Annotated in this window: 50 protein-coding genes (1 of these 50 only partly in view); 28 read left to right on the plus strand and 22 right to left on the minus strand. The window is 65.0% G+C overall.

Annotated features, from left to right (window positions below; genetic code table 11):
- Nucleotides 1-255: 255 nt before the first annotated feature.
- Nucleotides 256-804, minus strand: coding sequence for a pseudouridine synthase (locus LK539_RS08950; RefSeq protein WP_227800580.1), 549 nt, complete (start codon nt 802-804; stop codon nt 256-258).
- A gap of 178 nt (nt 805-982) precedes the next feature.
- Between LK539_RS08950 and icd the strand changes: the two genes are divergently transcribed.
- Nucleotides 983-2236, plus strand: a complete 1254-nt coding sequence (gene icd, locus LK539_RS08955; protein WP_227800581.1) for an NADP-dependent isocitrate dehydrogenase — start codon at nt 983-985, stop codon at nt 2234-2236.
- 236 nt (nt 2237-2472) lie between these two features.
- Here the strand turns inward: icd and LK539_RS08960 are convergent, their stop codons facing one another.
- Nucleotides 2473-2676 carry a cold-shock protein gene (locus tag LK539_RS08960; protein WP_020653506.1) on the minus strand — a complete coding sequence of 68 codons (204 nt, stop codon included), beginning with the start codon at nt 2674-2676 and terminating at the stop codon, nt 2473-2475.
- A gap of 319 nt (nt 2677-2995) precedes the next feature.
- On the opposite strand from LK539_RS08960, the gene clpS reads away from it, so the two are divergent.
- From clpS to LK539_RS08975, 3 genes are all read left to right on the plus strand, one after another.
- The gene (clpS, locus tag LK539_RS08965; RefSeq protein ID WP_027864722.1) at nt 2996-3298 is read left to right on the plus strand and encodes an ATP-dependent Clp protease adapter ClpS; all 303 of its coding nucleotides are present in this window, start codon (nt 2996-2998) and stop codon (nt 3296-3298) included.
- Entirely contained in the window at nt 3295-5595 is a 2301-nt protein-coding gene (gene clpA, locus LK539_RS08970; RefSeq protein ID WP_227800582.1) for an ATP-dependent Clp protease ATP-binding subunit ClpA, read from the plus strand. Before clpS ends, clpA begins: the two co-directional genes overlap by 4 nt.
- A 306-nt stretch (nt 5596-5901) precedes the next feature.
- The gene (locus LK539_RS08975) at nt 5902-9306 is read left to right on the plus strand and encodes a S41 family peptidase (protein ID WP_227800583.1); all 3405 of its coding nucleotides are present in this window, start codon (nt 5902-5904) and stop codon (nt 9304-9306) included.
- 177 nt (nt 9307-9483) lie between these two features.
- On the opposite strand, the gene LK539_RS08980 is transcribed toward LK539_RS08975, so the two are convergent.
- Nucleotides 9484-9933, minus strand: coding sequence for a carboxymuconolactone decarboxylase family protein (locus tag LK539_RS08980; RefSeq protein WP_227800584.1), 450 nt, complete (start codon nt 9931-9933; stop codon nt 9484-9486).
- A gap of 120 nt (nt 9934-10053) precedes the next feature.
- On the opposite strand from LK539_RS08980, the gene LK539_RS08985 reads away from it, so the two are divergent.
- The gene (locus tag LK539_RS08985) at nt 10054-10323 is read left to right on the plus strand and encodes a DUF3140 domain-containing protein (RefSeq protein ID WP_227800585.1); all 270 of its coding nucleotides are present in this window, start codon (nt 10054-10056) and stop codon (nt 10321-10323) included.
- Nucleotides 10324-10440: 117 nt separating this feature from the next.
- Here the strand turns inward: LK539_RS08985 and LK539_RS08990 are convergent, their stop codons facing one another.
- The 3 genes from LK539_RS08990 to LK539_RS09000 all read right to left on the minus strand — a co-directional run bounded on the left by LK539_RS08990 (nt 10441) and on the right by LK539_RS09000 (nt 12137).
- The gene (locus LK539_RS08990; RefSeq protein ID WP_227800586.1) at nt 10441-10950 is read right to left on the minus strand and encodes a sterol desaturase family protein; all 510 of its coding nucleotides are present in this window, start codon (nt 10948-10950) and stop codon (nt 10441-10443) included.
- Between the two features lie 4 nt (nt 10951-10954).
- Nucleotides 10955-11731, minus strand: coding sequence for a fatty acid desaturase (locus LK539_RS08995; RefSeq protein ID WP_227800587.1), 777 nt, complete (start codon nt 11729-11731; stop codon nt 10955-10957).
- Nucleotides 11732-11795: 64 nt separating this feature from the next.
- The gene (locus LK539_RS09000) at nt 11796-12137 is read right to left on the minus strand and encodes a hypothetical protein (RefSeq protein ID WP_227800588.1); all 342 of its coding nucleotides are present in this window, start codon (nt 12135-12137) and stop codon (nt 11796-11798) included.
- 202 nt (nt 12138-12339) lie between these two features.
- On the opposite strand from LK539_RS09000, the gene LK539_RS09005 reads away from it, so the two are divergent.
- Genes LK539_RS09005 through LK539_RS09020 form a run of 4 tightly spaced genes read left to right on the plus strand, consistent with a single transcriptional unit; the run spans nt 12340 to nt 16452 of the window.
- Complete coding sequence (locus tag LK539_RS09005) at nt 12340-13920, plus strand: methyl-accepting chemotaxis protein (protein WP_227800589.1); 1581 nt, start codon at nt 12340-12342, stop codon at nt 13918-13920.
- A gap of 51 nt (nt 13921-13971) precedes the next feature.
- Nucleotides 13972-14607, plus strand: coding sequence for an SAM-dependent methyltransferase (locus tag LK539_RS09010; RefSeq protein WP_227800590.1), 636 nt, complete (start codon nt 13972-13974; stop codon nt 14605-14607).
- Nucleotides 14608-14629: 22 nt separating this feature from the next.
- Complete coding sequence (locus tag LK539_RS09015) at nt 14630-15091, plus strand: DUF2127 domain-containing protein (protein WP_227800591.1); 462 nt, start codon at nt 14630-14632, stop codon at nt 15089-15091.
- Nucleotides 15092-15144: 53 nt separating this feature from the next.
- The gene (locus tag LK539_RS09020; RefSeq protein ID WP_227800592.1) at nt 15145-16452 is read left to right on the plus strand and encodes a family 1 glycosylhydrolase; all 1308 of its coding nucleotides are present in this window, start codon (nt 15145-15147) and stop codon (nt 16450-16452) included.
- A gap of 21 nt (nt 16453-16473) precedes the next feature.
- Here the strand turns inward: LK539_RS09020 and LK539_RS09025 are convergent, their stop codons facing one another.
- The 4 genes from LK539_RS09025 to prpR all read right to left on the minus strand — a co-directional run bounded on the left by LK539_RS09025 (nt 16474) and on the right by prpR (nt 21536).
- A complete protein-coding gene (locus LK539_RS09025) occupies nt 16474-17223 on the minus strand; it encodes a DUF4184 family protein (RefSeq protein WP_227800593.1) in 750 nt (249 codons plus the stop codon).
- Nucleotides 17224-17226: 3 nt separating this feature from the next.
- On the minus strand, nt 17227-18399 hold the full coding sequence (locus LK539_RS09030) for a PLP-dependent aspartate aminotransferase family protein (RefSeq protein WP_227800594.1): 1173 nt from the start codon (nt 18397-18399) through the stop codon (nt 17227-17229).
- Complete coding sequence (locus LK539_RS09035) at nt 18396-19775, minus strand: cystathionine beta-synthase (RefSeq protein ID WP_227800595.1); 1380 nt, start codon at nt 19773-19775, stop codon at nt 18396-18398. Before LK539_RS09035 ends, LK539_RS09030 begins: the two co-directional genes overlap by 4 nt.
- A 135-nt stretch (nt 19776-19910) precedes the next feature.
- A complete protein-coding gene (prpR, locus tag LK539_RS09040) occupies nt 19911-21536 on the minus strand; it encodes a propionate catabolism operon regulatory protein PrpR (RefSeq protein WP_227800596.1) in 1626 nt (541 codons plus the stop codon).
- Between the two features lie 159 nt (nt 21537-21695).
- On the opposite strand from prpR, the gene LK539_RS09045 reads away from it, so the two are divergent.
- From LK539_RS09045 to LK539_RS24470, 7 genes are all read left to right on the plus strand, one after another.
- Nucleotides 21696-22022, plus strand: coding sequence for a DUF485 domain-containing protein (locus LK539_RS09045; RefSeq protein WP_227800597.1), 327 nt, complete (start codon nt 21696-21698; stop codon nt 22020-22022).
- Nucleotides 22019-23674: a cation acetate symporter gene (locus LK539_RS09050; protein WP_227800598.1), complete on the plus strand. Its 1656-nt coding sequence runs from the start codon at nt 22019-22021 to the stop codon at nt 23672-23674. Before LK539_RS09045 ends, LK539_RS09050 begins: the two co-directional genes overlap by 4 nt.
- 202 nt (nt 23675-23876) lie before the next feature.
- Nucleotides 23877-24767 carry a methylisocitrate lyase gene (gene prpB / locus LK539_RS09055; RefSeq protein WP_227800599.1) on the plus strand — a complete coding sequence of 297 codons (891 nt, stop codon included), beginning with the start codon at nt 23877-23879 and terminating at the stop codon, nt 24765-24767.
- 29 nt (nt 24768-24796) lie between these two features.
- On the plus strand, nt 24797-25957 hold the full coding sequence (prpC, locus tag LK539_RS09060) for a 2-methylcitrate synthase (RefSeq protein WP_227800600.1): 1161 nt from the start codon (nt 24797-24799) through the stop codon (nt 25955-25957).
- Nucleotides 25958-26127: 170 nt separating this feature from the next.
- Nucleotides 26128-28737, plus strand: a complete 2610-nt coding sequence (gene acnD, locus LK539_RS09065; protein WP_227800601.1) for a Fe/S-dependent 2-methylisocitrate dehydratase AcnD — start codon at nt 26128-26130, stop codon at nt 28735-28737.
- A 126-nt stretch (nt 28738-28863) separates the two neighbouring features.
- Complete coding sequence (prpF, locus tag LK539_RS09070) at nt 28864-30066, plus strand: 2-methylaconitate cis-trans isomerase PrpF (protein ID WP_227800602.1); 1203 nt, start codon at nt 28864-28866, stop codon at nt 30064-30066.
- A gap of 121 nt (nt 30067-30187) precedes the next feature.
- The gene (locus LK539_RS24470; RefSeq protein ID WP_307729096.1) at nt 30188-32836 is read left to right on the plus strand and encodes an EAL domain-containing protein; all 2649 of its coding nucleotides are present in this window, start codon (nt 30188-30190) and stop codon (nt 32834-32836) included.
- A gap of 4 nt (nt 32837-32840) precedes the next feature.
- Here the strand turns inward: LK539_RS24470 and xth are convergent, their stop codons facing one another.
- Nucleotides 32841-33608: an exodeoxyribonuclease III gene (gene xth, locus LK539_RS09090; RefSeq protein ID WP_227800603.1), complete on the minus strand. Its 768-nt coding sequence runs from the start codon at nt 33606-33608 to the stop codon at nt 32841-32843.
- A gap of 126 nt (nt 33609-33734) precedes the next feature.
- Nucleotides 33735-34694 carry a glycosyltransferase family A protein gene (locus LK539_RS09095; RefSeq protein WP_227800604.1) on the minus strand — a complete coding sequence of 320 codons (960 nt, stop codon included), beginning with the start codon at nt 34692-34694 and terminating at the stop codon, nt 33735-33737.
- Nucleotides 34695-35237: 543 nt separating this feature from the next.
- Between LK539_RS09095 and LK539_RS09100 the strand changes: the two genes are divergently transcribed.
- The 3 genes from LK539_RS09100 to LK539_RS09110 are packed head-to-tail and all read left to right on the plus strand — an operon-like array spanning nt 35238 to nt 36274.
- Nucleotides 35238-35585 carry a hypothetical protein gene (locus LK539_RS09100; protein WP_227800605.1) on the plus strand — a complete coding sequence of 116 codons (348 nt, stop codon included), beginning with the start codon at nt 35238-35240 and terminating at the stop codon, nt 35583-35585.
- Complete coding sequence (locus tag LK539_RS09105; protein WP_227800606.1) at nt 35586-35786, plus strand: DUF1653 domain-containing protein; 201 nt, start codon at nt 35586-35588, stop codon at nt 35784-35786.
- 41 nt (nt 35787-35827) lie between these two features.
- Nucleotides 35828-36274, plus strand: coding sequence for a hypothetical protein (locus LK539_RS09110; protein WP_227800607.1), 447 nt, complete (start codon nt 35828-35830; stop codon nt 36272-36274).
- Nucleotides 36275-36373: 99 nt separating this feature from the next.
- Here LK539_RS09110 and LK539_RS09115 read toward each other — a convergent pair whose 3' ends face one another.
- A complete protein-coding gene (locus LK539_RS09115; RefSeq protein ID WP_227800608.1) occupies nt 36374-37876 on the minus strand; it encodes a leucyl aminopeptidase in 1503 nt (500 codons plus the stop codon).
- A 79-nt stretch (nt 37877-37955) separates the two neighbouring features.
- Between LK539_RS09115 and lptF the strand changes: the two genes are divergently transcribed.
- The 5 genes from lptF (at nt 37956) to LK539_RS09140 (ending at nt 45437) form a co-directional block, all read left to right on the plus strand.
- Nucleotides 37956-39125 carry an LPS export ABC transporter permease LptF gene (gene lptF, locus LK539_RS09120; protein ID WP_227800609.1) on the plus strand — a complete coding sequence of 390 codons (1170 nt, stop codon included), beginning with the start codon at nt 37956-37958 and terminating at the stop codon, nt 39123-39125.
- On the plus strand, nt 39122-40306 hold the full coding sequence (gene lptG, locus LK539_RS09125; protein ID WP_227800610.1) for an LPS export ABC transporter permease LptG: 1185 nt from the start codon (nt 39122-39124) through the stop codon (nt 40304-40306). Before lptF ends, lptG begins: the two co-directional genes overlap by 4 nt.
- Entirely contained in the window at nt 40306-40674 is a 369-nt protein-coding gene (locus tag LK539_RS09130) for a sirohydrochlorin chelatase (protein ID WP_227800611.1), read from the plus strand. Before lptG ends, LK539_RS09130 begins: the two co-directional genes overlap by 1 nt.
- A 174-nt stretch (nt 40675-40848) precedes the next feature.
- Nucleotides 40849-43149 (plus strand): DUF4214 domain-containing protein, encoded by a 2301-nt coding sequence (locus LK539_RS09135; RefSeq protein ID WP_227800612.1) that lies wholly within the window; start codon nt 40849-40851, stop codon nt 43147-43149.
- A gap of 188 nt (nt 43150-43337) precedes the next feature.
- The gene (locus LK539_RS09140; protein ID WP_227800613.1) at nt 43338-45437 is read left to right on the plus strand and encodes a DUF4214 domain-containing protein; all 2100 of its coding nucleotides are present in this window, start codon (nt 43338-43340) and stop codon (nt 45435-45437) included.
- 6 nt (nt 45438-45443) lie between these two features.
- Here the strand turns inward: LK539_RS09140 and cobA are convergent, their stop codons facing one another.
- Genes cobA through LK539_RS09170 form a run of 6 tightly spaced genes read right to left on the minus strand, consistent with a single transcriptional unit; the run spans nt 45444 to nt 51422 of the window.
- On the minus strand, nt 45444-46166 hold the full coding sequence (gene cobA / locus LK539_RS09145; protein ID WP_227800614.1) for a uroporphyrinogen-III C-methyltransferase: 723 nt from the start codon (nt 46164-46166) through the stop codon (nt 45444-45446).
- 13 nt (nt 46167-46179) lie between these two features.
- A complete protein-coding gene (locus LK539_RS09150) occupies nt 46180-47487 on the minus strand; it encodes a sulfate adenylyltransferase subunit 1 (RefSeq protein WP_227800615.1) in 1308 nt (435 codons plus the stop codon).
- Nucleotides 47487-48425 (minus strand): sulfate adenylyltransferase subunit CysD, encoded by a 939-nt coding sequence (gene cysD / locus LK539_RS09155; RefSeq protein ID WP_227800616.1) that lies wholly within the window; start codon nt 48423-48425, stop codon nt 47487-47489. The genes LK539_RS09150 and cysD overlap by 1 nt, the downstream gene beginning before the upstream one ends.
- Nucleotides 48426-48451: 26 nt before the next feature.
- A complete protein-coding gene (locus LK539_RS09160; protein ID WP_227800617.1) occupies nt 48452-49168 on the minus strand; it encodes a phosphoadenylyl-sulfate reductase in 717 nt (238 codons plus the stop codon).
- 9 nt (nt 49169-49177) lie between these two features.
- Nucleotides 49178-49741 (minus strand): DUF934 domain-containing protein, encoded by a 564-nt coding sequence (locus LK539_RS09165; RefSeq protein WP_227800618.1) that lies wholly within the window; start codon nt 49739-49741, stop codon nt 49178-49180.
- On the minus strand, nt 49734-51422 hold the full coding sequence (locus LK539_RS09170; protein WP_227801127.1) for a nitrite/sulfite reductase: 1689 nt from the start codon (nt 51420-51422) through the stop codon (nt 49734-49736). The genes LK539_RS09165 and LK539_RS09170 overlap by 8 nt, the downstream gene beginning before the upstream one ends.
- A 180-nt stretch (nt 51423-51602) precedes the next feature.
- Here LK539_RS09170 and LK539_RS09175 point away from each other — a divergent pair, with 180 nt between their 5' ends.
- Nucleotides 51603-52541 carry a CysB family HTH-type transcriptional regulator gene (locus tag LK539_RS09175; RefSeq protein ID WP_227800619.1) on the plus strand — a complete coding sequence of 313 codons (939 nt, stop codon included), beginning with the start codon at nt 51603-51605 and terminating at the stop codon, nt 52539-52541.
- A 16-nt stretch (nt 52542-52557) separates the two neighbouring features.
- The gene (locus tag LK539_RS09180) at nt 52558-53217 is read left to right on the plus strand and encodes a class I SAM-dependent methyltransferase (protein WP_227800620.1); all 660 of its coding nucleotides are present in this window, start codon (nt 52558-52560) and stop codon (nt 53215-53217) included.
- A gap of 71 nt (nt 53218-53288) precedes the next feature.
- On the opposite strand, the gene LK539_RS09185 is transcribed toward LK539_RS09180, so the two are convergent.
- Nucleotides 53289-53858, minus strand: a complete 570-nt coding sequence (locus LK539_RS09185; RefSeq protein WP_227800621.1) for a hypothetical protein — start codon at nt 53856-53858, stop codon at nt 53289-53291.
- Between the two features lie 186 nt (nt 53859-54044).
- Between LK539_RS09185 and LK539_RS09190 the strand changes: the two genes are divergently transcribed.
- Together LK539_RS09190 and LK539_RS09195 are read left to right on the plus strand one after the other, a co-directional pair.
- Nucleotides 54045-54401 (plus strand): hypothetical protein, encoded by a 357-nt coding sequence (locus LK539_RS09190; RefSeq protein ID WP_227800622.1) that lies wholly within the window; start codon nt 54045-54047, stop codon nt 54399-54401.
- A gap of 19 nt (nt 54402-54420) precedes the next feature.
- The gene (locus tag LK539_RS09195; protein ID WP_227800623.1) at nt 54421-54831 is read left to right on the plus strand and encodes a hypothetical protein; all 411 of its coding nucleotides are present in this window, start codon (nt 54421-54423) and stop codon (nt 54829-54831) included.
- On the opposite strand, the gene nhaA is transcribed toward LK539_RS09195, so the two are convergent.
- Nucleotides 54828-56042, minus strand: coding sequence for a Na+/H+ antiporter NhaA (nhaA, locus tag LK539_RS09200; protein ID WP_227801128.1), 1215 nt, complete (start codon nt 56040-56042; stop codon nt 54828-54830). The genes LK539_RS09195 and nhaA overlap by 4 nt on opposite strands.
- 190 nt (nt 56043-56232) lie before the next feature.
- Nucleotides 56233-56871, minus strand: partial view of a sodium:alanine symporter family protein gene (locus tag LK539_RS09205; protein ID WP_227800624.1) — the 3' portion only. It continues 837 nt past the right edge of the window; 639 of the gene's 1476 nt are visible here — the last part of the coding sequence; its start codon lies beyond the right edge, outside the window; it ends in the stop codon at nt 56233-56235.

Raw genomic sequence — 56871 nt, forward strand, 5'->3', positions numbered from 1 at the left:
GATCCCACGATACCCAATAGAGCTGTCGGCTAGATAGTCTTGGACAACCGCGAGCTTGAATTGCTCACTGTACTTGGTCATGAAAAACCCCCAAAAGTTGTGTCCAACTTTTGGGGGTCAGTTCAATATGCCGGCGTTTTTTTTGGTTTCGTAGGGTGGGCGGCTTAGCCGCCCACGCGTTCAAGCGGCGGAGGAATAGTTAATGCGCGTCAGTTCACCGCAGTGTTGAACGCGTGGGCGGGAGACCCGCCCACCCTACGGATATCTCACCTCGATAAACTCGCCAGGCATCAAGGGATGCGTCGCCAGCGAAAACGGCCCGATGCTCGAGCGCACCAGCCGCAAGGTCGGCAATCCCACCGCCGCGGTCATCCTGCGGACCTGCCGGTTCTTGCCTTCTTCCAGCGTGATCGCGATCCAGCTGGTCGGCTTGTCCTGGCGCACGCGGATCGGCGGGTTGCGCGGCCACAGCCAGGTCGGCTCGGCGATGCGCACCGCCTTGCACGGCTTGGTCACGAAGTCGCCCAGGTCGAGCGGCGCCTGCAGTCGGGCCAGTGTCGCGGCGTCGGCCATGCCGTCGACCTGCACCAGATAAGTCTTGGCTTCCTTGTGGTCGGGGTGCGCGATCTTGTGCTGCAGCTTGCCGTCGTCGGTCAGCAGCATCAGGCCTTCGCTGTCGGCATCCAGGCGGCCGGCAGGGTAGATATTGGGGATGTCCAGGTAGTTGGCCAGGGTCTCGCGACCGTCCTCGCCGGAAAACTGGCACAGGACCTGGAAGGGTTTGTTGAACAGGATCAGAGGCATGGAATACGAATGGAGCGATAAAAGGTGCTGCGTGGCGCCTTGGAAAATACTGGTGCATAATGCAAGACGCTAGGATCGTCTTCTACAAGACTTGCAGGCGTATTCCACATTGTAGTTCATACAGCAGGCAGGCTTGAGACCGCGCTGGCGGCCTGTCGGCGACGAATGGGAGAGCACGATGTTCCAACATATCAAGGTCCCGGCCGACGGCCAGAAAATCACTGTCAACGCCGACTATTCGCTGAGCGTCCCGGACACTCCGGTCATTCCCTATATCGAGGGGGACGGCACCGGCGTCGACATCACCCCGGTGATGCTGAAGGTCGTCGATGCGGCCGTGGAAAAGGCGTATGGCGGCAGCCGCAAGATCAGCTGGATGGAAATCTATGCCGGCGAAAAATCGACCAGCGTCTATGGCCCCGACGTCTGGCTGCCGGCCGAGACGCTGGACGTGCTGAAGGATTACGTGGTGTCGATCAAGGGCCCGCTGACGACCCCGGTGGGCGGCGGCATCCGCTCGCTCAACGTTGCGCTGCGCCAGGAACTCGACCTCTACGTCTGCCTGCGCCCGGTGCGCTATTTCGCCGGCGTGCCGTCGCCGCTGAAGCAGCCGGAAAAGACCGACATGGTGATCTTCCGCGAGAACTCGGAAGACATCTACGCCGGCATCGAATGGGCCGAAGGTTCCGAAGGCGTCAAGAAGGTGATCAAGTTCCTGACCGAGGAAATGGGCGTCAAGAAGATCCGCTTCCCCGAGAGCTCGGGCCTGGGCGTCAAGCCGGTGTCGCGCGAAGGCACCGAGCGCCTGGTGCGCAAGGCGATTCAGTACGCGATCGAGAACGACAAGCCTTCGGTGACCCTGGTCCACAAGGGCAATATCATGAAGTACACCGAAGGCGGCTTCCGCGACTGGGGCTACGCGCTGGCGCAGAAGGAATTCGGCGCCGAGCTGATCGACGGCGGCCCATGGTGCAAGTTCAAGAACCCGAAGACGGGCCGTGAGATCACCATCAAGGATTCGATCGCCGACGCCTTCCTGCAGCAGATCCTGCTGCGTCCGGCCGAGTACAGCGTGATCGCCACCCTGAACCTGAACGGCGACTATATCTCCGACGCGCTGGCGGCCCAGGTCGGCGGCATCGGTATCGCGCCGGGCGCCAACATGTCGGATTCGGTGGCGATGTTCGAGGCCACCCACGGCACCGCGCCGAAATATGCCGGCAAGGATTACGTGAATCCGGGTTCGCTCATCCTTTCGGCGGAGATGATGCTGCGCCATATGGGGTGGGTCGAAGCGGCCGACCTGATCATCCGTGCGATGGAAAAGGCGATTACCTCGAAAAAGGTCACCTACGACTTCGCGCGGCTGATGGAAGGCGCGACCCAGGTGTCCTGCTCGGGCTTCGGTGAGGTGATGATCGAGAATATGTGAGGCGAATCGCGCGCTGGCGCCTTTCGGCAGGACCGATCAGCCCCGGGCTTGAATAAGCCGGGGCTTTTCTTATATAGAGGGGAGGGGAGCGACGGAGGCATCGCCGCACTGTTGCAGGACACGCGCGACTTTGTGGCGGAACTGGCTTATGCTCGTACCACAGGCGGAGATTTGCGCCGCGGGGCGAAAAAAAACCCCGCTGGGGGCGGGGTTCTTCGCCTCCGGGAGGGGAATGATTACATGCCCTGGATGTTGGAAGCTTGCTTGCCTTTCGGGCCTTGCGTGACTTCGAATTGGACTTTTTGACCTTCTTTGAGGGTCTTAAAACCGTTCATGTTGATCGCGGAGAAGTGTGCGAACAGATCCTCGCCGCCGTCATCGGGAGTGATGAAGCCAAAACCTTTGGAATCATTGAACCACTTAACAGTACCAGTTGCCATAAAAGAACTTTCAAATTTTAACTAATCACACGAGCCATAAAAGCAAGAAGCTTCTTGCCCCCTCCTCAGCCTGCTCACTTCTTATCAACAAGTACATAAGTACAATGTCAATGACTGCATTGTTGGTGGAATAATCACTGAAGTCAAGCGGTTTTGGACCCTTGTTGCCAAATTTTCCACAGCAGAGGTAACGCGGCTCTTGATTTCGTCAATTGGATCGCCATCTGCGCATAAATCGGAAAACGCGTAACATGGAAGCACATGAGAACGAGCTGATGTTTACGCTTGGCACAGACTTTGAAAGCATTAGAATACGCCCATGGCTACGAAGCATGACACCGAACAGCTGCTGGAGCGGCAGACCGTAAAACCGCCACCCTTGTACCAGGTGGCGTTGCTGAACGACGACTACACGCCAATGGAATTCGTGGTCGCGATCATCCAGGAGTATTTCAACAAGGATCGCGAAACGGCGACCCAGATCATGCTTTCCGTGCACCGTCACGGCAAGGGCGTCTGTGGGGTGTTTTCCAAAGATATAGCGTGTACCAAAGTGGAGTTTGTCTTAACGCATGCGCGTAAGGCAGGGCACCCCCTGCAATGCGTGATGGAGGAAGTATGATTGCGCAGGAACTTGAAGTATCCCTACACATGGCCTTTGTCGAAGCCCGCCAGGCCCGCCACGAGTTCATTACCGTGGAGCACCTGCTGCTGGCCCTGCTCGACAACCCATCAGCCGCCGAAGTCCTGCGTGCGTGCGCGGTCAATATCGAAGACCTGCGCAAGACCTTGACTAATTTTATCGGTGATAACACCCCGACCGTGCCTGGCACGGGCGAGGTCGACACCCAGCCGACGCTTGGATTCCAGCGTGTGATCCAGCGTGCGATCATGCACGTGCAGTCGGCCTCGAACGGCAAGAAGGAAGTGACCGGCGCGAACGTGCTGGTGGCGATCTTCGGCGAGAAGGACTCGCATGCTGTTTACTACCTGCACCAGCAGGGCGTGACCCGTCTCGACGTGGTCAATTTCATCTCGCACGGCGTGCGCAAGGACCAGCAGCTCGACACCAGCAAGGCGTCGGAAGGCGTGGAAGAAGCGCAGGTCGAAGGCCAGGCCAAGGAAAGCCCGCTCGACCAGTTCACCCAGAACCTGAACAAGTCGGCTGCCGACGGCAAGATCGATCCGCTGATCGGCCGCGAGGAAGAAGTCGACCGCGTGATCCAGATCCTGTGCCGCCGCCGCAAGAACAATCCGCTGCTGGTGGGCGAGGCCGGTGTCGGCAAGACCGCCATCGCGGAAGGCCTGGCATGGCGCATCGTCCAGGAAGACGTGCCCGAGATCCTGCAGAACGCCGTCGTGTATTCGCTCGACATGGGCGCGCTGCTGGCCGGTACCAAGTACCGCGGCGATTTCGAGCAGCGCCTCAAGGCCGTCCTCAAGCAGTTGAAGGACACGCCGAACGGCATCCTGTTCATCGACGAGATCCACACCATCATCGGCGCCGGTTCGGCTTCGGGCGGCACGCTCGACGCATCGAACCTGCTCAAGCCGGCCCTGGCCAACGGCCAGCTCAAGTGCATCGGCGCGACCACGTTCACGGAATTCCGCGGCGTGTTCGAGAAAGACCATGCCCTGAGCCGCCGCTTCCAGAAGGTGGACGTGAACGAACCGTCGGTCGAGCAGACCGTGGCGATCCTGCGCGGCCTGAAGTCGCGCTTCGAAGAGCACCATGGCGTGAAGTATTCGGCATCGGCGCTGTCGACCGCGGCCGAGCTGGCGGCCCGCTTCATCAATGACCGCCACCTGCCGGACAAGGCCATCGACGTGATCGACGAAGCCGGTGCCGCCCAGCGCATCCTGCCGAAGTCGAAGCAGAAGAAGACCATCGGCAAGACCGAGATCGAGGACATCATCGCGAAGATCGCGCGGATCCCTCCGCAGACCGTCAACCAGGACGACCGCAGCAAGCTGCAGACCATCGACCGCGACCTGCGCAACGTGGTGTTCGGCCAGGATCCTGCGATCGAGGCGCTGTCGGCCGCGATCAAGATGGCCCGTGCCGGCCTGGGCAAGCAGGATAAGCCGATCGGCTCCTTCCTGTTCTCGGGTCCGACCGGTGTCGGCAAGACCGAGGTCGCCAAGCAGCTCGCCTTCATCCTGGGCATCGAGCTGGTGCGCTTCGACATGTCCGAGTACATGGAGCGTCACGCCGTGTCGCGCCTGATCGGTGCGCCGCCGGGCTACGTCGGCTTCGACCAGGGCGGCCTGCTGACCGAGGCCATCACGAAGAAGCCGCACGCGGTGCTGCTGCTGGACGAGATCGAGAAGGCCCATCCGGACATCTTCAACATCCTGCTGCAGGTGATGGACCACGGCACGCTGACCGACAACAACGGCCGCAAGGCGGACTTCCGCAACGTGATCATCATCATGACCACGAACGCGGGCGCCGAGAGCCTGACCAAGCGCTCGGTGGGCTTCGTGGATTCGAAGGCGCAGGGCGACGAGATGGCGGACATCAAGCGCATGTTCACGCCGGAGTTCCGCAACCGCCTGGACGCGATCATCAGCTTCCGCGCGCTGGACGAGGACATCATCCTGCGCGTCGTGGACAAGTTCCTGATGCAGCTGGAAGAGCAGCTGCACGAGAAGAAGGTGGAAGCCGTCTTCACCGAGAAGCTGCGCAAGTTCCTCGGCAAGAAGGGCTTCGATCCGCTGATGGGCGCCCGCCCGATGTCGCGCCTGATCCAGGACATGATCCGCAAGGCCCTGGCCGACGAGCTGCTGTTCGGTCGCCTGGTCAACGGTGGCCGCGTGACGGTGGAGCTGAACGAGAAGGACGACGTCGTGCTCGAGTTCCCGGAAGGGGACGCCCTGCCGCCGCCGGCTCCGGCGGAGACGGTGGAGATCGAATAATCTTCGGTCGAGTGAGAGAAACCGCGCTTCGGCGCGGTTTTTTTTTGCGCTTACGGTTTGCATCGAAACTTGGGTTCCGGCCTTCGCCGGAACGACGTGCTAAAGCTGAGGGCAAAAGGAAGCGCCTCAAGCCCGCAGCCTATAAACCGTCATGCGCGCCACTGGCGCCCATGACTTCCGGCGAAGGCCGGAATCCAATTTTGCACGCCTACCACCAGCCCATCATTTTTTTGCACGTATGCACACCGCGCACGCCTTCACGTATGGCAAACTCTTTTTCTTCAGTAACTCCTCGCCACCGTGAACATGACCGTGTCCCGCACCATCCTCGCCCTTTCGCTGGCCCTGATCGGCAGCCAGGCCGCCGCCGCCGACCCATACTTCCGCTTCCCCGCCATCCGCGGCGACAGCATCGTCTTCACCGCCGAGGGCGACCTGTGGCGCACCACGCTGCTAGGGGGCAAGGCGACCCGCCTGACCACCCATCCTTCCGCTGAAACCCAGGCCGCGATCTCGCACGACGGCAGGCACGTCGCCTTCGCCGCCTCCTACGAGGGCGCGCAGGAAGCCTATGTGATGCCGATCGAGGGCGGGCTGCCCAAGCGCATCACCTTCGAGAGCGGCGGCGTGACGGTGCTGGGCTGGACGGCGCAGGGCGAAGTCCTGGTGAGCACCCAGAATTCGGTCGGTCCCTCGCAGCACCGCATCGTGGCGGCGCTGGACCCGGTCAAGATGACGCGCCGCGTGCTGCCGCTGGCCGACGCCAACGACGCCGTGCTGAGCGACGACGGCCGCAGCGTGTTCTTCACGCGCATGGGCCTGTCGATGACCAACGATAACGTCAAGACCTACCGCGGCGGCGCCCATGCCCAGCTGTGGCGCTACGAACTCGGTTCGAAGAACGAGGCGGTGCGCCTGTTCAAGGACGATACGTCGAACAGCCGCCGCGCCATGTGGTGGCAGGGCCGCATCTACTTCATCAGCGACGCCGGCGGCGCCGACAACATCTGGTCCGCGCTGCCGGACGGGAGCGACCGCAAGGCCCACACCCAGCACCGCGAATGGGACGTGCGCACCGCCGCGCTGGGCGACGGCCGCATCGCCTACCAGCTGGGCGCCGACCTGCGCGTGTTCGACATCGCCAGCGGCAGCGACACGCGGGTACAGGCCAGCCTGGTCTCGGACTTCGACCAGCAGCGCACCCGCCGCGTACGCTCGCCGCTCGACGCACTCACCAACATCGAACTGGCCAGCAAGGCCGAACGCATCGTGATCACGGCGCGCGGCAAGGTGACCATTGCCGGCACCGGCAGCTACCGCCGCGTCGAGATCGCGGTACCGGAAGGCGCGCGTGCGCGCAGCGCCGTGTTCAGCCATGACGACAAGTGGGTTTACGCCTTTGTCGATACCACCGGCGAGAACGAGATCTGGCGCTACGCCGCCGACGGATCAGGCAAGGGCGAGCGCCTCACCATCGACGGCGCCAGCCACCGCTCCGGCATCTACCCGTCGCCTGACGGCCGCTGGCTGGCCCACACCGACAAGAAGGGCCGCACCTGGCTGCTCGACCTGCAGGCCCGCACCAACGTGATCATCGACGACGCCAAGCAGGTCGGCGCCGACCGTCCTGACCAGGTGGTGTGGTCGCCCGATAGCCGCAACCTGGCTTTTGTCCGCGTCGGCAGCAGCGAACAGCGCAACCAGATCGGCATGTACAACCTGGCCAGCAAGGCCATGGCCTTCGTCACCACCGACCGCTACACGGCCGATTCGCCGGTGTTCTCGCCGGACGGGAAGTGGCTGTACTTCCTGTCGTCGCGCCACTTCAACGTCGGTAACAACGGCCCCTGGGGCGACCGCAACATGGGCCCCGTGTTCGACCGCCGCGTCGGCATCTACGCACTCGCGCTGCAGCCGGGCGTACGCTTCCCGTTCAAGCCCGAGGACGAGCTGACCAAGCCGGAAGTGGCCACCCCCGAAGCCGCCGCCCGCACCGCGGTCCAGACCCCGGGCAAGGAAGAAGCCGACAAGAGCGCTGCTGTTGCCGCCGCAGCCGCCGCCACCGCGGCAGCCTCTGCCTCCGACCCGAAAGCCAAGACGCCGACGCCGGCAATCGATTACGCCGGCCTGCGCGAGCGCCTGTATGAAGTGCCGATCGCACCGGGCAATTACCGCGCCCTGGCGATCGACGAGAAGCGCCTGTACATCCTCGAATCCGACAATGGCCGCAGCGGCGCCCTGAAGACCCTGGAGATCTCGCGCAGCAGCCCGCAGCCGGAAGTGTTTGTGGCCAACGTGCGCGAGTTTGGCCTCAGCACCGACCGCAAGCACATCTTCTACCGCACTTTCAACGCCACTGGTCCGGGCGAGATGCTGATCGTGGCCGCCGGCGCCAAGGCCCCGGCCGACGTCAGCAAGGCGCGCGTGAAGATCGATGACTGGGCGGTCAGCACCAATCCGCCGCTGGAATGGAAGCAGATGTTCAATGACGCCTGGCGCATGCACCGCGACTTCCTGTACGACGCCAACATGCGCGGCGTGGACTGGGTCGCCGTGCGCAATCGCTACGCGCCGCTGGTCGAGCGCGTGACCGACCGCGCCGAACTGGACGACGTGCTGGGCATGATGGTTGGCGAAGTCGGCGCACTGCATTCGCAGATCCGTCCGGGCGACGTGCGCCGCGCCACGGGCGAGGGCGTGCCTTCGAGCCTCGGCGCCGTGCTGTCGCGGGTGGGCGAGGGCTTCCGGGTCGACCGCGTCTACCGCAGCGAACCGGAGCTGCCGTCCGAGCGCGGTCCGCTGTCGGCGCCCGACGTCGGCGTGAAGGAAGGCGACGTCATCACCGCCGTCAACGGCAAGTCGCTGAGCGACAGCCGCGACATCGCCGACCTGCTGCTGGACCAGGCCGACAAGCAGGTGCTGCTGCACGTGAAGAGCCCGGGCGCCAAGGCGGCGCGCCCGGTGATCGTCACGCCTGTGAACATGGCGCGCCATGCGAGCCTGCGCTACTCCGACTGGGAGCAGAGCAGGGCGCAGCAGGCCGACCAGGCCTCGAAGGGTAAGATCGGCTACCTGCACCTGCGCGCGATGACCGCGCGCGACATCAACGCCTTTGCGCGCGACTTCTACGCCAACATCAACAAGGAAGGCCTGATCATCGACGTGCGCCGCAATAATGGCGGCAACATCGACAGCTGGATCATCGAGAAGCTGCTGCGCCGCTCGTGGGCCTTCTGGAGCTCGAACGGCAACCTGCCGCAGTCGAACATGCAGAACACGTTCCGCGGCCACCTGGTGGTGCTGATGGACGAGTTGACCTACTCGGACGGCGAAACCTTCGCCGCCGGCGTCAAGGCCCTGAAACTCGGCCCGCTGGTCGGCAAGCGTACCGCCGGCGCCGGCGTCTGGCTCAGCGACGGCAACGGCCTGGCCGACAACGGCATGGCGCGCGTGGCCGAGTTCGGCCAGTTCGCGGCCGACGGCGACTGGCTGATCGAAGGCGTGGGCGTGACCCCGGACGTCGAGGTCGACAACCTGCCGCACGAAACCTTCCAGGGACGTGACCGCCAGCTGGAAGTCGCGATCGAACTGCTGGAAAAGAAGATGCAGGAGCAGCCGGTCAAGCAGTGGAAGCCGGCGGCGATTCCGGCGCTGAAGCGCCAGTGGGAAGCGGGCGAGGCATCCGTCAAGACGCCGTTGACCAACAAGTAGTTCGGGAGTGGGCGGAAACGCATTCGGTTTTCGCCCACGCTTGGATGTTCAGGCAGTCAAGGGAAGTGCATTGAAGTGCTTGCTGACCGCTGCGTGCGCTTCAGCCTGTGCCAAGGTCGCTCTGCCGCGTGGACTCGCGCTGAGGTGGAGAATGTTCATCATGCGTTCTTTCATCATTCACGCCTTTGCGAGTGGCTTCATGCGGAAGCTGATCCCCATCCGATTGATGGCATTCATCGCTGCGATCACCAGCGTCAGCTCGACCAGATTCTTCTCCCCAAATACGGACAGCGCTGCAGCATAGGCGCGGTCGGAGGCATGCGTTTCACTTACACGCGTGACTTCCTCCGTCCATGCCAGCGCTGCCCGTTCCTGGTCCGAGAAGAGATAGTCCGCCTCTTCCCATACCGGCACCAATACCAGTTTGTCGACAGACATCCCAGTCTTGATGAGGTCACGGGAATGAATATCGATGCAATGCGCGCAGCCGTTCAGTTGCGAGGTCCTCAGGAATATCAGGTGGATCAGCTCCTTGGGCAGGTCGGTGCCGGTGGTAACGTAATGGTGGAGTGCGCTGACAGCCTTCGCACCTTCAGCAGACACCTGGAACCAGTTTGGGCGTTTCATGAAAATCTCTCCTTATGTCACGTGGCGACCGCAATACGCGTCCCCTCGCTTGCAAGACGGCTGAGTTGGCTGATTTGTGACAGTCCTCGTACCACGTAACGAATGTTCATCGGAGCAACCATGCAGAAGTGGCTCGACACCGACGACTCCAAACGTGTCGGTCAAAAGCACGGCAATGCCGAATCGACCGGGCACCAGTCCGGACGCCGCATCGTCGAACTGTTGCACCGGCGCGCTCAGGACCTGAGCGCCGAAGACATCGCGCACATGCGCAAAGTGGTTGGGTATATCCACCGGCACCTGGCACAGGGACCTACCCGAAGCGACCCGGCAACAAGCGATTGGCGCTACTCGCTCATGAACTGGGGCCACGATCCGGAGAAGAAATAAGATTACTGGCCTTGGCCGCCTGCAGAAGACACAGGCGCTTCAGGAAAGGGAGCGTGTGTCCAGATGTCAGACCTGGCCCTCTTGACCCGCACTTGCAGCTATGGGAAGCATTTCTGATCAGAGCCCTGACGAGCACTGGCGCTGGTCTCGGGCGCTGGGAGCATCCTGCGTACGGTCCTGCAGCTTCTTTTTGAGCTGGGCGGCAGGCTCCGCATAGATGAATCCGAATGACACGCAGCCATCACGCCCCTTGACGGCATGGTGCAGGCGGTGGGCTTGATAGATGCGCTTCAGGTAACCTGTGCGCGGCACATACTTGAACGGCCAACGCTGGTGCACCAGACCGTCGTGCATGAAGAAGTACAAGACGCCATACGTCGTCAGGCCGACGGCGATCCACCGCAATGGCCAGAACCAGTTGGCTGCGGCGAATAGCACGATCGCAAACACGGTGAACACAACAGCATACAGATCGTTTTTCTCGAACCAGCCGTCATGCGGTTCATGGTGGGACTTGTGCCAGTTCCAGCCCCAGCCATGCATGATGTGCTCATGCGACCAGGCCGCAAACCATTCCATGAAGGCGACGGTCCCCAGCACGAGCATGAGCGGGATGAGGTAATGCAATACGCTATCCATTCTCGACCTTGGAATATTCCGGGTTGATTGTCGACCGGCGCTGTGCCGGCAGTTTCCACCACGGCACCCATGGGGCGGCGTGGTGCTCATGATGGTAGCCGAAATGGAAGCAGCTCAGCAGGGATAGGACATGCGACAGGTCGTTGCTGCGGGCGCAGTGCCGGTCAGCGAAGGGTATGTCATCGACGCGGTGCGGACGATAGGTGCCGAAATAGAAGAGCTGCACAGAAGAGAGCAGCGCCGGCAGCGCCCAGAACACCAGCATGGTCGGGAAGCGCTCACGCAGGATGAGCAAGTAGGCGACCACCACGACAGTCAGCAAGCCAAATTCACGCCAGCCAAAGTAATGGCGGAAGAACTTGAAGTACCAGGGCCAGAAGCTTCTCGGATGATCGATGTCGAAATCGGGATCGTCGGCCGTGCCGGCATGGCGATGGTGGGCATGATGGTTTTCATACAGCTTGTCATACGAAAAACCGGCATAGATAAAGACACAGAAGCAGCCGATGGCGCGGTTCAGCCATGGAGATTGCGGCGCCAGCGAGCCGTGCATCGTATCGTGGGCAACAATAAACAAACCGACGCTCAGCCAGCACTGCAGGACAATGACGACGGGGGCCGCCAGCCAAAGCCATGTCGCCGTCCAATCGATCAGGAAGATCGCGCTGACGTGAACGGCCAGCCATGTGGCGACAACCAGGCCGGCAAGCGCCAGCCCGACCGCTGTCGTAGCACTGCTGACCCGGGTATCGATCATCGATGTCGTCATGGGGAACCGCCACCGGCACGCTGCCATGCAGGCAGCCGTTCAGTCAAACCGCCCTGCGGTGGCGTCAAAAGCTGCTCTTGGCCGCGTCGTGGGCGGGGTCAGCGTCTATCGCACCGTTTTCTTCCAAAATGGCTGCAGCCTGTTCGAGCCGGGAAGCGTCGGCAACGGTCACCGTCATCACGCACAAATCCCCGCGGGCGGCGGGCTTGAAGACATCCTCGTAGTCGGTGCCGCCTTTGACAGCGGGGGAGTCGCCCACATAGAAATTGCTTTCAGCTGGGCCAGCCTCGTCGGTGGTCACATTCACATCGATGCCGTCGCCGTCGAAGCCCTGGGCCAGCAAGCTGTTGCGCGCTGCTTCTGCGGCCTCGAAATTGGGTAGCATCCGAACGATCTGATTGTTCATGGTTTCTCCACGTTGGCGGTAACAAAGACCTTAGCAGAATCATACTGTGGGCGGCGCAGGACATCTGGCACGCATGCAAATCGGGTCGGCAGTGCCGGGTCCATGTCGGGTCGTCGGCAGACTCCGGCCATTCCTGCAGCTTCATCACACTGTCACATAGTCTTTCTACACTGCAAGTATTCCACCCACGCGGATACTTGCAATGTCACTCGCAAAGCTCCAGACCGGGACCAAGCTCCTCGGCGCCTTCGGTATCGTCTCCTTCCTGATCCTGCTGCTGTCCGCCGTGGCGCTATGGCGCATGCAGTCTACCGACAGGCTGACCCACGACCTCGTCTACGACAAGCTGGCCAAGCAGCAGTTGAGCGCCGACCTGCTGGGTGTCGAGCGCCTGAACGGCTCGCGCACCATTGCCATCGCGCGCAGCGACAGCCTGGAGCTGGCCGACTACTTCGGCGCCCAACTGGCCCACGGTAAAAAGGCCGCCGCCGCGATTGAAGCGCAGCTGGCCAGGCTGCCGCTGTCCGCGCGTGAAGCGTCCCTGCTGGCCGAAGCAGCCCGGCATAAGGAAGCCCTGGCCAAGGTCGAGGCCGCGCTGTTCCAGGCCAAGGAGCTCGGCCAGACCCAGGTCGTCGAGCAGCTCGTCGCCGGTGACTGGCAAAGGGGCTATGCGGCCCGCGCCGGCGCGCTGGAAGCCCTGCTGGCGCATGAAACCGAGGAAGCCCGCCGTCTCGCGGCAGAATCGGCGGCTGCTTCGCTGTCCGGCAAGTCGCTGGTGCTGGCACTTGGGGTATGTGCGCTGGCGATTGGCGCCGCCATGGCCTGGCTGCTGACCCGGAACATCGTCGGCCCGCTGCAGCAGGCCGCCACCCTGGCCGAGCAGGTGGCGCATGGCGACCTGCGCCCCGTCATCCGTCACGCGCGCCACGACGAAATCGGGCGCCTGTTCGACGCGCTCAACGGGATGACGGGTGGCGTCTCGGCCACCGTGTCCCAGGTACTGCAGGGCGCCCAGGCCATCGATGCGGCTTCCAACGATATTGCGGACGGCAACCTCGATCTTTCGCGCCGCACCGAGCGCCAGGCCTCGGCCCTGCAGCAGACCGTAAGCACGATGGAGGAACTGAGCGAAGCCATCGCCCGCAACAACGCCAGCGCGCGGTCTGCCAATCGACTCGCCCAGTCGGCCTCGCAGGTTGCCACCCGCAGCGCGCAAGCGCTCGAGCAGGTGGCGGCGCGCATGGGGGCGATCAAGGCGTCGAGCGAGCGCATCGTGGACATTACCGGCATGATCGACAGCATCGCCTTCCAGACCAATATCCTCGCCCTGAACGCGGCCGTGGAGGCGGCACGCGCCGGCAGCGAAGGCCGTGGCTTCGCGGTGGTGGCGGCCGAGGTGCGCAACCTGGCCCAACATTCGGCGACGGCGGCCAGGGAGATCAAGAAGCTGATCGGCGAGTCGAGCGAGGAAATCGCCGCCGGCACCGACATCGCCGGCACGGCGGGCGAGACCATGCGCGCGGTGCTGGCCCACGTGCACGACGTGGCCAGCCTGCTCGACACCATCCATACCGCCAGCAGCGAGCAGGCCGGCGGCGTGGCCCAGGTGACCCAGGCGATTGCCGACATGGACGAGTCGACCCGGCAGAATGCGGCGATGGTCGAGCAGGCCGCGGCGGCGGCCGCGTCGATGCGCCAGCAGGCGGCCGAGCTGTCGGCCCTGGTCGCCACCTTCCAGCTGCGCGAGACGGGAGAAGGGCGGCGCGCCCTGACCGCAGCCTGACGGGGATGGCGGCTTGCAGTATCATGCCCTTCCTCCAAACGAAAGCCGCGCATGCTCATCATCACCATCAAACAGGGCAAGGAACAGGCCCTGCTGTCCGGCGACCCCTGGATCTACCTGTCCGCCATCGAGAAAGTCGAGGGCAAGCCGCAGGAACGCAATAAATCCGGCGCGACCGCCACCGTGCAGTCCTCGTCGCGCCGCTTCCTGGCGCGCGCAGCCTACAACGCCAAGTCGCAGATCGCGGCCCGGATCTGGACCTTGCGGGAAGACGAGCCGGTCGACCATGCGCTGATCAAGCGCCGGGTGCAGGCCGCCGTCGAGCGCCGCTTAGGCGCGCTGGGTGACGCCGGCCCGCAGGCACTGCTGCAGCTGGTCGACGGCGAACAGGACGGCCTGTCCGGGCTGCTGGTGCACGCCTACGGCGGCGCGACCGGTTACCTGGTGTGCCAGTTCAATGCCGCCGGGGTCGACCTGTGGAAGGTCGCGATCGTGCAGGCGCTCCTGAGAGCGACGGGCTGCCCCAATGTCTACGAGCGCAGCGATGAGCTGGTACGCAAGGCCGAAGGCCTGCCGGTCACCCGGCGCGTGCTGGCCGGCGAAGAGCCGCCCCAGCGCCTGATGGTGCGCGAGGACGGGCGCCTGCTGCCGATGGATATCCGCACCGGTTTCATCTACCCGCGCTGAGCAGCCACATGGAATGCTGGCGATGAAGCTGTCACAGGGACTGCGCGCCGTCGCCGCGGTCGAGGCGACCAAGGGCCTGGTGGTCGTGCTGGCCGGCTGCGGCCTGCTGGCGCTGGTGCACCACGACCTGCAGCGCGCCGCCGAAGCGCTGGTCCGGCACACCCACCTGAATCCGGCCTCGCACCTGCCGCGCGTGTTCATCGCCTACGCCGGCCAGCTGGACAATGCGCACCTGATGCAGCTGGCGCTCGGCGCTTTTGCCTACGCGGCGGTGCGCCTGGTCGAGGCCTATGGCCTGTGGCACGAGCGCGGGTGGGGCGAAGCCTTTGCCGCGGCCAGCGGGGCGGTCTACGTGCCCTTCGAGCTACGCGAGCTGCTGCGCGCGCCCGGCCTGCTGAGCATTATCCTGTTGGCGGTCAACGTCGCGATCGTCGCCTTCATGCTCTACGGCCTGCGCCGCCGCCGGGCAGGCGCGCGCCGTTGACATCCTGCGTCCATCGCCGACAATGAGCTGACGGCTCTTGCGGAGGATGGCGCATGGTTTCGAATCAACCCGGCTTCCTGTTCGCCACCGGTATCGAGAACAGCATTCCGACGATTGATGGCGGCAGGCATCGCATCGACGAGATGGAAAAGTGCGGCCACTACCGCTACTGGCGCCGCGACTTCGACCTGGTGCAGGACATCGGCATCCGCTTCCTGCGCTACGGCCTGCCGCTGCACACGACATTGGTCGGCGCCGACCGCTACGACTGGTCCTTCGCCGACGTGGTGTTTCCCGACCTGCGCCGCCGTGGGCTGGTCGCGATCGTCGACCTGTGCCATTTCGGCCTGCCCGACTTCCTGGGCAACTTCCAGAACCCGGATTTCCCCGCCATCTTCGCCCGCTATGCGCGCGCGTTCGCCCTGCGCTATCCCTGGATCCAGCTGTACACGCCGGTGAACGAGATGTCGATCAGCGCGCTGTTCTCGGCCCTGTACGGCTGGTGGAATGAGCAGATGCGCAGCGACCAGGCCTTCGTCACTGCTTTGAAGCACCTGGTGCAGGCCAACCTGCTGGCCATGCGCGCGATCCTGGAAGTGCGCCCGGACGCCCTGTTCGTGCAGAGCGAATCGACCGAGTATTTCCATGCCATGTCGCCGGCGGCGATCGGCCCGGCCGAAACCATGAACGCGCGCCGCTTCCTGTCGCTCGACCTGAACTACGGGCGCCGGGTCGACTCCACCATGTACGAGTACCTGCTGGATAACGGCATGACGCGCGAGGAATACCACTACTTCCTCAACAATAACCTCAAGCACCACTGCATCATGGGGAACGACTACTACCAGACCAACGAGCACCTGGTTGCGGCCGACGGCGCCAGTACGGCGTCCGGAGAGATCTTCGGCTATGCGGTCATCACCCACCAGTACTACAACCGCTACCGCCTGCCCGTGATGCACACCGAAACCAACCTGTGCCAGGGGCCCTGCGCCGACGAGGCGGTCAAGTGGCTGCGCAAGGAATGGGCCAACGTGCTCCGGGTGCGCAACAACGGCGTGCCGCTGGTCGGCTTCACCTGGTATTCGCTGACCGACCAGGTCGACTGGGATACCAGCCTGCGCGAGGACAATGGCCATGTGAATGCCCTGGGCCTGGCCGACCTCGACCGCAAGCTGCGCCCGGTGGGGATTGCCTACCGCGACCTGATCCGTGACTGGACCGAAGTGCTGCCGACCCAGAGCGTGTGCCTGCAGGTGCCGCTGGCGCTCGATGAGGATTATCCCGAGCGCGGCGGTTCACGGCCACGCCGGCTGCCCGAGCCTGTTGCGGCGACGGCGGCGCCGACCAATGCGGAATAGACGAGGGCGGATTGCGGTTCCTCAGCCCGCGCGCACCGCCATGCGCCGTGCTGCGCTCAGCAGCAGGATGGTGGCGGCTGCCGCTGCCATCGCGGTTACGATCGTGTTGAACAGGCCATGCTCGAAGCTGCGGGCGGGGCGCACCCAGTAACCAGCCGCCGCGCCGGCCACCGTTGCCGCGCCGATGGCGGCGAGCACGGCCTGCCGCTGTACGGCGCTGAGGCGGCCCGGCGGCAACGCGCCGGGTTCGATCCGCGCGAACCAGGCGGCGATCGCCAGCGCGCCGACCAGGCTGCTCAGGTGCTGCAGCAGATTGAACAGGGGGATCGCATGGCTGCCCAACTGCACCGGCGTGCGCAGCAGTTCGACATGCCGCACCACGGCCGTATTCGTATGGGTGAAGGCATCCCAGCCCACGTGGGTGGCGGCGCCCAGCGCCAGCGAGGCCAGCACAATGGCGGCGCCACGCGGCGCGCGCGGCCGCCAGTCATTTTGCGGCGCCATGCGGGCTGCGATGCGCGCCGGCGCCCAGGCCAGGAAGGCGTCACGCAGCAGCAAGTGGTAGGCCAGCCAGACCAGCAGCCCGGCCGGCACGCAGTACAGCAGCACGCCGGCCGCGCTGTGGGTGAAGCCGCCGTTCGCAACCAGGGGCAGGAAGTAGACGAAGTCGGGCGCCATGCTGCCGACCACCAGAGCCGACAGTGAGGTCAGCCGCGGCGCGGCCGCATGCAGCGGCAGCACCGCGGCCGGGTGGCACAGGGTAAAGGGCATGTCTTAGATAGCCGCCAGCGCCCGGCGCAGGTCGTCGCGCTGGTCTTCCAGGTGCTCGATGCCGACCGACAGGCGGATCAGGCCATCGCCGATGCCCAGCTCGGCGCGTTGCTCCGCCGGGATGCTGGCATGGGTCATCAGGGCCGGATGTTCGATCAGGCTTTCCACGCCGCCCAGGCTTTCGGCCAGGGTGAACACTTCGCAGGCTTCCAGGAAGCGGCGTGCTCCCGCCAGATCGGTGGCCAGGTCGATCGAGACGATGCCGCCGAAACCGTTCATCTGGCGTCGCGCCAGTGCGTGCTGCGGGTGCGATTCCAGGCCCGGATAGAACACCTTGCGCACCTTCGGCTGCTGCTGCAGCCACTGGGCCAGGGCCAAGGCGTTGGCGCTGCTGCGCTCCACGCGCAGTGCCAGGGTCTTGATACCGCGCAGCACCAGGAAGCTGTCGAAGGGGCCCTGGATCGCGCCCACCGCGTTCTGGATGAAGCCGAGCTGCTCGCCCAATGCCGCGTGGCGCTCTTCCTTGCCGACCACCGCCACGCCGCCGATCACGTCCGAGTGGCCGTTCATGTACTTGGTGGTCGAGTGCACCACGATGTCGAAGCCCAGTTCCAGCGGGCGCTGGACAATCGGGCTGGCGAAGGTGTTGTCGCACACGGTGATGACGCCGCGCGCCCGGCACAGGGCGGCGATGGCGGCCAGGTCGGCGAGTTTCAGCATGGGGTTGGTCGGGGTCTCGACCCACACCAGTTTCGTCTCCGGCGTCAGGGCCTTGGCCAGCGCATCCGGGTCGGTCAGGTCGGCGTAGCTGAAGGTATGGCCGGCGCTCTTGCGGCGTACGCGCTCGAACAGGCGGAAGGTGCCGCCGTACATGTCGTCGCCCGCCACGATGTGCGAATTGGCCGGCAGCAGTTCCAGCACCGCCGCGATGGCGGCCAGGCCGGAAGCGAAGGCGAAGGCGGCGCTGCCGCTTTCGATGTCGGCCACGCAGCGCTCGAGCGCCCAGCGCGTCGGGTTGTGCGAGCGGCCGTAGTCCAGGCCCTTGTGCACGCCCGGGCTCTCCTGGCGGAAGGTCGAGGTGGCGAAAATCGGCGGCATCACGGCGCCGGTGGCGGGCTCGGGCGCCTGGCCGCCGTGGATCACGCGGGTGGCAAGATGTTTTTTCTGGTCGGTCATGAAAGGGTCCTACGAAGATGGTTGAGCAGGTCGTAGCGGGTAATCAGGCCATAGAAGTGGTCGCCGTCGGCGATCACGGCGGTCAAGCCGCGGTCGAGGATCTCGCGCAGGTGGCCCATGCTGGCGGTCGGGGCCAGGGTCTGCAGCGAGGACGTCATGGTGGAAGAAACGGGCGCACTGAAGTCACCCTGTTTGCCTGTCACGTGCAGCAGCAGGTCCGATTCGTCGATCAGGCCGGCCAGCTTGCCACGCTCGTCGATCACCGGCAACTGCTGCAGGTCGCTGCTGCGCATGCGGTTGAAGGCGGTGAGCAGGGTGTCGGAGGGCGAGACCGTGACCACTTCGCCGGCGTCGTAGCGGCGCCCGATCAGGTCGCGCAGGTCGCCCGTCTTCGGGCGCGTGATCAGGCCCTGGTCGACCATCCAGCCGTCGCTGTAGACCTTGGTGAGATAGCGGGTGCCGGTGTCGCAGACAAAGGTGACCACGCGCTTGGGACGGGTCTGTTCGCGGCAGTAGCGCAGGGCGGCGGCCAGCAGGGTGCCGGTGGAGGAGCCGGCCAGGATGCCTTCCTGCTGCAGCAGCAGGCGGGCGGTGTTGAAGCTTTCTTCGTCGGGAATCGTGTAGGCCTTCTTCACGCGCGACAGGTCGGCAATGCCGGGGATGAAGTCTTCGCCGATGCCCTCGACCGCCCACGAGCCGGCATCGGTGCGCAGCACGCCGGTGTTGATGTAGTCCGCCAGGATCGAGCCCTTCGGGTCGGCCAGTACGAACTCCAGGTTCGGCTGCGTCTTCCTGAAGTAGCGCGACAGGCCGGTGAGGGTGCCGGAGGAGCCGACGCCGACCACGATCGCATCGAGCCTGTGGTTGACCTGGTCCCAGATCTCGGGGCCGGTGGTGGTTTCATGGGCGCGCGGGTTGGCCGGATTGTTGAATTGGTCGGCGAACCAGGCGCCGGGAATCTCTTTCGCCAGGCGCGCCGCATAGTCCTGGTAATACTCGGGGTGGCCCTTGCCGACGTCGGAGCGGGTCAGGTGGATTTCGGCGCCGAGCGCCTTCAGGTGCAGGACCTTCTCGGCCGCCATCTTGTCCGGCACCACCAGCACCACGCGGTAGCCCTTGATGCGCGCCACCAGCGCCAGGCCCAGGCCGGTGTTGCCGGCGGTGGCTTCGACCACGGTGCCGCCCGGCTGCAAATGGCCGTCGTGCTCGGCCTGTTCGATCATGGCGCGGCCGATGCGGTCCTTGATGGAGCCGCCGGGATTCTGGGATTCGAGTTTCAGGAACAGCTGGCATGGACCGGTGTCGATCCGGGTCACTTCAATCAGGGGGGTGTCACCGATCAGGGAAAACAGTGCAGCTTGCGACGCATGTTGCATAGTGCCTCCGAAAGGCCGGGCAGGGCCCGGGCGGTGCGCCGCTTCGTGGGCGGCGCTATACGAAGAGCTGGCTTTGTATGGATGCCAGGCCATGTAAAAATGTCATGATACGGCGAATATCTGCGTCAGTGTTGATCAGGATGGTGTCTCGGACTTCAAACGGCGCCACAGAGTCGTGCGGCTGATGCCGAGATGCCGCGCCGCCGCATCGCGCTGTCCGCCGAACCGGGCAAGCACGTCCGCAAGGCTTTCCGTATCCGGCCTGGGCGAGGACAGGGCGGGATCATCGGCGCTGCCCTTGGCTAGCTCTGGAGCAATCGACACCAGGAAACTCGGAGTCAGCGCCTGCAAGGGTTCGGCCGCCAGGAACAGGGCCAGCCGTTCCATCAGGTTGCGCAGCTCGCGCACATTGCCCGGCCAGGCGTAGGCTTCGAGCAGCGACGCGCAGGCACGCAACTCGGCGTGCAGGTTCGGATGCGGCCGGGCGCCGAGCGCGGCCAGCGCGTGCTTGAGCGACCACTCCGCCAGCGGAACGATGTCGGCGTCGCGCTCGCGCAGCGGCGGCAGCGCCAGGCGCAGCACCGCCAGGCGATAGAACAGGTCGGCGCGAAAGCGCCCCTCGCGCACGCGCGCTTCCAGGTCGCAGTGGGTGGCGCTGATCACGCGCACCTCGATTGGCACCGGCCGGGTGCCGCCCACGCGCATCACTTCGCGCTCTTCCAGCACGCGCAATAGGCGCGTCTGCAGGGCGAGCGGCATCTCGCCGATCTCGTCGAGGAACAGGGTGCCGCCGTTGGCGGCCTCGAACAGCCCCGCATGGCCGCCGCGCCGCGCGCCCGTAAAGGCGCCTTCCTCGTGGCCGAACAGTTCCGATTCCAGCAGCGATTCGGCGATCGCGCCGCAGTTCACCGCCACGAAGGGACGGTTGGCCGCGCGGTGCGGGCCTTCGCGGTGGATGGCCTGCGCCACCAGTTCCTTGCCGCTGCCGGTCTCGCCCTGGATCAGCACCGTGGCCGGCGAGCGCGCGTACAGCAGCACGGTCTGGCGCAGGCGCTCCATCGCGCCGGACTCGCCGCGCAGGTCGTTCAGGCCGCGGCGCACGCGGCGTCCTTCGGGTGCGGGGCCGCGGCGAGCCCGGCCCGCTTCCAGCCGGGTCAGGCGCGCCGTCTCGAGCGCGTCGTCGAAGGCCTGGCGGATCGAGGCCGCCGAGTACAGGAACACGCCGGTCAGGCCGGCTTCCTCGGCCAGGTCGGTGATCAGGCCGGCGCCGACGATGACCTCGATGCCGGCCGCCTTCAGTTCGTTGATGCCGGCGCGCGCGTCCTCTTCGGTCACGTAGGTGCGCTGGACGATGTCGATGCCGAAGGTGTCGGCGAACTCGGCCAGTTCGCGCAGGGATTCCTGGTAGGTGATGACGGCGATGCGCGTCGAGACGCGGCGCGCGCGCGCCAGCGCCTGCATCACGTCGAAGCCGCTGGCCTTGGCCACCACCACCGGCACCGAGATGCGGCCCTTGAGGTAGGCGGCGTTGGAGCCGGCCGCGATCACCACATCGCAATGCTCGGTCGCGAGCCGCTCGCGCAGGCTGCGCGCCGCTTCGTCGAAGCCCAGGTGCAGCGGCTCGATCGACGCCAGGTGGTCGTATTCGAGGGTGATGTCGCGGAACAGGTCGGACAGGCGCGACACCGAGACGGTCCAGATGACGGGCTTGTCGGCGCTGTCGGCAGGGCTGCCTGCGCTCTTGCGTGGGGCGTAACTCATGTTTCAAGTGTAGCCGATTCCATGCCCGCTGTTTCAGCCTGGAACACCATCGCCGTCAGTTCCGCGTAAGGCAGCGTAAGAATGAGGTAAGGGCGCGCCCGTAGGATGGACCCAGCCCTGAATAACAGGCATCACCAGAATAGATAACCGGAGACACAATTGGATCAAGACGTTGTACATCGGGTCAAGTCCGACCCCAACTATCGCAAGCTGGTCACGAAGCGCTCGCGCTTCGGCTGGATTCTCACCTGGAGCATGATGGTCGTGTATTACGGCTTCACGCTGCTCTGCGCCTTCGACAAGGAATTTATGGGCAGCCGTTTCGGCGACGGCGTCATGACCTGGGGCATTCCGCTGGGCCTGTTCGTCATCCTGTTCACCGTGGTCGTCACCGCCATCTACGTGCGCCGCGCCAACGGCGAATACGACGAGCTGACCGAGGCCATCAAGGCCAAGGCAGCCTCCTCGCGCCAGGAGGCCGCATGAAGACCCGTGCCCTGAGCTTCCTTTCCCTGCTGGCCCTGAGTGGCGCCGCATGGGCCGCGCCCGACCTCGGCCAGGCCACCAAGCAGGCCACCAACTGGACCGCGATCAGCATGTTCGCGATCTTCGTCGTGCTGACCCTGTTCATCACCAAATGGGCCGCGGCCAAGACCCGCTCGGCCTCCGACTTCTACACCGCCGGCGGCGGTATCTCGGGCTTCCAGAACGGCCTGGCGATCGCCGGTGACTTCATGTCGGCGGCCTCCTTCCTCGGCATTTCCGCCGCCGTGTTCCTGGACGGCTTCGATGGCCTGATTTACGCGATCGGCTTCCTGGTCGGCTGGCCGGTGATCACCTTCCTGATGGCCGAGCGCCTGCGCAACCTGGGCCGCTTCACCTTTGCCGACGTCGCCGCCTACCGCTTCCACCAGAAGCCGATCCGCGTGTTCGCGGCCTCCGGCACCCTGGTCGTGGTCGCGTTTTACCTGATCGCGCAGATGGTCGGCGCCGGCCAGCTGATCAAGCTGCTCTTCGGCCTGGAATACTGGATCGCGGTCGTCATCGTCGGCGTGCTGATGATGGTCTACGTGCTGTTCGGCGGCATGACCGCGACCACCTGGGTGCAGATCATCAAGGCCGTCATGCTGCTGGCAGGCGCGTCCTTCATGGCCTTCTCGGTGCTGGCGCAGTACAACTTCAGCCCTGAAAAGCTGTTCGCGACCGCGACCGAAGTGCACGCCAAGGGCGACTCGATCATGGGCCCGGGCGGCTTCCTGAAAGACCCGATCTCGGCAGTCTCCTTCGGCATGGCGCTGATGTTCGGCACCGCCGGCCTGCCGCACATCCTGATGCGCTTCTTCACCGTCCCGAGCGCGAAAGAAGCCCGCAAGTCGGTGCTGTGGGCCACCACCTGGATCGGCTACTTCTACATCCTCACCTTCATCATCGGCTTCGGCGCGATCGTGCTGGTCGGGACCAACCCGGACTTCAAGGACGCGGCAGGCAAGCTCCTCGGCGGTAACAACATGGCGGCGGTGCACCTGGCCAAGGCCGTGGGCGGCGACATCTTCCTGGGCTTCATCTCGGCGGTGGCCTTCGCGACCATCCTGGCGGTGGTGGCCGGCCTGACCCTGTCGGGCGCCTCGGCCGTGTCGCACGACCTGTACGCCACCGTGTTCAAGAAGGGCAATGCCAACAGCGCCGACGAACTGAAGGTCTCGAAGATCACCACCATCGCGCTGGGCGTCATCGCCGTGCTGCTGGGGATTGCCTTCGAGAAGCAGAACGTCGCCTTCATGGTGTCGCTGGCCTTCGCGATCGCGGCTTCGGCCAACTTCCCGGTGCTGTTCATGTCGGTGCTGTGGAAGGATTGCACCACCCGCGGCGCCACCGTGGGCGGCTTCCTGGGCCTGGCCACCGCCGTGATCCTGACCCTGGTGTCGAAGTCGGTGTGGGTCGACGTGCTCGGCAACGCCGCGCCGATCTTCCCCTACACCTCGCCGGCGATCTTCTCCATGGCCGTGGGCTTCTTCGGCATCTGGTTCTTCTCGGTGACCGACAAGAGCCCGCGCGCAGCGATCGACAAGGCCGGCTTCGAAGCGCAGGAAGTGCGTTCGGAAACCGGCATCGGCGCCGCCGCAGCGTCCGGCCACTAAGCCTTCCGGCTCTGCCAGAACCCCGCTGCGGCGGGGTTTTTTTATTGCTACAATGTTTCATTTGCGTTTCAGATTGCGTTTCAGTGAAACATTTGATTGGGTCCTACACCCGCTAAGTACCTGATTTTTCGCAGGAACAAGACTGGCACGTCCCTTGCATTGGTAATCCGCATTCGACCAACGCATCATTGAAAGGTTAAGCATGACTCATCACTCCGCCGGCGCCGCGTTCCGCAAAGCCGTCCAGGAAGAATCCCCGCTGCAGGTCATCGGCGCGATCAACGCCAACCACGCGCTGCTGGCCAAGCGCGCCGGCTACCGCGCCATCTACCTGTCGGGCGGCGGCGTCGCCGCCGGTTCGCTGGGCCTGCCGGACCTGGGCATCTCGAGCCTGGAAGACGTCCTGATCGACGTGCGCCGCATCACCGACGTCTGCGACCTGCCGCTGCTGGTCGACATCGACACCGGTTTCGGCGCATCGGCCTTCAACGTGGCGCGCACCGTGCGCTCGCTCATCAAGGCCGGCGCCGCCGCCTGCCACATCGAAGACCAGGTCGGCGCCAAGCGTTGCGGCCACCGCCCGGGCAAGGAAATCGTCAGCAAGGACGAGATGGTCGACCGCGTCAAGGCGGCCGCCGACGCGCGTACCGACGATGACTTCGTGATCATGGCCCGCACCGACGCGCTGGCCGTGGAAGGCCTGGACGCTGCCATCGAGCGCGCCGTCGCCTGCGTGGAAGCGGGCGCCGACATGATCTTCCCGGAAGCGATGACCAGCCTGGAGATGTACAAACAGTTCGCCGACGCCGTCAAGGTGCCGGTGCTGGCCAACATCACCGAGTTCGGCTCGACCCCGCTGTTCACGCTCGACGAACTGCGCAGTGCGAATGTCAGCATCGCCCTGTATCCGCTGTCGGCCTTCCGCGCCATGAACAAGGCAGCCGAGAACGTCTACAACGCGATCCGCCGCGACGGCACCCAGAAGAACGTGCTGGACACGATGCAGACCCGTGCGGAACTGTACGACCGCATCGACTATCACAGCTACGAGCAGAAGCTCGACGCGCTGTTCGCCCAGAAGAAAACCAAATAAATCACCTCGAGAACACAGGAGATCCACGCATGAGCACCCAGAACAACGAGACCCCAACGTTCAAGCCGAAGAAGTCGGTGGCCCTGTCCGGCGTCGCCGCCGGCAATACCGCGCTCTGCTCGGTGGGCAAGTCCGGCAACGATCTGCACTACCGCGGCTATGACATCCTGGACGTCGCCACCACCTGCGAATTCGAAGAGATCGCCTACCTGCTGGTGCACGGCAAGCTGCCGACGAGCGCTGAACTGAAGGGCTACAAGGCCAAGCTGAAGTCCTTGCGCGGGCTGCCGCAAGCCGTCAAGAGCGCGCTGGAAGCGCTGCCGGCCGGCGCCCACCCGATGGACGTGATGCGCACCGGGGTATCCGTGCTGGGCTGCACGCTGCCGGAAAAGGACGACCACAACATCCCGGGCGCGCGCGATATCGCCGACCGCCTGATGGCGTCCTTCGGTTCGATGCTGCTGTACTGGTACCACTTCAGTCATAGTGGCAAGCGCATCGACGTCGAGACCGACGACGACTCGATCGGCGGCCACTTCCTGCACCTGCTGCACGGCGAAAAGCCACGCGAGTCCTGGGTGCGCGCGATGCACACCTCGCTGATCCTGTACGCGGAACACGAGTTCAACGCCTCGACCTTTACCTCCCGCGTGATCGCCGGTACCGGCTCGGACATCCACTCGGCCATCACCGGCGCAATCGGTGCGCTGCGCGGTCCGAAACATGGCGGTGCGAACGAAGTGGCGCTGGACATCCAGAAGCGCTATGAGAATGCCGACGAAGCCGAAGCGGACATCCGCAACCGCGTCGCCAACAAGGAAGTCGTGATCGGTTTCGGCCACCCGGTGTACACCATCAGCGACCCGCGTAACGTCGTGATCAAGGAAGTGGCGCGCACACTGTCGCAGGAAGCCGGCTCCATGAAGATGTTCGACATCGCCGAGCGCCTGGAGTCGGTGATGTGGGAAGTCAAGAAGATGTTCCCGAACCTGGACTGGTTCTCGGCCGTGTCCTACCACATGATGGGCGTGCCGACCGCCATGTTCACGCCGCTGTTCGTCATCTCGCGTACCTCCGGCTGGGCCGCGCACATCATCGAGCAGCGCATCGACAACAAGATCATCCGCCCGAGCGCGAACTATGTGGGTCCGGAGGATCTGCAGTTTGTGCCGATTGGGGATCGGAAGTAAGCTTAGTACACGCGGCCCCAAGACCGTCGTACCGGCGAAGGCCGGTACCCAAGTTTGGTTGCGGTGCCACTCACGCGAAATTGGATCCCGGCCTTCGCCGGGATGACGGTTTTCAGGGTGGCTAACCAATCAGGCGTATCGAGTATACCGAGCCTTAATCGAGATTCATCATGATGAACACCAACCACCGCAAACCCCTCCCAGGCACCTCGCTGGACTACTTCGACACGCGCGCCGCGGTCGAGGCCATCCAGCCCGGCGCCTATGACACGCTGCCGTACACCTCGCGCGTGCTGGCCGAGAACCTGGTCCGCCGTTGCGACCCGGCCAGCATGACCGATTCGCTCAAGCAGATCATCGAACGCAAGCGCGACCTCGACTTCCCCTGGTTCCCCGCGCGCGTGGTCTGCCACGACATCCTGGGCCAGACCGCGCTGGTCGACCTGGCCGGCCTGCGCGACGCCATCGCCGAGCAGGGTGGCGACCCCGCCCTGGTCAACCCAGTGGTCCCGACCCAGCTGGTCGTCGACCACTCGCTGGCCGTCGAGTGCGGCGGCTTCGATCCGGACGCCTTTGCCAAGAACCGCGCCATCGAGGACCGCCGCAACGAAGACCGCTTCCACTTCATCGAGTGGACCAAGAAGGCCTTCCAGAACGTCGACGTGATCCCGCCGGGGAACGGCATCCTGCACCAGATTAACCTGGAGCGCATGTCGCCCGTCATCCAGCAGGAGAAGGGCGTCGCCTATCCGGACACCCTGGTCGGCACCGACTCGCATACCCCGATGGTCGACGCGCTGGGCGTGATCGCGATCGGGGTGGGCGGACTGGAAGCCGAGAGCGTCATGCTGGGCCGCGCGTCCTGGATGCGCCTGCCGGACATCGTCGGCGTCGAGCTGACCGGCAAACCGCAGCCCGGCATCACCGCCACCGACATCGTGCTGGCGCTGACCGAGTTCCTGCGCAAGTCGAAGGTGGTCTCGGCCTACCTCGAGTTCTACGGCGAAGGCGCATCGAGCCTGACCCTGGGCGACCGCGCCACCATCTCCAACATGGCCCCGGAGTTCGGCGCCACCGCGGCGATGTTCTACATCGACGAGCAGACCATCAAGTACCTGCGCCTGACCGGCCGCGAAGAAGAGACCGTGCAACTGGTCGAGGCCTATGCGAAGGAAGCCGGCCTGTGGGCCGACAGCCTCAAGACCGCCCAGTACGAACGCGTCCTGAGCTTCGACCTGTCGTCCGTGGTGCGCAACATCGCCGGCCCCTCGAACCCGCACAAGCGTGTGCCGACCTCGGAACTGGCGGAGCGCGGCATCGCCGGCAAGGTCGAGAACGAAGCCGGCCTGATGCCGGATGGCGCCGTCATCATCGCGGCGATCACCAGCTGCACCAACACCAACAATCCGCGCAACATGATCGCGGCCGGCCTGATTGCCCGCAACGCCAACCGCGCCGGCCTCACGCGCAAATCCTGGGTCAAGAGCTCGCTCGCGCCGGGGTCGAAAGCCGTGGCCCTGTACCTGGAAGAAGCCGGCCTGATGCCGGAACTGGAAAAGCTGGGCTTCGGCGTGGTGGCTTTTGCCTGCACCACCTGCAACGGCATGAGCGGCGCGCTCGATCCAACGATCCAGCAGGAAATCATCGAACGCGACCTGTACGCGACGGCCGTCCTGTCGGGCAACCGCAACTTCGACGGCCGCATCCACCCTTACGCCAAGCAGGCCTTCCTGGCCTCGCCGGCGCTGGTGGTGGCCTATGCGATCGCCGGCACCATCCGCTTCGACATCGAGAAGGATGTGCTGGGCGTGGACGCTTCCGGTAAAGAGATTCGCCTGGCCGACCTGTGGCCGTCGGACGAAGAGATCGATGCCGTCGTGGCCAGCAGCGTCAAGCCGGAGCAGTTCCGCAAGGTCTATACGCCGATGTTCGCCCGTGTCGCGGACGATGGCGAGAAGGTGAGCCCGCTGTACGACTGGCGTCCGCAGAGTACCTACATCCGCCGTCCGCCGTATTGGGAAGGCGCGCTGGCCGGCGAGCGTACTTTGGCCGGCATGCGTCCGCTGGCGGTCCTGGGCGACAACATCACCACCGACCACCTGTCGCCGTCGAACGCGATCCTGCTGGACTCCGCCGCCGGCGAGTACCTGGCGAAGATGGGCCTGCCGGAAGAGGACTTCAATTCCTATGCCACGCACCGCGGCGACCACCTGACGGCGCAGCGCGCAACCTTCGCCAACCCAACGCTCAAGAACGAAATGGTGCGTGACGCGATGGGCAACGTGAAGGCGGGTTCGCTGGCGCGTATCGAGCCGGAAGCTACGGTTACGCGCATGTGGGAAGCGATCGAGACCTACATGGAGCGCAAGCAGCCCCTGATCGTGATCGCCGGCGCCGACTACGGCCAGGGCTCGTCGCGTGACTGGGCGGCCAAGGGCGTGCGCCTGGCGGGCGTGGAAGCGATCGTGGCCGAAGGCTTCGAGCGTATCCACCGCACCAACCTGGTCGGCATGGGCGTGCTGCCGCTGGAGTTCAAGCCGGGCGTGAACCGCCTGACACTGGGCATCGACGGCACCGAGACCTTCGATGTGATTGGCGCACGCACGCCGCGCGCCGACCTAACGCTCGTGATCCATCGCAAGAACGGCGAGCGCGTCGAGGTGCCGGTGACCTGCCGTCTCGATACCGCCGAGGAAGTGGCGATTTATGATGCGGGTGGGGTCTTGCAGCGTTTTGCGCAGGATTTCCTGGAATCGTCGGCTCCCAAAGCTGCTGCATGACTGTAGGGTGGGCGGATTTCCCGCCCACGCGGTCAACCATTATGTGAATGGTCGCGACGCGATTTGAATGCGTCGGCTGACCGCGTGGGCGGCGAAGCCGCCCACCCTACACAACCGGACAATGTAATGGCCTTTACACCCCAAATCAAAATCCCCGCCACCTACATGCGTGGCGGCACCAGCAAAGGCGTCTTCTTCCGCTTGCAAGACCTTCCCGCAGCCGCCCAGACACCCGGCGCGGCGCGCGATGCGCTCCTGCTGCGCGTGATCGGCAGCCCCGACCCCTACGGCAAGCAGATCGACGGCATGGGCGGCGCCACGTCGAGCACCAGCAAGGCCGTGATCGTCGCGAAAAGCGACCGTGATGACCACGACGTCGACTACCTGTTCGGCCAGGTCTCGATCGACAAGCCCTTCGTCGACTGGAGCGGCAATTGCGGCAACCTGTCCTCGGCCGTCGGCTCGTTCGCCATCGCCAGCGGCCTGGTCGAACCAGGCCGCGTGCCGCAAAGCGGCATGGCCACGGTGCGCATCTGGCAGGCGAACATCGGCAAGACCATCATCGCCCACGTCCCAGTGACCGACGGCCAGGTGCAGGAAACCGGCGACTTCGAACTCGACGGCGTCACCTTCCCGGCGGCCGAAGTGCAGCTGGAATTCCTCGACCCGGCGGCCGAGGAAGAGGGCGCCGGCGGGTCGATGTTCCCGACCGGGAACCTGGTCGACGAACTCGAGGTGCCGGGCGTCGGCACCTTGAAGGCGACCATGATCAATGCCGGCATCCCGACCATCTTCGTGAACGCGGAGGCGATCGGCTATACGGGCACGGAGCTGCAGGACGCCATCAACGGCGACCCGCGCGCGCTCGCGATGTTCGAGACCATCCGCGCCCACGGCGCCCTGCGCATGGGCCTGATCTCCAGCATCGAGGATGCGGCCAAGCGCCAGCACACCCCGAAGGTCGCCTTCGTGGCCAGGCCCGCCAGCTACGTCGCCTCCAGCGGCAAGCAGGTCAATGCGTCCGACGTCGACCTGCTGGTGCGCGCGCTCTCGATGGGCAAGCTGCACCACGCGATGATGGGCACCGCCGCGGTGGCGATCGGTACCGCGGCCGCGATCCCGGGCACCCTGGTGAACCTGGCGGCCGGCGGCGAAGGTGGGGAAAATAAGCGCACCGCGGTGCGCTTTGGCCACCCGTCCGGCACCCTGCGGGTCGGGGCCGAGGCGGTCCAGGCGAATGGCGAGTGGACGGTCGCGAAGGCGATCATGAGCCGCAGCGCGCGCGTGCTGATGGAAGGCTGGGTGCGTGTACCTGGAGATTGTTTCTAGACCATCGCGTTGATGGGCCGCAACAACACGGCCCGTTTGCGTTCCTGTTAGTTATGGAACAGCAAGCATTTGTGGTTTATGATTGCTAAAAGGCAAGCCAGCCCATAGCAAAAAAACCATAATGGACCGACTCCCAAGCAAGCATGCGCTCGTCGCCGGGCTCGCCACCGCGGGCGCCGCGGCGCAGGCGCAGGCCAAGGGCGCGGACCTCGAGCAGGAACTGCTGCACGTCGCCTTGCGCGAGCAGCACGCCATCCTGGAAAACGCGCCGGTCGGCATCGCCTTCACCTTGCCGGGCCAGTTCAAGTCCTGCAATCCGCGCATCTGCGAGATGCTCGGCTATTCCTACGCCGAGTTGTGCCGGCTGCGCCCGGTCGACATCTTCGCCACCCCCGAGGCCTATCACGTGCTGGTCCAGGAAGCCTATCCGGTGCTGGCCGGCGGCGGCCTGTATGAGAAGGGCGAGCAGCCGTTCCGGCGCCGCGACGGCTCCATCATGTGGGCGCGCCTGCGCGGCCGCGCGGTGGACCCGAACGCGCGCGAAGCCGGCACCATCTGGATCGCCGAGGACGTGACCGATGCGCGCCAGGCGCTGCTCGAGGTGCAGGCCATCATGAACAACGCGACGGTCGGCATCATGTACACCCGCAACCGGGTCATTCACCGCTACAACCCCGCCTTCGGCCGCATGTTCGGCTACCGCGACGGCGAGGCGCTGGGCCGCTCGACCCGCATCGTGTATCCGGACGACGCGTCCTTCCAGGAGTTCGGGACCACGGCCTACCCGCAGCTGGCGCAGGGCCTGCCTTACCGCGCCGAGACCGAGCTGGTACGCAAGGACGGCAGCCGCATCTGGGGCCAGCTCAACGGCTACCTGTTCAACCCGGACGACCCCGAGCTCGGCGCGATATGGATGTTCGAGGACCGCACGCGCGAGCGCCACGACGAAATCCAGCTGCGCAACGCGCTGATGGAAAACCGCGCCATCCTCGACAACGCGGTGCTGGGCATCGCGGTGGTCGAGAGCGGCGTGACCCTGCATTGCAACAGCAAGATGGAAGAGCTGTTCGGCAGCCCGGCGGGCGGCATGGACGGCACCCCGGTGCGCGCGCTCTACCCGGACGAAGGCGCCTGGCGCACGGCGCGCGCCGATACCCTGCGCAGCTTCGGGACAGGGCAGGTGCACACTGCCGAATACCGGATGGCGCGCCGCGACGGCACCCTGTTCTGGGCGCGCCTGTCGGGACGCCTGTTCGACATGGCCGACAAGGCCGGGCGCAGCGTCTGGATGATCGACGACGTCACCAGCCAGCGCGAGGCGGCCGACGCGATCCGCCGTGCCCGTGACGAACTCGAGATCCGCGTGGCCGCGCGCACCGCCGAACTGGCAGGCGCGAATGCGCTGCTGCAGGAAGAGATCGCGGAGCGGCGCCAGGCCGAGGCGCGCGTGCACCACATGGCGTATTACGACAGCCTGACCCGGCTGCCGAACCGCGTGCTGCTGTCCGACCGCCTCGACTGCGCCCTGCGCGCCGCGCACCGCAACGGGCAAAGGCTGGCCGTGATGTTCCTCGACCTCGACCGCTTCAAGACCATCAACGATTCGCTCGGCCACGCGATCGGCGACCAGCTGCTGCGCGAAGTAGGGCGGCGCCTGTGCGAGTCGGTGCGCGAGAGCGACACGGTGGCGCGCCTGGGCGGCGACGAGTTCGTGGTGCTGCTGCCGGACGTCGGCGGGCCCGACGAATGCGCGCTGGTGGGCGACAAGATCATCGATGCGCTGGCCACGCCCTTCCCGCTGGAAGGCCACAGCCTGCACATCACGCCCTCGATCGGGATCTGCCTGTGCCCGGACGACGGCAACGACGTCGACACCCTGATGCGCCATGCCGACGCGGCGATGTACCACGCCAAGGCGCTGGGGCGCAACAACTACCAGTTCTTCGACCAGCGCATGAACCAGGCGGCGGCGCGCCGCTTCGAGCTGGAATCGAACCTGCGCGGGGCGCTCGCGCGCGGCGAGTTCGAGCTGCACTACCAGCCCATCATCAGCACCGCCACCCGCCGCCTGCACGCGCTCGAGGTGCTGCTGCGCTGGCGGCGCGGGGCGCAGTTCGACAATGTACTGGTCGGCCCGGACGAGTTCATCCCGATCCTGGAAGAGAACGGCATGATCGTCACAGTCGGGGAGTGGGTGATCCGCACTGCCTGCGAGCAGAGCATGGCCTGGCAGGCGCTGGGCCTGCCCGCGGTGCCGCTGGCGATCAACCTGTCGGCGCGCCAGTTCATGCACGACGGGCTGGTGGAATCGATCCGGGGCATCGTCGGCGCGACCGGCATCGATCCGGCGCTGGTCGAGTTCGAGATCACCGAGACCGCGCTGATGCAGCACGGCGGCCAGACCCTGGACACGCTGCGCCAGATTAACGGCATGGGCATGCGCGTATCGATCGACGACTTCGGCACCGGCTACTCGAGCCTGGCCTACCTGAAGCGCTTCCCGGTCCGCAAGATCAAGATCGATAGGGCCTTCGTGCGCGAGCTGGAGGCGAGTTCGGAAGACCGCGCCATCGTGGCCGCCGTGATGGCGCTGGCCAACAGTCTGCAGCTGTCGGTGGTGGCCGAAGGCGTCGAGACCGAAGGGCAGTACGCGCTGCTGGGCGGCTACGGCTGCCAGTACGCCCAGGGCTACCTGTTCGCGCGCCCGCTGCCGGCAAGCGATGCGGCGCGCCTGCTGGTCGATTCGGCGCTGGACGCGATCACCGGTTAAGCGCTCACTCCGCCAGTGTCGCCACCACCGGTGCGTGGTCCGAGGGCTGCTCCCACTTGCGCGTCTCGCGGTCGATGTGGCAGGCGGTGCAGCGCTCCGCCAGTGCGCTTGATAGCAGGATGTGGTCGATGCGCAGGCCGCGGTTGCGGCGGAAGGCCATCTGGCGGTAGTCCCACCAGCTGTACTGTTTTTCCGGCTGTTCGAACAGGCGGAAGGCGTCGTGAAGGCCGAGCGCCGTCAAGCGCTGCAGTGCTTCGCGCTCGGGCGGGGTGAAGTGGATGTGGTTTTCCCATTCGGCCGGGTCGTGCACGTCGCGCGCTTCCGGCGCGATGTTGTAGTCGCCCAGCACGGCCAGCTGCGGATGCGCGCGCATCTCGGCTGCCACCCACTCGTGCAGGCCAGCCAGCCAGGCCATCTTATAGGCGAACTTGTCGCTGCCGATTTCCTGGCCGTTCACCACGTAGGCGCAGATGATGCGCATGCCCTGGATGGTGGCGGCGATCAGGCGCTGCTGCTCGTCCTCGAAATACGGGTTGCCTTTCTGGACGTCCTCGATCGGATGCTTCGACACGATCGCCACCCCGTTATAGGTCTTCTGGCCGGTGAAGGCGACCTGGTAGCCGGCCTCGTTCAGCGCGGCCACGGGAAACTTGTCGTCGGTGAGCTTGGTCTCCTGGATGCACAGCACGTCGACCGGATTCGCCTCCAGCCAGGCAAGCAGGTGCGGCAGACGGATTTTCAGCGAATTGACGTTCCAGGTGGCGATGTTCATGGTATGCGGTGAGCTGTGTTTAAAGGAGCGCCGCCGCTTGCGGGCGGCAAGCATCAGCGGCGGCCGCATCATACCCGATCGGCGCACCAGGAGTGGGGCCGGGCCGCATCCGGCCGCGGAGAGCCGCTAGCGCGCCTGGGTCGCTTTCCACGCCAGCCGTCGCAAGGGCGCGGGTAGGCGCGTGATCGTCTTCTTGAGGTGAAATTTCAGGCCCATCGGGCCTGCGTGGGGATGGACGAACATGCGCTCGGCGATGTCGAACTTGGCTTTCGCGAACGCGTCGTTGGCGGCCTGCAGGCGCAGCTCGCTGACCATGTCGCGCAGCGCCGGCACATAATGCTGCACATTGCGGTGGTGTTGCGAAGCGTATTCCAGGATCTGGGCGCTGCCCACGATCATGTAGAGCGCGTCGGCCGAGTCGTTGCCGTCATGCCGCCTGATGCGCGCAAGCGGCGCGGCGCAGCAGGCGATCTTGCCGGCGGCCGCCGCACGCAGGGTGAACTCTCCGTCCTCGGCGCCGACGCGGTTGAACATCGGATTGAAGCCACCGATTCCCTCGTAAAACGCCTTCTTGAGGGTGCATCCGGTCGGATAGAAAAAGTGGATGGTGAACAGGCGCAGATACAGGTCCGGAATGTCGCGGTAAAAGCCGTCGCTCAGGCGGGCGCCCTGCATGAAGCTGTCGGGGGCCTGAGACAGGTGGTCGGACTCCAGCTCGTCGCCGCGGAACTTGCGGATATTGGTGTACGCGGCATCGATGTCCCGATGCGCATCCAGCCATGTGCCCATGGTCTCGACGAACTGCGGCTCCAGCAGGTCGTCCGAATCGCACAGGGTGACATACTCGCTCGAGGCGGCGGCAACCCCACGATTGCGCGCGGCCTGTACGCCCCCGTTCGCGCTGCGGATCAGCTTGATACGTCCTTCGTAGGGCCCGAGCACCTCGACGGTCTCATCCGTCGAGCCATCGTCGACCACGACGATCTCTGCGAACGGCACCGTCTGGCGCAGGGCGTAGTCGAGCGTTTCGGCGATGAGATGGGCGCGGTTATAGGTCGGGATGACGAGCGAAAGGGAGACGGCCATGATATTTACTTGATGAACGGGATACAAACTATATCATTCAGGCACCATTCTTTGATGAGCAGCAGGCGACTTCATCCAAACTGAAAATCGGCAGCGCCGATTTTGTTGCGTGATTTCACGGGAAGAGAGGTAGGCAGGCCTTATGCTGCTTGCATTCATTTCATCAATTTAACAGTCGTAAATATAATAAACCGTGGGAAATTGTTGCTAAACGACCTACACTATTGTGTGCAGTACAAGTGGTCATGCTAGAATAACTTAATAGAATACTAAAGCACTGTGTTTTTTATGCAGTGTGGACTGTAAAACCATTCGCAAAAGCATTAAACTAGCGGGAAAGCATTTAACACTGTTTCTTGATAAATATATGGTATTGCGCTGTGGCAACTAACGCAGTACTATGGAGACTGAGAAAACAGGTTCGGTTGCCAGCCCCGCCCATCAATCGTGCGGGGCATGTTGGCACGGTGCAAAGTGGTACTATTCGAAATCTTGTTTTTTCGATAGCAGATGAACCCGAACGCCGATTTACAAAGGACTGAAATGCGCACTGCATTCGAAGCGTGGGCTGCCCGCGAAGGCCATATCACCCGCCGCCGCGAGGACAAACCCGAGGAATATCTCGTCTACGAAACCCAGCGCCGCTGGGTGATCTGGCAGGCCGCCCTGACGCACGGCGCCAAGGCTGCAGCCGAAGCGCCATCGAAGTTCGCCAGGGAAGAGCAGAAGCCGGCCGTGACCCAGGACGAAGCAACGGTGCGCAACCGCGTGCTCAACGAAGTGCTGGACGCATTCAGCGAACTGGACGAAGCCGCCGGCATGGAAGGCGTGCTGAAGGTCATCCAGGGCCTCAAGAAGAAGCAGAAGGAACTGGCCGACAGCAAGGCCTGAGTGTCCACGCAACGCTACCGCCACTACAAGGGCGGTGTCTATGAGCTGGTCTGCGAAGCCGTGCTGGAAGCAGACCACACGCCCGTGATGGTGTACCGCGGCCAGGACGGCGCCGTCTGGGTTCGTCCGCGCGCCGCCTTCTTCGAGACCGTCGAGGTCGACGGCGCCGCCGTGCCGCGTTTCGCGGCGCTTCCCGAATAGCCACCCTTCAGCATTTGTTCTTGCCTGCCGTTAATGGCAGCATGAAGCAACTTTTCTCTATCCTGCTGGCTGTCCCGCTCTTGCTGAGCGGCTGCGCCACCGTATCCGATTCGCCCCTGCAGCAACTCGAACTGCATGCCGTGCTCGACTACCAGGAAGTCGGCGGGGTGGGCTGCATCCTGAGCAATGACATGGGGCGCTGGTTCGTGGTCGCTCCGGGCCGGGTGACCGTCACCCGCAGCACGAAGCCCCTGACGGTCAGCTGCAAGAAGGACGGCGCCGGCGTGGCGCAGGAAAGCGTCGGCTCGCGCGCCGACATGGCGGGGCTGATGGGGAATGTCGTGATCAGCGCCGGGGTCGGCATGCTTGTCGACCGCTACACCGGGGCGGGCTACTCCTACCCGGCCAACCTGACGGTGCTGATGGCGCCGCTACCGTCGAAAGATGCGCTGGCGGCAAGCCAGCGGGTCGACAGTCCGGTGTTCTGAACAATAAAAAGCCCCGCATGCGGGGCTTTTTTCTTGATGAAATAATATTTCACCACAGCGCAGGAATGAAAGAATATTTCATTCCGGCGCTGCCAGATTTCAGACGCGGTTCATCAGGAAGGTGGTCAGCAGCGGCACCGGACGGCCGGTCGCGCCCTTGTTGGCACCCGATTTCCAGGCGGTGCCGGCGATGTCCAGGTGGGCCCAGGTGTACTTGCGGGTGAAGTTCTCCAGGAAGCAGGCCGCGGTGATCGAGGCCGCGCCCGGGGTGCCGATGTTGGCCAGGTCGGCGAAGTTCGACTTGAGCTGCTCGTTGTAGTTCTCGCCCAGCGGGAAGCGCCATGCCACGTCGCCGGCCTGCTTGCCGGCGTCCAGCAGTTCTTCGGCCAGTGCGTCGTGCGCGTCGTCGTGGCGGGTGAACAGGCCGCTGGTGTGGTGGCCCAGGGCCACGATGCAGGCGCCGGTGAGGGTGGCGATGTCGACCACGGCGGCCGGCTTGAAGCGCTCGGCGTAGGTGAGGGCGTCGCACAGGATCAGGCGGCCTTCGGCGTCGGTGTTCAGGATCTCGATGGTGAGGCCGTTCATCGAAGTCACGATGTCGCCCGGCTTGGAGGCGCGGCCCGACGGCATGTTCTCGCAGGCGGCCACGATGCCGATCACGTTCAGCTTCAGGCCCATCTCGCCGATCGCGCGGAAGGTGCCCAGCACCGAGCCGGCGCCGCACATGTCGTACTTCATCTCGTCCATGCCCGGACCCGGCTTGATCGAGATGCCGCCGGTATCAAAAGTGATGCCCTTGCCGACCAGGACCACCGGCGCATCCTTCTTGTTGCCGCCCATGTGCTTGAGGACGATGAACTTCGGCGCTTCGTCGCTGCCCTTGGCCACCGACAGGAAGCTGCCCATCTTGAGGGCTTCCAGCTGCTTGCGCTCCAACACTTCGATGTCGAAGCCGTATTCGTCGGCCAATTGACGCGCGGTGTTCGCGAGGTAGGTCGGGGTGCAGACGTTCGGCGACAGGTTGCCCAGTTCCTTGGTCAGCTGCATGCCGTTCGAGATCGCGACGGCCTGCGCCAGGGTGCCCTTGAGCGCGGTGGCGGCATTCGCGGCATCGGCCGCGATGGTGATCTTGCGCACGCCGGTCGGCTGCGGGTCTTTCTTGCTCTTCTGGCTATCAGTACGGTGCTCGGTCTCGTTGGCGGCGATCACAAGTGCGCGCACTGCCCAGTTGACGTCGCGGTCTTTCACATCCGCCAGCGGGAATGCGATAATGGCATCCTGGCTGCCCAGGGTAGCGAATACCTTCAGGGCGGCGCCGACGGCGCTGCTATAGCTCTTCTCGCTCAGCGCTTCGTCCGTGCCCATGCCCACCAGCAGCACGCGTGCCGCGGCGACGCCGTTCACGCCGCGCAGCAGCAGGGTGGAACCGGCCTTGCCGCTGATATCGCCGGACTTGAGCGCCGCGGTGATGTCGCCGCTGGCATCGAGGGCCCTGGCAGCCTGCGACAGCTTCTTGTTCTCGAACACGGCCACTGCCAGCACGCCGGCTTTGGCGGCGGCCAGGGTGTTCTTGGTGTCGAATGCTTTTATGCTAAAGTCCATTTTTTTGGTTCTCCGTTTCGTGATTTTTGCGGCACTGACGCGGCGCACTGCCTAACCTGCAATTATAGCTATTTATTGAATGATCTTTCGACGCGCCCTGCAACGTGAACTCGCCAGCTCCGCCGGCGCCACCTTTACGGTGCTGTTCACGATCCTGGTTACCTGGACCCTGATCAGGGTCCTGGGCAAGGCCGCCGGCGGCAAGGTCGATTCGGCCGACGTGCTGGCCCTGATCGCGTTCGCGATCCTGGATTACCTGCCGACCATCCTCACCCTCACCACCTTCATCGCCGTGCTGGCCGCGGTCACGCGCAGCTACCGCGATTCCGAGATGGTCGTGTGGTTCGCCTCCGGCATGTCGCTGCGCCGCTGGATCCGGCCGGTGCTGACCTTCGGCCTGCCGATCGTGCTGGTGGTGGGGGCGCTGTCGCTGGTGGTCACGCCCTGGGCCGCATCCAAGCGCCTCGAATTCGTCGAGCGCTTCCAGAACCGCGAAGACCTCAAGCGCGTGGCGCCCGGCCAGTTCCGCGAATCCTCCTCGAGCGACCGGGTGTTCTTCGTCGAACGTTCGGGCGGCGACACCGCCGTGGTGCAGAACGTGTTCGTCAATTCGCAGGACAAGAACGGCACCTCGATCGTGGTCGCCAGGGAAGGCGTGATCGAGAGCGACGCCAATGGCGGCCAGTACCTGGTGCTGTCCAACGGCCGGCGCTACCAGGGCCAGCCGGGACAGGCCGACTTCCAGTCGATGGAATTCGAGCGCTACAAGATGCGGGTGGCTACCCGCGCCCCGGTGCTGGGGACCGACACGCCCAGCAATGCGCTGCCCACCTCGATCCTGCTGAAGGTCGAGAACCAGTACACGCGCGCCGAACTGCTCGACCGCATCTCGGCCCCGCTGATCTGCCTGGTGCTGATGCTGCTGGCGATTCCGCTCGGCTTCGTCAACCCGCGCGCCGGCAGCTCGGCCAACATGATCCTGGCGCTGCTGATCTTCTTTACTTACCTGAACCTGAACAAGCTGATGGAAAACAGCGTCAAGCGCGCCAAGCTCGATTTCGACGTGGCCTGGTGGCCGCTGCACCTGGCCGCCGCGCTCACGGTGGCGGCCCTGTTCGCCTGGCGCCTGAACGTCAACCACCGCTGGCATCCGCTGGCCCTGCTTAGTGCCTGGAAGCGCCGCCGTGCGCCCCTGGCGGCCGCACCAATCCCGGCGCCGGCGCCGCTGGCGAAGTCGGAGGCCGAATGAGCATCCTGCAGCGCTATTTCGCGGTCAATATCGCGCAGGCGACCGCCTTCGTGCTGGTCGCCTTCCTGGCCCTGATCTCCTTCATGGACCTCACCAGCGAACTGCCGTCGGTGGGCAAGGGCGGCTACGAATTCCAGAACGCGGTGATGTACGTGCTGCTGCTGGTGCCGGGCAATGTCTACCAGGTGATGCCGGTCGCGGCCCTGCTGGGCACCATCTACACCATGGCGCAGTTCGCCTCGACCTCCGAGTTCACCATCATGCGCGCGTCTTCGATGTCGACGCGGATGGCAGGCTGGATGCTGTTCAAGATCGGCATCGTGCTGGTCCTGGTCACCTTCGTGTTCGGCGAACTGATCATCCCGCGCACGGCCCCGCTGGCCGAGCGCGTGCGCCTGGCGGCCAAGGGCTCGGCCCTGTCGGCCGATTTCCGCTCGGGCATGTGGACCAAGGACAGCATCCATAGCGATGGCGTGAAAGGTCCGGTGATCGGCACGCGCTTCTTCAACGTGCGCCAGATCCGCCCGGACGGCCAGCTGGTCGACGTGCGCCTGTACGAATTCGACGCCAACATGCGCATGCGCGCCCTGATCACGGCGGCCGGCGGCACTTATGGCGGCAACAACACCTGGCGCCTGCGCGATGTCTCCGAGACCGTGTTCAGCAACAGCCGCACGCTGCCGGCGCCCGGCACCCCGGTGCCGCAGGGGCAGTCGATCGCGGCCAGCTTCGGCCAGGAGACCGCCGCCGTCGCCACCCGCAAGATGGCCACGCTCGAGCTGGCCTCGGAGATCACGCCCAAGATCCTGTCGGTGTCGCGTTCCGAACCGGAGCGCATGTCGGCCAACGAACTGGCGGCCTATACCCGCCACCTGGCGGAAAACCGCCAGGAGACCGAGCGCTTCAAGGTCGCGTTCTGGAAGAAGATCATCGACCCGCTGTCGATCCTGGTGCTGATGGCGCTGGCCTTGCCCTTCGCCTACCTGCACACCCGCAGCGGCGGCGTCAGCCTCAAGATCTTCGTGGGCATCATGATCGGCGTGGCCTTCCTGCTGCTCAACGCACTGTTCTCGAGCCTGGGCGTGCTGACCGCACTGCCGGCCTTCTTCACGGCGGCCGCGCCCAGCCTGCTGTTCCTGCTCATTGCGATCGGCGCCCTGCGCTGGGTGGAGAGACATTGATGACACGCGCACTCGTCCTGTTTGCCCATGGCGCGCGCGCCCAGTCCTGGGCCGCGCCCTTCGAGCGCCTGCGCGACGCGGCGCAGGCGCGCCTGCCGGAACTCCCGGTGCGGTTGGCCTTCCTGGAGCTGATGGAGCCGCGCCTGCCGGAGGCGGTCGCCGCATTGGTGGGCGAGGGTGTAGATGAGATCACGGTGGTGCCCGTGTTCCTGGGGCAGGGCGGCCACCTGCTGCGCGACCTGCCGCAGCTGGCCGAGGGCATCCGCGCTGCCCATCCCGGACTGCGCCTGCAGGTCGCCGGCGCCATCGGCGAAGATCCGCAAGTGCAGGCAGCCATGACGGATTACTGCATCCGTTCGCTCGGCTGAGTTAATAAAGCGACATTGTTGTTTTGAAAAACGGCTGAGCAAAGCGACAACTCGATTGCACTTCTTTGCAATGTTTTGTTGCCTTTTTGCGTATTGATTCACGGAAATTTAATTTCCATCTTTAAATAAAAAATTCCGTGCGGCATGATCGTTCCAATTCTCCAGGAACGAAGCATGAGCACAGAAATCACCGACTTCGCGCCGGTCGGCATCGTCGACGACCGCGACATTCTCTCCACGACCCTGCGTAGCGGCCAACTGGCTGCCACCCTGAGCGCCATCGACACCGGCCCGCTGACGGGCGGACGCTGGTTCATCGACAGCCAGTCGCATCCCGGCCTGTTCAGCATCGCCTACAACCCGGCCACCGATACCGCGGCGCGCCTGCTGGTGAACGACGCCGCCCTGTTGCCGGCAGCGGGAGCGGGTGTGTCCGTCACCGTCCATTACTACGACCGCTACCAGCTCGACGGCAGCGCCAATCCGCTGCCGGGCAAGGGTTTTGTAGAAACCCTGGTGTACACGGTGGAAGCGGGCACTGCGCGCGAGCTCGACGGCTTCGGCAGCGAGCTCGATCTGGGCAGCGCCGGCGCGGGCAGTCCAGCCCTGGCCAGCCTGTCCAGCGGCGCAGTCGCCGCCGCATGGCAGGCGTCCGACGGCGCACTGTGGGCCCAGTTGCGCGACGCCGCCGGCGCCGCAAGCGGGGCCGGTTTCGTGCTTGCCGCGGCGGGTGCGGCGCCCAGCCTGTCCGCCTTCGAGAACGGCGGCTTCGTGGCCGCCTACCGCAGCGAAGCCGGCATCGCCTGGCGCATCGTCGGCGCCGACGGCAGCGCCGGTCCCGAACACCTGGCCGCCGGCCCTGACGCCGCCATGCCCGACGTCGCCGTACTGGCCGACGGATCCTTCGCCCTCGCCTGGCGCAGCGGCGGGCAGGTGCGGGTGCAGCAGTTCGATGCGGGCGGCAATGCGCTCGGCGTGGAGAAGGTGTTCGGCACGCTCGGCACGGCCTTCAGCCCGAGCCTGACGGCCCTGGGCGCGTCGTATGCCGTGAGCTGGGGCGAGATCGGCGACGGCAACGTGTACGCCGCGCTGGCCGGCGGCGCCACCGTGCAGGTGTCGAACGACGGCCTGGCCGCGAGCCTGTCCACCGCCGCGCCGCTGCCCGAGATCGTGGCGCTGGCCGATGGCGGTGTCGTGGTGGCCTGGGACAGCTATGCCAACTCGCCCTTCGGCTTCGCCCTGAGCGACATCTTCTTCCAGCGCTTCGACGCCAGCGGCAAGCCGCTCGGGACCATCACCCAGGCCAATGTCGACAGCGGCAGCGGGCGCTATGGCGCCAAACTGGCGGCCTTCGACGACGGCGGCTTCATGCTGGCCTGGCAGGCCGAAGGTGGCGACTTCGACGCCAACGGCGTGTTCGGCCGCCGCTTCGGCGCCGACGGCAGCGCGCTCGACCTGCGCGAGTTCGGCATCAACGAGGGACGTGCCGGCGACCAGGCCAGCCCGGCCCTGGCCGCGCTCGCACACGGCGGCTTCGCGGCGGCATGGATCGATACCCAGGACGGCGGCGTGGCGCGGCTTGAGGCGCGTGTGCTGGCGGGGACGCCGCCGCCGGAGCCAGTCGGCGACCTTGCTGCCGGCAGTGCCCAGCTTGGCGCGCCGCCGGTGGCACCGGACCCGGTGCTGCCCGTGCCCGTGCCGGTGCCCGTGCCCGTGCCCGTGCCAGTGCCGGCGCCCAACGTTCCCGCAGCGCCGCCGAGCGTTCCAGCGCCAGCGCCAGCTCCTGCTCCAGCACCAGCACCGGCGCCGCCGGTCGCCACCGCACCGGTCCCGCCGGTGGCCGCACCCGCGCCAAAGCAGGACCTGATCGGCCATACGGGATCGGACCTGATCCGCGCCGGTGCGGGCGTCGGCAACCAGCGCATCGACGCCATGGACGGCATCGACACCGTCAGCTACGGCGGCGCGCGAAGCGGCTTCGCGCTGCTGCGCGGGCCTGAGGGCGTCAGCGTGACCGACAAGGCGGGCGCCAGCGACCTGCTGGTGAACGTCGAGCGCCTCGCCTTTGCGGACGGCGCCGTCGCCCTCGACATCGATGGGGTCGCCGGCCAGGCCTACCGCCTGTACGCGGCCGCCTTCGACCGCGCGCCGGACAAGGCGGGGCTGGGCTACTGGATCGCCACGATGGACGGCGGCACTGGCCTGCGCCAGGTGGCCGCGGCCTTTGCCGCCAGTCCCGAATTTGCCGAGCTGTATGGCGCCAGGCCGAGCGACAGCGAGTTCATCGAGCTCCTGTACAACAACGTGCTGCACCGTCCCGCGGAAGAGGCGGGCCGCGCCTACTGGGTCGACGCCCTGTCGGTGCATGGGGCCGCGCGCGCCGACGTGCTGGCTTTCTTCAGCGAGAGCGCGGAGAACCAGGCACAGATCATCGGCGCCATCCGGAACGGCATCGACTTCGCGCCGTGGGCATAAGCTCAACAGAGTTGGCAGGCAGGCTATCCAGCCTGCCAACTCTGTTGGGAAGGCGGCAATCGAGTGTTGGGTTTGCGCTGCATTGCCATGTGGAATTTAAATTTCCCTCTGTCAAAAATTATTGACGTGAGGCATCATCAATCCAACAAGGGCAGCACTCCCGCCTACCTTCTCGAGCAAGCACTCCCATGAGCACCGAAACCGATTACGCCCCGGTCGGCATTATCGACGACCGCGATATCCTGTTGACGAGCCTGCGCACCGGCGATACCGCCGCGATCCTCACGCCCATCGATTTCGGCGTGCTGACCAGCGGCCGCTGGGTGATCGATGCGCAGTCCATCCCCGGCCTGTTCACCATCGCCTACAACCCGGCCACCGATACCTCGGCCCGGCTGGTGGTGGCCAACAGCGCCCTGATGCCGGCGCCCGGCACCCCGGTCACCGTCACCGCCCACTATTATGACCGCTACCAGATCGACGGCTACGGCAATCCGCTCCCGGGCAAAGGCTTCGCCGAGACCCTGGTCTACACGGTGGAAGCGGGCACCACGCGCGAACTGAACGGCTTCGGCAGCGACATCGCGCTCGGCAGCGGCAGCACGGCCGCCAACCCGGCCCTGGCCACGCTCCAGGATGGCGGCATCGCCGCTGTCTGGCAGGGCGCCGACAACGCGGTCTGGGCGCGCGTGCAGGACGCGGCAGGCAATGCCCATACCAGCGCCTTTGCCCTGACCTCAGGCTGGGACGGCAGCGCCGAAGGCCAGCCCGCGGTGGCGGCGCTGAGCGGCGGGCGTTTCGTGACCGCCTACACCACCTCGCTCGAAGGCCAGCCGCGCATCGCCTTCAAGATCGCCGACGTCAACGGCAACCAGGCCGGCCAGGTGCTGGTCGACGGCGGGCTGTCCTGGGACACGTCCATGCCCGACGTGGCCACCCTGCGCGACGGCTCCTTCGCCATCGCCTGGCGCGCCGGCGGCCAGGTCCACGTGCGCGTCATGGACGCGAACGGCAACGCCGTCGGCGCCGAGCAGGTCTACGGCAGCCTCGGTACCGCGTTCAGCCCGAGCATCGCCGCCACCGGCGCCGGCTACACCGTGAGCTGGGGCGAAATCGGCGACGGCAACGTCCATGTCGCCGCGCAGGGCGGGCTTGCCACCATCGTCAGCGGCGACGGCCTTGCGGCCAGCGTCAGCACCGCCGCGCCGCTCCCGAGCATCGCCGCGCTGGCCGACGGCGGCTACGTCGTCGCCTGGGACAGCTACGCCAACGAGCCGCTCGGCTTTTCGATGAGCGACATCTTCTTCCAGCGCTACGACGCCGCGGGCAACAAGGTCGGCGCGCTCACCCAGGCCAATGTCGATAGCGGCGGCGGACGCTTCGAAGCCGCGGTGACCGCCCTCAGCGACGGCGGCTTCGTGGTGGCCTGGCAGTCCAGCAGCGGCGACTTCGAGGGCAATGGCGTGTTCGGACGCCGCTTCGACGCCGGCGGCTACCCGGTCGACCAGCGCGAGTTCGCCATCAACGAAGGCCGCGCGGGCGACCAGGCCAATCCCGCCATCACCGCGCTGGCGAACGGCGGCTTTGCCACCGCCTGGGGCGATACCAATGGCAGCAGCTCTCAGGTCGAACTGCGCGTGCTCGCCGGCGGCATGGACCCCGGCGGCGGCAGCGGCTGGACCGGCGACAGCGGCCAGCACCTGGTGGCCGGCATCGGCAGCGAGCGCCTTGGCGGTTTCGCAGGCGTGGACACGGTCAGCTACGCCGGCGTGCGCAGCAACTTCACCGTGATCCGCGAGGGCAGCGCCAGCGCCACCGTGATCGACCACGTCGGCAACAGCGGCGTCGACACCCTCGCCAGCGTCGAGCGCATCGCCTTCAGCGACGCCTCGCTGGCGCTGGACATCGACGGCATCGCCGGCAAGGCCTACCGCCTGTACCAGGCCGCCTTCAACCGCACCCCGGACAAGGGCGGCGTGGGCTACTGGATCAAGATGATGGATGCGGGCCAGACGCTGGAGCAGGTGGCGTTCAATTTCGCCAACAGCCCGGAATTCAAGCAGATGTATGGCGCGAACGCGAGCGACGCGCAGTTCGTCGAGCTCCTGTACAACAACGTGCTGCACCGGAGCGCGGAAGGCGCAGGGCGCGACTACTGGCTGGAGGCGCTGGGCGAGAAGCATTTGCCGCGCGCGCAGGTGCTGGCCTATTTCAGCGAGAGTGCGGAAAACCAGGCGCAGGTGATCGGGGCGATCCAGAACGGGATCGAGTTCACGCCCTGGATCTGAGGAGATTCAATCAGGTGGCTGGTGCTCGCGCATCGCGAGCGCCTCGCCGAGCATCACCAGGACCGGGCCGTGGCCCGGTTCCAGGCCGCGCGCCAGGTCGGTGAGGGTCATGCGGACGATGCGCTGGTCCGCGCGGCTGCAGTTTTCCACGATGACCACCGGCAGGTCCGGCCGCCGTCCTTCCGCCAGCAGGCGTTCGGCGGTGGCGGCGGCTTCGCGCCCGCCCATGTACTGGACCAGGGTGTCGGTCTCCGGCAGGGCGGGGTGATCCGGCTGGTCGGGCGCCGTGCTGGAGGTGAAAAAGGCGACGCTGCGCGCCACGCCGCGCTTGGTCAGCGGCTGTTTGGTTGCGGCCGCGGCGGCGACCGCGGTGGTGATGCCGGGGACGACTTCGACCTCGATGCCCGCCGCTTCCAGCGCCCGCAATTCTTCGTCGGCGCGCCCGAACAGCATCGGGTCGCCGCCCTTCAGGCGCACGATGGTCTTGAATTTGCCGGCGCACTCGACCAGCTGCTGGTTGATCAGGGTTTGCGCGACCGAGCGCTGGCCCGAGCGCTTGCCGACCGAGATGAGTTCGGCCTGGCGGCACAAGTCCAGCATCTCGGGGGTGACCAGGGCGTCGTAGAGCACGACGTCGGCCTGCGCCAGCAGGCGCGCGCCACGCACGGTGATGAGATCCGCCGCGCCGGGGCCGGCCCCGACCAGATAGACTTTTCCCAGCACCGCCATAGAACCCCTTCGCTTATTGATCCAGTCGGATCATACCCGCTGAGACGGTCTGGTGGGTGACTTCGTCGATCAGGATGAAGGCGCCCGTCGCGCGGTTGTCGGCGTAGGCATCGGCCGCCAGCGGCTGCTGCACGCTCAGTTGCACGGTCGCGATATCGTTCAGCTTGAGGCCATCGCCCGCGTGGCGCTGCTGGGTGTTGACGTCCAGGATGCTGTCGACCTGCTTGATCTTCGCGGCGGTCTGGCGGGTGCCGTGCTTGATCCAGTACTTGCGGCGCGCATCGAGCGGCTCGTCCGACATCCAGCACACGTCCGCTACCACCTGCTTGAGCAGGGTGGCCGGCTGCTCGCTGCCGGCCAGCAGGTCGCCGCGCGAGATGTCGAGGTATTCGTTCAGCAGCAGGGTCACCGATTGGCCGGCCACGGCCGTCTGCAGCGAACCGTCGAAGGTGACGATGTCCTTGACCGTGGCGGTCTGGCCGGACGGCTGTACCACCAGCTGGTCGCCGACGGAGACCTTGCCCGATTCGATGCGGCCCATGTAGCCGCGGAAGTCATTCGCTTCGTGGCCGTTGTGGCGCGCCACCAGCTGCACCGGGAAGCGGAAGGGCGCGGCGTGCGATTCGTCGTAGACCGACAGGCCTTCCAGCAGCTCGATCAGGGTCGGGCCTTCGTACCAGGGCGTATTCTCGGAGCTTTCCACCACGTTGTCGCCGCTGAGTGCCGACAGCGGGATCGCGGTGACGTCCTTCAGGCCGAGCGAGTCGGCGAATTCGCGGTAGGCGGCGACGATGCGCTCATACACGGTGCGGTCGTAGTTCACCAGGTCCATCTTGTTAACGGCGACGATTACGTGCTCGATCTGCAGCAGCTTGGCGATGGTCGAGTGGCGCTTGGTCTGGGTCAGCAGCGTCACGCTGCCGTCGTCACCGAGCTTCACTTTCGAGACGTCGACCAGGATGATCACGGCGTCCGCGGTCGAGGCGCCGGTGACCATGTTACGGGTGTACTGCTCGTGGCCCGGGGTGTCGGCGATAATGAACTTGCGCTTCGGCGTCGCGAAGTAGCGGTAGGCGACGTCGATGGTGATGCCCTGTTCGCGTTCGGCTTCCAGGCCGTCGGTCAGCAGCGACAGGTCGATGGTGTCGCCCACGGTGCGCTTGTGCTTCGAGCGCGAGACGGCGGCCAGCTGGTCGGCGAAGATGCCCTTGCTGTCGTACAGCAGGCGGCCGATCAGGGTGCTCTTGCCGTCGTCGACGGAACCGGCAGTGATGAAGCGCAGCAGGCCGCGTTGGTTCAGGTTATCGGTCATGGCATTCATCAGAAATATCCTTGCTTCTTGCGTTTTTCCATCGAGGCTTCGGAGGTCTGGTCGTCCATCCGGGTCGCGCCGCGCTCGGTCACTTCGGTGACGGCGGTTTCGGCGATGATGTTGTCCACGGTGCCGGCAGTCGAGGCCACCGGGCAGGTGCAGGAGATGTCGCCCACGGTGCGGAAGCGCACGGTGCGGGTTTCGACCTGTTCGCCGTCTCTAGCCGGGGTCAGGGGCGTCAGCGGCACCAGCAGACCGTTACGCGGGATCACCTGGCGCTCGTGCGCAAAGTAGATCGAGGGCAGAGCCAGCTTTTCGCGGGCGATGTACTGCCACACGTCGAGTTCCGTCCAGTTCGAGATCGGGAACACGCGCATGTTTTCGCCCGGGTGGACGCGGGTGTTATACAGGTCCCACAGTTCGGGACGCTGGGCTTTCGGGTTCCACTGACCGAATTCGTCGCGGAAGGAGAAGATGCGCTCCTTGGCGCGTGCCTTTTCTTCATCGCGGCGGGCGCCGCCGATGCAGGCGTCGAAACCGTGCTCGGCGATGGTTTCCAGCAGGGTCACGGCCTGGGCCGCGTTGCGCGAATCGGTCTGCGGGTTGCGCAGGCGCACGGTGCCGCGCTTGATCGAATCCTCGACCGAGCCGACGATCAGGCGTTCGCCCAGTTCCGCCACCCGCGCATCGCGGAAGGCGATCACTTCGTCGAAGTTGTGGCCGGTGTCGATGTGCACCAGCGGGAAGGGGAACTTACCCGGGCGGAAGGCCTTCTCGGCCAGGCGCAGCAGCACGACCGAATCCTTCCCGCCCGAGAACAGCAGGGCGGGGTTGCTGCATTCGGCAGCCACTTCGCGCAGGATGTGGATCGCCTCGGATTCCAGGGCGTCGAGGTGGCGCGCATTCACGTCGGTGAGCACGGCCGGGTTGTCGAGTACTGTCGTCATGTTGTGTTTGCCTTTGTGTGGTTGCGTCACGCAGCCACGGATTTGATGCGAATGAGTTTGCCGTCGACCACGTGCAGGCCGCATTCCTTCGATTCGGGGTTTTCCCACCACCAGCGGCCGGCGCGCACGTCCTCGCCCGGCTGGATCGCGCGGGTGCAGGGTTCGCAGCCGATCGACGGGTAGCCGCGGTCGTGCAGGGCGTTGTAGGGGACGTTCTGGGTGCGCAGGTATTCCCACACGTCTTCCTCCGACCAGTCGGCCAGCGGATTGAACTTCTGCATGCCGTGTGCGGCATCGTCTTCCTGCACGGCCAGTTCGGCACGCGTGGTCGACTGGGCGCGGCGCTGGCCGGTGATCCAGGCCTGCTTGCCGCTCAGTGCACGGCTCAGAGGCTCGACCTTGCGCACGCGGCAGCATTCCTTGCGCATCTCGACGCTGTCGTAGAAGGCGTTCAGGCCGTTCTGGGCCACGTAGGCCTCGACCGCTTCCGGTTGTGGCTTGAACAGCGCGATCTCGTAGCCGTAGGTGTCGCGCACGCGGTTCAGCATGTCGAGGGTCTCGGCATGCAGGCGGCCGGTCTCGAGCGAGAAGATCCCGATCGGCAGTTTGGCTTTCAAAATCAGGTCGGTCAGGACCATGTCCTCGGCCGCCAGGCTCGATGCGAACACGGCGGGCGAGTAATCTCGCGCGATGCGCGCCAGGATGGCTTGCGTTTCCTCGACACGGCGGTGCAGATCGCTCATGGTGATTCCTTAGATGCCTGCACCGATATCGGTGAGTTCAGGCGGGGTGCCGCGCGGCGCACGGCGGAACAGCGGCAGCGGTTGGTCGACCGATGCTTGATAGGTTTCCGAGAACACGGTCAAGCCCTTCAGCGCATCATGGATGCTGCGGTCCTGGCGGGTGGCGAAGGCATCGAAGCCGACGCGCGACATGGGCCACAACTGGTCACGCAGCACGTCGCCGATGGCGCGCAGCTCGCCCGTATAGGCCAGGCGCTTACGCAGGTTGAAGGCGGTCGAGTAGCCACGGCCGTCCGAGAACTTCGGGAAGTCGACGGCGACCACGCCAAAGCGGTGCAGATCTTCCTTGATGGCGGCTGCCTGCTCGTCCGGCGCCAGCCAGACGCCGATCTCGGCGCGCCCTAGCAGCGCGGCGCGCTGCGCCTGCCACACGGTCAAGGGCACGATGATCTTGCCTTCCGGGACCTCGACGGCTTCCGGGGTGTCGCCTTCAGCGAGGCGCAGCACGCTCCAGTCGTCCTCGACCACTTCGCGGTGTTTGATGATCTGCTTGTGCAGGACAAAATTAGGCATAGTGGTCTTCCCCAACCAGTTCGCCCGCCGCGATCGGCGTGGCATAGACATGTTCCTTGAACGGCGTGATGCCGAGGCGCTGCACGGTGTCGACGAAGCGCTCGCCTTCGAAGCGCTCGCGCACATACACCTCCAGCAGCCGGCCGACCACTTCCGGCATCTGCACCGCCGAGAAGGATGGGCCGATGATCTTGCCGATCGCCGAGTTGTTGCCCTGCGAGCCGCCGATCGACACCTGGTACCACTCGCTGCCGTCCTTGTCGACGCCAAGGATGCCGATCGCACCCACGTGGTGGTGGCCGCAGGCGTTGATGCAGCCCGAGATGTTCAGTTCGATGTCGCCGATGTCGTGCTGGAAGTCGAGGTTGTCGAAACGCTCGGCAATCGCGGCCGCGATCGGGATCGACTTGGCGTTCGCCAGCGAGCAGAAGTCGCCGCCCGGGCAGGCGATGATGTCGGTCAGCAGGCCGATGTTCGGCGTTGCCAGGCCCTTGGCCTTGACCAGCTGCCACAGCTCGAACAGCTTCGACTGTTCGACGTCGGCCAGCACCAGGTTCTGCTCGTGGGTCACGCGCAGTTCGCCGAAGCTGTACTTGTCGGCGAGATCCGCCACGAAGTCCATCTGCTCGGCGGTCGCGTCGCCCGGCGGCACGCCGGTCTTCTTCAGCGACAGCACCACGGCGGCGTAGCCCGGCACCTTGTGCGGCTTGACGTTGCGGTTGACCCAGTTGGCGAAGGCGCGGTTGTCCGCGTGCTGGGCGGTGACATCGATGTCTTCCAGCTGGGCGTAGCCATGCGGCTGGAACCATTGGGCGACGCGGTCGAATTCGTCCTGGGTCAGGGTTTCCGGACCGTCCTTCAGGTCTTTCCACTCTTCTTCGACCTGGCGGGTGAATTCTTCCACGCCCAGGGCTTTCAGCAGGATCTTGATGCGGGCCTTGTACTTGTTGTCGCGGCGGCCGTGCTGGTTATACACGCGCATCACGGCTTCGGTATAGGTCAGCAGGTGCTGCCACGGCAGGAAGTCGCGGATCACCGAGCCCAGGATCGGGGTACGGCCCATGCCGCCGCCGGCCATGAACTTGAAGCCGACTTCGCCCGCGTCGTTGCGCACCAGGGTCAGGCCGATGTCGTGGATGGCAATCGCGGCGCGGTCCTCGACGGCGCCGTTGATCGCGACCTTGAACTTGCGGGGCAGGGCGATGAACTCGGGGTGGAAGGTGCTCCACTGGCGCAGGATTTCGGCGAACGGGCGCGGATCGATGATCTCGTCGGCGGCCACGCCGGCGAATTCGTCGGTGGTGATGTTGCGGATGCAGTTGCCCGAAGTCTGGATGGCGTGCATCTCGACCGAGGCCAGGTCTTCCAGGATCTGCGGCGTCTGCTCCAGCTCGATCCAGTTGTACTGGATGTTCTGGCGGGTGGTGAAATGGCCGTAGCCACGGTCGTACTTACGGGCAATGTGGGCGAACATGCGCATCTGCTTCGACGCCAGCAGGCCGTAGGGCACGGCAACGCGCAGCATGTAGGCGTGGCGCTGCATGTAAAGGCCGTTCTGCAAGCGCAGCGGCAGGAATTCTTCCTCTAGCAGCTCACCGTTCAGGCGGCGCTCCACCTGGCTGCGGTACTGCGCGATGCGTTCGCGCACGATGAGATGGTCGTAGTGGTCGTAGCGGTACATGGTCTCGTCCGGTGTGGGTAGACCCATTGCTACACTGTCCACCCGTTAAATGGTTGGGCAAGTGTACGGACCAGTCTATATATTCCAAACTACGGAGATTTCATTTGCTTATATGCGTAACTTGAATAAGCATCTTAAAATGTCGTCTGCTGACACAATCACAAGAACCCATATCACTTCATGAACCTTCACCAGCTGCGCTTCGTGCGCGAAGCCGTCCGCCAGAACTACAACCTGACCGATGCGGCCAAGGCGCTGTTCACCTCCCAGCCCGGGGTTTCGAAAGCCATCATCGAACTCGAGGAAGAGCTGGGGGTGGACATCTTCACCCGCCACGGCAAGCGCATCCGCGGCCTCACCGAGCCGGGCCGGCTGGTGCTGCAGTCGGTCGAGCTGATCATGCAGGAGATCGACAGCCTCAAGCGCATCGGCAAGGAATACGCGGCCCACGACAGCGGCAGCTTCACCATCGCCACCACCCACACCCAGGCGCGCTATATGTTGCCCAAGGTGGTGCAGGCTTTCATGCAGAAATTCCCCAAGGTGCGCTTGTCTCTATTGCAAGGCAATCCGCGCCAGATCGCCGACATGGTCAAGAACGACCAGGCCGACCTGGCGATCGCTACCGAATCCATCGCCGCCGTCGAAGGCCTGATCACGCTGCCGTGCTACCAGTGGGAGCACGTGGTGGTGGTGCCGCACGAGCACCCGCTGACCCGCTCGAAGGCGGTGTCGCTGGAAGAAATCGCCAGCTACCCGGTGATCACCTATGATGCCGCCTTTGCCGGCCGCAGCAAGATCGACCATGCCTTCGGCCTGCGCAACCTGAAGCCGGACGTGCTGCTGGAAGCGATCGACGCCGACGTCATCAAGACCTATGTCGAGCTGGGCATGGGCGTGGGCATCATCGCCGGCATGGCCTTCGACCCGGAACGCGACCGCAATCTGCGCGCCATTCCCGTCGGCCAGCTGTTCGGCATGAACGTTTCGCGCGTGGCCATCAAGCAGGGCGCCTACCTGCGCAGCTATATCTATACTTTCATCGAACTGCTGGCGCCGACCCTGAACCGCAAGATGGTCGAGTCCGCCATGCGCGGCGGCGAGAACTACGAACTCTAAGAATCAAGGAAAGACCATGAGCAATAACCCTGTCGCAGATTTCTACACCGCCATTGCGGACCACTACGACGCCCAGTTCCACGACGAAACCGACGAGGACCGCCAGGATGACCTCGAGGACATGGCCGAACAGGTGGCCGACCTGATGCGCGGGCACACCGTGCTGGAGCTCGGCTGCGGTACCGGCTTCTGGACCGACGCCATTGCCGAGACGGCCGAATCGGTCCTGGCCACCGACATCAGCGAGGCCATGCTGGAGGTGGCGCGCGAGCACGGGCAAGGCCTCGAGAACGTGCGCTACCGCGTGGTCGATGCCTTGAACCTGCCCGGCGACCTCGGGAAGTTCACGGCAGTCTTTGCCGGATTCCTGTGGTCGCATTTCAAGAAGGAGGAGCAGGACGCCTTCCTGGCCGGCCTGCGCGCCCGCATCGGCAAGGATGCGCTGCTGGTGATCATCGACGACGTGTATGTCGAAGGTGCGAGCCCGACCATCGCACGCACCGATGCCCAGGGCAATACCTGGGCCCAGTTCGTCGATGCCGACGGCGTGCGCCACGAATTGCCCAAGAATTATCCGACCGACAGCGCGCTGCGCAAGCGCCTGGGCACGGCGGTCCGGGAGATCAAGATCGGGCGCGGCGAGTTCTGCTGGGCGCTGACCTGCCGCCTGAAGTAACTTTAGTCAGCCTCAAGACCGTCGCACCGGCGAAGGCCGGTGCCCAAGTTTGTGGAGGCGCCACACCCGTTCTAGAATCCGCGGCCCATTCCCATTCCGATACTGCCACCGCCGGACGGCCCGCCACCACCTGGCCCGCGGCCACCCCGTCCGCCACGTTCTGCCCCTTCCGGTTTCCCGGCGCGTTCCGGCCGGCCTTCGCCGGGCCCCGGCGGCTGACGCTCCAGCATGCTCCTGAAACGCGCCAGCACCAGCGCACGCTGGCGGTCGTTGAGCGCGTCGTTCATCGTGAACCAGATCTCGCGCAATTCCTTGTCCTCGTCATGCACCGACGCTGCATCGTCGGCGAGCGCGGCGGCGAGCGTCCTCACTTCCGCGGAAGGCTCGGCCGCCAGCTTGCGCGAGGCGGCGTCCAGTTCGTCGCGGCGTTCCTTGCGCAGGCGGAGGATGGCGCGCGTCTTGCGCATGCTCTGTTCCCACAGCAGGTTCTGGTTGTCGCTCAGGGCGAGTTCTTTCTTGATCTCCGGCGCCTGCATGAGCAGGTCGTCGGCGCGCCAATCGGTGACAGGGACGGCGTAGGCGAGGGACTGGGTGCAGAGGAAGGCAGCGGCGAGGGCGAAGGTGGCGAGTTTCATGGTCATCGGTCGAAAAGCAGGGAAGCCATTCTCTGTTGCCTGACCGTTAAGCGCGGTTGCCCATCTGTAAGGAAATGTTGCACGTAAGGTGTTACGCGTACCCGCCCGACATAAAGTCGCGCCTTCCGGCATCGCACCTGTCAATACTGCGATCGCCGTCGATATACTGGCCTGATGGAAAAGGATCGTGGCTTGAGTCTGCCAAGCGGAACGATGGAACCGCTTGCACAACTGAATGCTTGGAAAATAGCCGGGATAGAGCTTGGCTTCGTCTACCTTCGGCAGGGCGGCGGCCTCATTCAAACCGGCCGGGCGCAACTGACGGACCTGGACGATAGCACACTAAAGCTGGCTTCCGGCACATGCACCCTTTTGGTCATGCACCTTGGCGCATCATTGACGCAGGAACCGCAGTGGTTCTTTGAGCCGAATCTGAACGGCGCCTATCAAGTTGAAGGCATCGGAATTGCCCTGCCTAACCATGACTGGCTATTTCTCTCCGAGGCCGTTCTACCCGAGCGTCTCGCACTTTCAGCTGGTAAGCGTTGAGACTCGACCTGGACTCAAAATGAATTCGAAAAATCTTCTGCTGCTAGTTGCCGTCTGTCTAGGGTGCACTGCGGCTGCTGCGGAATCGGATAGCGTCGGCAATAAGAAGCTACCTGCGGGAGCGGTGCTCATGTGCAGGCAGCACGTACACGGCTCATCCGACAAGCCGATGCATATCGACTGGCAGGCGTTTGGTCTCAATGAGGATCGGGAAAGAATCAAACATTTTTATCAAGCTCAGTTTGGGCAGCCTCCTACTCGCGAAGATGCTCAAAGCTACACCTGGATCTTCGAAGGCAAACAGAATGAGTTGCACTACTCAGTGCGAACACCGTCGGCTAATGGTCCATGGGCTGCGTGCTCGATACAAGCAACTAACTTCGAAGTGATTGTTCTCATCTCCAATGCAAGTTGGCCAAAGGGCCGCTAACTGCTCCGCCGTATGTCCTCGTAGTCCATCGTGTCCGTATCCGGATCGGACGCAAGCGGCGCCCCCAGCAGCTTGAGCCATGCAAAACCGGCAATGCCCGCCACCATCGAAGCAACCAGGATCGCCATCTTCGATGCATTGATGGCCTCCGGCGCACCGGTAAACGCCAGGTTGGTGATGAAGATCGACATCGTGAAGCCGATGCCGCCCAGCAGGCCCGCGCCCAGGATGTGGCGCCATGCCAGGTCCAGCGGCAGGCGGCACAGACCAAGCGACACCGCGGCAAAGCTGAACAGGAAAATGCCGACCGGCTTGCCGGCGACGAGGCCCAGGATGATGCCCAGGCTGTTCGCGCTCAGCAGTTCCTCCGCCCATCCGGCGCCGATCACGATCCCTGTGTTCGCCAGCGCGAAAACCGGCAGGATCAGGAAAGTCACCGGCTTGTGCAGGATGTGCTCGAGCCGGTGCGAAGGCGATTCGGCGTCGTCTTCCTCCCTTGAATAAGGAATCGCGAAGGCGAGCAGCACGCCAGCGATGGTCGCGTGCACGCCGGATTTCAGCATCAGGAACCACATCAGCGCGCCGCCGACCAGGTAGGGCAGCAGCACCATCACGCGAAGGAGCCGGTTCATCGCCAGCAAGCCAGCGAACACGGCCAGCGCGCCGAGCAGGTAGAGGAAGGACAGGTCGCTCGTATAGAACAGGGCGATGACGACGATCGCTCCCAGGTCGTCCATCACGGCGAGCGCGGTCAGGAAAATTTTCAGCGAGGCCGGCACCCGGCTGCCGAGCAGGGCCAGCACGCCAAGGGCGAAGGCGATGTCGGTCGCCATGGGAATGCCGACGCCGGCCTGCGTCGGGGTGCCGCTGTTGAAGGCGAAGTGGATCAGCGCCGGCACCGCGATGCCGCCCGCGGCCGCCAGCATGGGAAGCATGGCATTGCGCAGGTCGGACAGCTCGCCGTTGTACAGCTCACGCTCGAGCTCCAGGCCGATCAGCAGGAAGAAGATCGCCATCAGGGCGTCGTTGACCCAGTGTTCAATGGAGAGCCCGGCAACATACTGATGCCAGAAGCCGAGGTAGCCCGGGCCGAGCGTCGAATTCGCGATGGACAGCGACACGAGCGTGCAGGCGATCAGGACGATGCCGCCGGCCTTGCTCGACGCGAACAAGGCTTTGAAGGTATGCGAGAGACGACGTTCGATGCGCATCATGCGGCCTCCAGGGCTGCGTGCTGCGACCGGGAAGGAAAAGAAGAAGCGGGTTGGATGCTGTGCATGATGGTCGCGAATAAGCCGCGTGGCGGCCCGACCATCGCGCATCCTGTCGTGCCCTTGGCGGCACGATCACCCGCGACCATGATAGCACGCCGGGACGCTCGCGCGCCCCGGCCCAGTTGCCTCAGCCGATGGTTTCGCCGGCGACCTTGTCCTGCGCAGGCGCCTGCTTGTTGCGCTGTTCCCAGAAATGCGCGCCCTTGATGCCCAGCGCTACCGGGTCGAACTGCGGATCCTTGCCCAGCTTCTTCTGCGCCTCGTAGTCGCGCAGGCACTTGAAGGCGGTGTCGCGCATCAGGAGGATGGCGATCAGGTTCAGCCAGGCCATCAGGCCCACACCCAGGTCGCCCAGTGCCCAGGCGACATCCGCCGTCTTCACGGCGCCATAGATGGTGGCGGCGATCATGCACAGCTTCAGCACGAAGGTCATCCACGGACGGTTGACCGTGCGGTTGAGGTAGGAGATGTTGGTCTCGGCGATGTAGTAGTAGGCGACGATGGTGGTGCCGGCGAAGAACAGCAGGGCGATCGCCACGAACAGGGCGCCAAAGCCCGGCATGATGTTTTCCAGCGCGGTCTGCACGTAGCCCGGACCCGAGGCCACGCCCTGTACGCCGGTGAACATCGGGGCGCCGTTCGGGCCTTCGACGTTGTACTGGCCGGTGATCAGGAGCATGAAGGCGGTTGCCGAGCAGACGAACAGGGTATCGATATAGACCGAGAAGCCCTGCACCAGGCCCTGCTTGGCCGGGTGGCTCACTTC

Source organism: Massilia sp. IC2-476, assembly GCF_020707295.1.
Classification (GTDB): Bacteria; Pseudomonadota; Gammaproteobacteria; order Burkholderiales; family Burkholderiaceae_D; genus Telluria.

Bases quoted from the DNA above. Each gene is read 5' to 3' on its own strand.
- LK539_RS09150 (WP_227800615.1), bottom strand. From the start codon at position 47,487: ATGAATGCCATGACCGATAACCTGAACCAACGCGGCCTGCTGCGCTTC.
- LK539_RS09110 (WP_227800607.1), top strand. From the start codon at position 35,828: ATGAAGCAACTTTTCTCTATCCTGCTGGCTGTCCCGCTCTTGCTGAGC.
- prpB (WP_227800599.1), top strand. From the start codon at position 23,877: ATGACTCATCACTCCGCCGGCGCCGCGTTCCGCAAAGCCGTCCAGGAA.
- LK539_RS09175 (WP_227800619.1), top strand. From the start codon at position 51,603: ATGAACCTTCACCAGCTGCGCTTCGTGCGCGAAGCCGTCCGCCAGAAC.
- LK539_RS09035 (WP_227800595.1), bottom strand. From the start codon at position 19,775: ATGCAACATGCGTCGCAAGCTGCACTGTTTTCCCTGATCGGTGACACC.
- LK539_RS09180 (WP_227800620.1), top strand. From the start codon at position 52,558: ATGAGCAATAACCCTGTCGCAGATTTCTACACCGCCATTGCGGACCAC.
- cysD (WP_227800616.1), bottom strand. From the start codon at position 48,425: ATGACGACAGTACTCGACAACCCGGCCGTGCTCACCGACGTGAATGCG.
- LK539_RS09010 (WP_227800590.1), top strand. From the start codon at position 13,972: ATGCTCATCATCACCATCAAACAGGGCAAGGAACAGGCCCTGCTGTCC.
- LK539_RS08950 (WP_227800580.1), bottom strand. From the start codon at position 804: ATGCCTCTGATCCTGTTCAACAAACCCTTCCAGGTCCTGTGCCAGTTT.
- LK539_RS09140 (WP_227800613.1), top strand. From the start codon at position 43,338: ATGAGCACCGAAACCGATTACGCCCCGGTCGGCATTATCGACGACCGC.
- LK539_RS09100 (WP_227800605.1), top strand. From the start codon at position 35,238: ATGCGCACTGCATTCGAAGCGTGGGCTGCCCGCGAAGGCCATATCACC.
- prpR (WP_227800596.1), bottom strand. From the start codon at position 21,536: ATGAGTTACGCCCCACGCAAGAGCGCAGGCAGCCCTGCCGACAGCGCC.
- LK539_RS09030 (WP_227800594.1), bottom strand. From the start codon at position 18,399: ATGACCGACCAGAAAAAACATCTTGCCACCCGCGTGATCCACGGCGGC.
- LK539_RS08980 (WP_227800584.1), bottom strand. From the start codon at position 9,933: ATGAAACGCCCAAACTGGTTCCAGGTGTCTGCTGAAGGTGCGAAGGCT.
- prpF (WP_227800602.1), top strand. From the start codon at position 28,864: ATGGCCTTTACACCCCAAATCAAAATCCCCGCCACCTACATGCGTGGC.
- LK539_RS09160 (WP_227800617.1), bottom strand. From the start codon at position 49,168: ATGAGCGATCTGCACCGCCGTGTCGAGGAAACGCAAGCCATCCTGGCG.
- LK539_RS08960 (WP_020653506.1), bottom strand. From the start codon at position 2,676: ATGGCAACTGGTACTGTTAAGTGGTTCAATGATTCCAAAGGTTTTGGC.
- lptG (WP_227800610.1), top strand. From the start codon at position 39,122: ATGAGCATCCTGCAGCGCTATTTCGCGGTCAATATCGCGCAGGCGACC.
- LK539_RS08995 (WP_227800587.1), bottom strand. From the start codon at position 11,731: ATGACGACATCGATGATCGATACCCGGGTCAGCAGTGCTACGACAGCG.
- prpC (WP_227800600.1), top strand. From the start codon at position 24,797: ATGAGCACCCAGAACAACGAGACCCCAACGTTCAAGCCGAAGAAGTCG.
- LK539_RS09165 (WP_227800618.1), bottom strand. From the start codon at position 49,741: ATGCCTAATTTTGTCCTGCACAAGCAGATCATCAAACACCGCGAAGTG.
- cobA (WP_227800614.1), bottom strand. From the start codon at position 46,166: ATGGCGGTGCTGGGAAAAGTCTATCTGGTCGGGGCCGGCCCCGGCGCG.
- LK539_RS09135 (WP_227800612.1), top strand. From the start codon at position 40,849: ATGAGCACAGAAATCACCGACTTCGCGCCGGTCGGCATCGTCGACGAC.
- nhaA (WP_227801128.1), bottom strand. From the start codon at position 56,042: ATGCGCATCGAACGTCGTCTCTCGCATACCTTCAAAGCCTTGTTCGCG.
- clpA (WP_227800582.1), top strand. From the start codon at position 3,295: ATGATTGCGCAGGAACTTGAAGTATCCCTACACATGGCCTTTGTCGAA.
- LK539_RS08985 (WP_227800585.1), top strand. From the start codon at position 10,054: ATGCAGAAGTGGCTCGACACCGACGACTCCAAACGTGTCGGTCAAAAG.
- LK539_RS09170 (WP_227801127.1), bottom strand. From the start codon at position 51,422: ATGTACCGCTACGACCACTACGACCATCTCATCGTGCGCGAACGCATC.
- LK539_RS09185 (WP_227800621.1), bottom strand. From the start codon at position 53,858: ATGACCATGAAACTCGCCACCTTCGCCCTCGCCGCTGCCTTCCTCTGC.
- xth (WP_227800603.1), bottom strand. From the start codon at position 33,608: ATGAACATCGCCACCTGGAACGTCAATTCGCTGAAAATCCGTCTGCCG.
- LK539_RS09050 (WP_227800598.1), top strand. From the start codon at position 22,019: ATGAAGACCCGTGCCCTGAGCTTCCTTTCCCTGCTGGCCCTGAGTGGC.
- LK539_RS09020 (WP_227800592.1), top strand. From the start codon at position 15,145: ATGGTTTCGAATCAACCCGGCTTCCTGTTCGCCACCGGTATCGAGAAC.
- LK539_RS24470 (WP_307729096.1), top strand. From the start codon at position 30,188: ATGGACCGACTCCCAAGCAAGCATGCGCTCGTCGCCGGGCTCGCCACC.
- LK539_RS09015 (WP_227800591.1), top strand. From the start codon at position 14,630: ATGAAGCTGTCACAGGGACTGCGCGCCGTCGCCGCGGTCGAGGCGACC.
- LK539_RS09130 (WP_227800611.1), top strand. From the start codon at position 40,306: ATGACACGCGCACTCGTCCTGTTTGCCCATGGCGCGCGCGCCCAGTCC.
- LK539_RS08975 (WP_227800583.1), top strand. From the start codon at position 5,902: ATGACCGTGTCCCGCACCATCCTCGCCCTTTCGCTGGCCCTGATCGGC.
- LK539_RS09005 (WP_227800589.1), top strand. From the start codon at position 12,340: ATGTCACTCGCAAAGCTCCAGACCGGGACCAAGCTCCTCGGCGCCTTC.
- icd (WP_227800581.1), top strand. From the start codon at position 983: ATGTTCCAACATATCAAGGTCCCGGCCGACGGCCAGAAAATCACTGTC.
- lptF (WP_227800609.1), top strand. From the start codon at position 37,956: ATGATCTTTCGACGCGCCCTGCAACGTGAACTCGCCAGCTCCGCCGGC.
- acnD (WP_227800601.1), top strand. From the start codon at position 26,128: ATGATGAACACCAACCACCGCAAACCCCTCCCAGGCACCTCGCTGGAC.
- LK539_RS09000 (WP_227800588.1), bottom strand. From the start codon at position 12,137: ATGAACAATCAGATCGTTCGGATGCTACCCAATTTCGAGGCCGCAGAA.
- LK539_RS09115 (WP_227800608.1), bottom strand. From the start codon at position 37,876: ATGGACTTTAGCATAAAAGCATTCGACACCAAGAACACCCTGGCCGCC.
- LK539_RS09025 (WP_227800593.1), bottom strand. From the start codon at position 17,223: ATGCCCTTTACCCTGTGCCACCCGGCCGCGGTGCTGCCGCTGCATGCG.
- LK539_RS09195 (WP_227800623.1), top strand. From the start codon at position 54,421: ATGAATTCGAAAAATCTTCTGCTGCTAGTTGCCGTCTGTCTAGGGTGC.
- LK539_RS09095 (WP_227800604.1), bottom strand. From the start codon at position 34,694: ATGGCCGTCTCCCTTTCGCTCGTCATCCCGACCTATAACCGCGCCCAT.
- clpS (WP_027864722.1), top strand. From the start codon at position 2,996: ATGGCTACGAAGCATGACACCGAACAGCTGCTGGAGCGGCAGACCGTA.